The organism is Bradyrhizobium acaciae, from assembly GCF_020889785.1.
GTDB lineage: Bacteria > Pseudomonadota > Alphaproteobacteria > Rhizobiales > Xanthobacteraceae > Bradyrhizobium > Bradyrhizobium acaciae.
In genome coordinates, this window is the sequence record NZ_JACMYK010000057.1 from 1 (window position 1) to 43,175 (window position 43,175).

Below are 43,175 nucleotides of genomic sequence, written 5' to 3' on the forward strand. Positions count from 1 at the left end.
GACGCGCTTCGCGCCGTTGGCGACGGCGTGCGCGGCGAGCGCCGCGACATAGGCGCCGGGATCGCGGCAGCGACCGGCCTCCTCGACCACGACGCCGAACTTGTAGCGCGGATGCAGGTCAGGCTCGCGCTGGCGCATCTCGTCTTCGTCGAGCTCGAGCCATTCGATACCGACGCGCTTGCGGATGCGCCAACCGAGGTCGCGGTCGAACGGCGCGCGCGAGGGAAACACGTGCATCACCCCGCGCCGCTCGATCAGTTCAGCCACGCCGGCTTCCTCGGCGAGCTGCCGGTGCAGCAGCGGCGCGTCCTTCAACAGATCGCGCATTGCCCGCGCGGTGGCCTCGACCTGCTGCTCGGTCCAGCTCGACAGCAGGTATTTGACCAACCAAGGCAGGGCCTTCGGCAGATACGACCAGCGGATCGAAAGCGGCCCGAGCGGATCCATCAGATAGCCTGGCACCTTCTTCCAGGTGCCGGGTTCAGCCGGCGGGATCACCGAATGCGACGACAGCCAACCGGCATTGCCGTAGCTCGCGGCCTGGGTGCCACCGGGCTCGCCCGGATCGATCAGCGTGACGCGATGGCCCTCGCGCAGCGCCTCGATGGCGCTGATCACGCCGACCGCACCGGCACCGATGATCGCGACGTGACGGCCCGTTCCGGTCATCAGCGCTTCGCCTTTTGATTGGGCATGATCTCCTCGGAAAACCGCTTCACACCTTTCCGGATCATGCCTCGGGCACAAAATCCTTGCCGACCGACAGCGCGCGCTGATCGACCAGGCAATGCAGGATCGCCGGCTTGCCGGAGGCCAGCGCGCGCTCGAAGGCCGGCGCGAAATCTTCGGTGCGCTCGACCCGCTCGCCATGGCCGCCGAACGCCTTGGCGTAGAGCGCGAAGTCCGGGTTCTTGAGCTGCGTGCCGACGACGCGGCCGGGATAATCGCGCTCCTGGTGCATGCGGATGGTGCCGTATTGCGCGTTGTCGATGACGACGACGATCAGCGGCGCGTCATACTGCACGGCGGTGGCGAACTCCTGCCCGTTCATCAGGAAGCAGCCGTCGCCGGCGAACGCGACGACGACGCGATCGGGATGATGCCGCTTGGCCATCACGGCCGCGGGCACGCCGTAGCCCATCGAGCCCGAGGTCGGCGCAAGCTGGGCGGCGAAAGCATGGAAGCGATGGTGGCGATGAATCCATCCGGCGTAATTGCCGGCGCCGTTGCAGACGATCGCATCCTTCGGCAGCCGATCGCGCAGCCAGGTCACGACCTCGCCGTATTGGAAGCTGCCCGGCAGCTCGCGCGGCTTGTCGGTCCAGGCAAGATAATCCGCGTGCGCCTTGGCCGCCTCGCCCTTCCAGGCGGGAGCGGATGCGGGCTTCATGGTCTCGACCGCGGCGGCGAAGGCGGTGGGCGTCGCCTGGATCGCGAGCGCCGGCTGGTAGACGCGGCCGAGCTCTTCGGAGCCGGGATGGACATGGATCAGCTGCTGGCTCGGTGTCGGGATGTCGAGCAGCGTGTAGGACGAGGACGGCATCTCGGACATGCGGCCGCCGATCAACAGAATGACGTCGGCGCCGGTGAAGCGATCCTTCAGTTTGGGGCTCGGGCCGATGCCGAGGTCGCCGGCATAATGCGAATGGTCGGCGTCGAACAGCGAGGCGCGACGGAACGAGGTCGCGACCGGCAGGTCGAAACGCTCGGCAAAGCGCGCGATGCCCCTGGCCGCCTCGGCGGTCCAGGCCGAACCACCGAGCACCACCAGCGGCGCCTTGGCGGATGCCAGCATGGTGCCGAGGCGCTCCAGATCCGACGGCGCCGGCCAGCTGGCCGCAGGCTCGACCTTCGGCGCGTCGGCGACCGCCGCGGTTTCGGTCAGCATGTTCTCCGGCAGCGAGATCACGACCGGACCGGGGCGGCCCTGCAGCGCGACGCGAAACGCGCGCGCGACCAGCTCCGGAATGCGGTCGGGGCGATCGATTTCGACCGCCCATTTCGCCATGGTGCCGAACACCGCCTTGTAGTCGAGCTCCTGGAACGCCTCGCGCTCGCGCATGCCGGTGTCGACCTGGCCGACGAACAGGATCATCGGAGTGGAATCCTGCATAGCGATGTGCACACCATGAGCCGCGTTGGTCGAGCCAGGGCCGCGGGTGACGAAGCAGATGCCGGGCCGCCCGGTGAGCTTGCCATAGGCCTCCGCCATCATCGCCGCACCGCCCTCGGCGCGGCAGATCACCACATCGATCGGGCTGTCATGCAGGGCATCGAGCGCCGCCAGATAGCTCTCGCCCGGCACGCAGGTGACGCGCTCCACTCCCTGCGCGACCAGCTGGTCGATCAGGATTTGGCCTCCGGTGCGGGCGTTGCTTTTGGTCATGAGGACTCCCTACGGCTACTGGCGCGCGCCTTGGCCTCGCGCGGATCGTGGTCCCACGGGGGTATGATAGACGGAAATATGGTGCAAGGCCGAAGCCGCGTCTCGAAGGCGAAGCTGCGTCAAGCCATGCGGTAGGCAATGGGCAACGTTGTTTCGTCATCGATTTCCGCAGAGCGGACGATCCCCGCAGGAACGAAGCGACCCTAGCAAGCCAGTCGTCGTCCGCCGATCTCGCCGCCGGCTCGCGGATGAGACGTCCCGACGGAGGTCAGCTGGCCTGACCGGGGATCGCGACGCGACCGCGCTACCTATGCGTGCTTCGTTCGTGAATACTCCAACGACGCGCTGACGATATGGAGCAGCCTCGCGCTCGTCGCGACGCGCCGACTGCGACGGGTAGCGCGCATGCGCGTGAGATGATCAGCAAGCCACTTCCACAACTCCAAAGCCGCGCGACCATCGCGCGTGACGATCGACGTCAAGCGTGTTGCGGCGCGCGTGACGATCGCGTGGCACAATCTGCATACACTTCGTCGCTATATGCACGACAACAATCATTTGCAGCGCGCGTGCGCGCCCGTAAGACTACGGTGCAGCGATTGATCGCTTCATGCCTTTTGCAGCGGATCGCGTCGGTTTCACGGCAAATCATCGTCTTGCACGTCGATTTCGACCGCACTCATCGCACATTGCATCTTGCGCGATCGCGCAAGGCACACTGCATGCACTTCTGGACGGAACTCGAATCGCCTACGGTTCCAAGCAGTCAGAAATTGTAAATCGTGTGTCGCACCTGCCCGCCGTCCGGCGGCGGACGGCGTTCTGCTGCCGATCAGGTGCAACGTTTTCAGTTCACCAAATTGATATCAATGCTGGAGGCAATGCATGTTGGGGATGAAGAGCGTCGCAAGCGTGATCGGCTCCGATCATTCGTACCGGCTGTTCGACGATATGCCGATCAGTGTCATGCTCTGCGAGTTGGACAATTTCAGGATCACCTACATCAACGAGTCGACACGGCAGAACCTGAAGAAGATCGAGCATGTGCTGCCGGTGAAGGTCGATGCACTGATCGGGCAGTCGATCGATATCTTTCACAAGAATCCGCAGCATCAGCGCCGGCTGCTGTCCGATCCGAAGAACCTGCCGCACAAGGCGCGCATCACCATCGGCGGCGAGACGCTCGATCTCACCGTGACGGCGATGACCAATTCGCGCGGCCGCTACTCGGGGCCGATGCTGACCTGGGAGCTCGCGACCGAGAAGGCGCGGCTTGAAACCCAGACCGAGCGGCTGTTGCAGATGCTCGACAACATGCCGATCAACATCATGATGTGCGATACCGATTTCAACATCACCTACATCAACCAGACCAGCCTCAAGACGCTCGACATCGTGAAGCATCTGCTTCCGGTAGCGCCCGACAAGATCCTCGGCAACTCGTTCGACATCTTTCATAAGAACCCGGCGCATCAGCGCCGCATCGTCGGCGATCCCAAGAACCTGCCGCATGCGGCCAAGATCAAGCTCGGCCCGGAAACGCTCGACCTCAGGGTCTCCGGGCTGACCGACAAACGCGGCAACTATACCGGCGCGATGCTGAGCTGGTCGGTCGTGACCGGCAATGTGAAGCTGGCGGACGATTTCGAGAAGGACGTGAAGGGCCTTGCTGGCATGCTGGCGTCAGCCTCGACGCAAATGCAGGGCACCGCAAGATCGCTGACGACAACCGCCGAATTCGTCAACCAACGCTCGGCAAGCGCGGCGTCCGCGTCCGAGGAGCTCTCCTCCTCGGTCAACGAAATCAGCCGCCAGGTGACCGAGGCGAGCCGCATCGCCCGCATGGCGGTCGAGGAAGCCGAGAAATCCGACAAGCTGGTCGCAGGCCTCGTGACCATGGCGCAGAAGATCGGCGACGTCGTCGCCCTGATCAGCCAGATCGCCGGCCAGACCAACCTGCTCGCGCTCAACGCAACGATCGAGTCCGCACGTGCCGGCGAGGCCGGCCGCGGCTTCGCCGTCGTCGCATCCGAGGTGAAGGCGCTGGCCAACCAGACCGCCAAGGCCACGGAAGACATTTCGGCGCAGATCAACGAGATGCAGACCGCGACCGGCAACACCGCCACCGCGCTGAAGGCGATCTCGCAGGTCATCGTCCAGATCAGCGAGATCTCGACCGTGATCGCCAGCGCCGTCGAGGAACAGGCCGCGGCAACCAAGGAGGTGACCGCAAACATCAACGGCACGACCAAGGCCATCGACGATGCCAGCAAGGCCGCCGAGAGCGTGCTGTCGGCCTCCGGAGAGCTCGCCAGCAACGCTTCGGAGCTGGAAGTCCAGGTCGAGAAGTTCCTCAAGAACGTCCGCGCGATGTAGGCCGCCGGGGTCGCGCGCTTGCCTACAGCGAGCGCGCGATCAGGACCTTCATGATCTCGTTGGTGCCGCCATAGATCTTCTGGATGCGGGAATCGATGAACATCCGCGAGATCGGATATTCCTGCATGTAGCCGTAGCCGCCGTGCAGTTGCAGGCATTCGTCGGCGGTCTCGACCTGCTTCTGCGAGCACCACCATTTCGCCATCGACGCCGTCACCGTGTCGAGATCGCCGGCGACCAGGCGCTCGACGCACCAGTCGACGAACACGCGGGCGATCATCGCCTCGGTCTTGCGTTCGGCGAGCGTGAACGCGGTGTTCTGGAATTCGATCAGCGGCTTGCCGAAGGCCGTGCGCTGCTTGGTGTAGTCAGCGGTGATCTTGACCGCACGCTCCATCGAGGCGACCGCGCCGATCGCAAGCGACAGCCGCTCCTGCGGCAGTTGCTGCATCAGCTGCACGAAGCCGCTGCCCTCCTCATTGCCGAGCAGATTTTCCGGCGGCACCGTGACATTGTCGAAGAACAGTTCCGACGTGTCGGAGGCATGCAGGCCGATCTTGTCGAGGTTGCGCCCGCGCCGGTAGCCCTCGGCATCGGCGGTTTCAACCACGATCAATGAGATGCCCTTGGCGCCGGGTGCGCCGGTGCGCGCCACCACGATGACGAGATCGGCGGCCTGGCCGTTGGTGATGAAGGTCTTCTGGCCGTTGATGACGTAGGAATTGCCCTGCTTCTTGGCGGTGGTCTTGACGGCTTGCAGATCGGAGCCGGTGCCGGGTTCGGTCATCGCGATGGCACCGACCATTTCGCCGGACGCCATCTTCGGCAGCCAGCGCTTCTTCTGCTCCTCCGAGCCGTAATTGACGATGTAATGCGCGACGATCGCGCTGTGCACGGAAACGCCGGTGGTCAGCTCCGGCACCGTACTCTCGAGGTCATCGAGCACGGCCGCGTCGTAGGCGAAGGTTGAGCCGAGGCCGCCATAGGCCTCGGGCACGCTCGGCAGCAGCGCGCCCATCTCGCCGAGCGCACGCCAGGCGGAGCGGTCGACCAGCTTCTGCGCGCGCCATTTTTCGGCATGCGGCGCCAGGTCCTTGGCGAGGAATTTGCGGAACTGGTCACGGAAGGTGTCCAGTTCCTCGGTCATCCAGGACGATCGGTAATGCATGTGCTCCTCGTGCTAAATCAGCAGACCGCCGCCGGCGACGATCACCTGACCACTGATGTAGTTCGATTCCGGAGCGCAGAACAGATAGACCGCGTCCGCCGCCTCCTCCGGCGTGCCGCCGCGGCCGAGCGGGATCATGCGGCCCATCGCCTCCAGCATCTGCGGCTGGACGCCGACCTTGATGTCGCGGCCAGCGACGTCGATGGTCTTCTGCTGGCTCTCGATCGGCTGGGTCAGGCGGGTGTTGATCAGGCCGAACGCGACGCAGTTGACGTTGACCTTGTAGCGGCCCCACTCCTTGCACATCGTGCGCGTCAGCCCGATCAGCGACGCCTTCGCCGATGAGTAGCTCGCCTGCCCGGCATTGCCGTAGAGGCCCGCGATCGAGGAGATGTTGACGACCTTGCGGAACACCTCGCGGCCGGCCTCGGCCTCCTGCTTCGCCATCACCCGGATCGGTTCCGATGCCGCGCGCAGGATGCGGAACGGGGCGACCAGATGGACGTCGAGCATCGCCTGGAACTGTTCGTCCGACATCTTCTGGATCGTCGAGTCCCAGGTGTAGCCGGCATTGTTGACGATGATGTCGAGCCCGCCGAACTGCTCGATGGCGGCGCCGACGAAGCGGTCGGCAAAGCCTGCTTCCGTCACGCTGCCATTGACCGCGATCGCCTCGCTGCCCATGGCCTTGATTTCGGCAACGACCGCGTTGCCCGGCTCGGCATCGAGGTCATTGACCACGACGCGCGCGCCTTCGCCCGCGAGCTTCAACGCAATCGCGCGCCCGATACCGCGGCCCGATCCGGAGACGAGCGCGACTTTGCCTTGCAGTTTCGACATTCAATCCTCCCTGTAAAACTTGTCTCGTTGCCTTCCCTTCACCTCGCCCCGCTTGCGGGGAGAGGTCGGAACGCATCGCCCGATGCGTTCCGGGTGAGGGGGTACATGTCCGACCGCTCTGAGAACTCGCGGAGGCAGCCCCTCACCCCACCCCTCTCCCCGCAAGAGCGGGGCGAGGGAGCACACGATCCTTCGCGGCGAGACCTTCTCCCTAGAGCGCGATGATCGCTTCGCCGGCGAGCTTGATCTCGCCGTTCTGGTCCTTGGTGGTCAGCGCAAGCCTGGCGCGCTTCTCGCCGCCCTGCTCGATCAGCTCGGTCACCGTGCCCTCGCAGGTCAGCGCCGCGCCGAGCTGGGTGATCGCGGCAAAGCGGGTCGAGAACGAGCGGATGCGCGACGGCGTCACCGCGTCCGTCAGCGCCTGGCCGAGATAGCCCATGACCAGCATGCCGTGCGCGAACACGTCGGGGAAGCCGGCCGCCTTCGCGAAGTCGATGTCGACGTGGATCGGATTGTGATCGCCGGAGGCGCCGCAATACAGCGCCAGGCGATGCCGGGTGATCGGCGGAAACTCCTTGTGGACGATGCGGTCGCCGACTGCGGGTGCGCTGCTCATGATGGCCTCGCATTGCGCACCACGATGGTGCGCGAGACGTCGGCGACGTGGACGCCGTTCTGGTTGGTGACGGGGGTATCGACGACGATCAGCGTCATCGCCCCGCCCTTCTTGTCGGTCACGCCGGTGACGCGCGGGCGGAACGTCAGGGTGTCGCCGACCACGACGGGGGCGTGATAGTCGAAGCGCTGCTCGCCATGCAGCACGCGGGCGAGATCGATGCCGAGCGCGGTCAGGAACTCGAACGGATCGGGCGCGTCCATCATCTCGAGGCAGAACAGATAGGTCGGCGGCACCGGCGCCGCTGACCCGTCGCGGTAGACGGGATTGGTCTCGCCGAGCGTGTCGAGGAAGAAGCGCAGGCGCCCCGGCTCGACGCGCGCGGTCACGGGCGTGAATTCACGCCCGACGGCGGATTGATCGACCATGGGCGGCCTCAGGCGCGTTCGTAGAGCGTCACGACGCAGGCGCCGCCGAGGCCGAGATTGTGCTGCAGCCCAAGCCGCGCGCCCTCGACCTGGGTCGCCGCGGCGGTGCCGCGCAACTGCCGCGTCAGCTCGTAGCACTGCGCAAGGCCGGTGGCACCGAGCGGATGGCCCTTCGACAGCAGCCCGCCCGAGGGATTGGTGACGATCCTCCCGCCATAGGTATTGTCGCCGTCGTCGATGAATTTCGCGGCCTCGCCCTGGCCGCACAGGCCGAGCCCCTCATAAGTGATCAGCTCGTTGTGCGCGAAGCAGTCGTGCAGCTCGACGACGTCGAGATCCCCGGGCCCGATGCCGGCGGCTTCATAGACCTTGCCCGCGGCATCGCGCGCCATGTCGTAACCGACCACCTGCATCATGTCTGATGCACCGAAGGTCGACGGCGTGTCGGTCGTCATCGCCTGCGCCGCGATGCGGACGCTCTTGTTCAGGCCATGCTGGTCGGCGAACTTCTCCGAAACCAGGATCGCGGCGGCGCCGCCGCAGGTCGGCGGGCACGCCATCAACCGCGTCATCACGCCGGGCCAGATCACCTGGTCGTTCATCACGTCGTCGGCCGTGACCTCCTTGCGGAACAGCGCCAGCGGATTGTTCTTGGCGTGGCGGCTCGCCTTGGCGCGCACCTTTGCGAACGCGGAGAGCGGCGTGCCGTATTTCTTCATGTGGCTCAAGCCCGCGCCGCCGAAATAGCGCAGCGCCAACGGCACGCCGGGCGCGTCGACCAGTCTGTCGGCCGCGGCATCGAAATCGTCGAACGCGCTCGGACGGTCGGTGAACACGGCGCCGAGCGCGCCGGGCTTCATCTGCTCGAAGCCGAGCGCCATCACGCAATCGGCCGCGCCCGACTCGATCGCCTGCCGCGCCAGGAACAGCGCGGTCGAGCCGGTCGAGCAGTTGTTGTTGACGTTGACGATCGGGATGCCGGTCATGCCGACCGGATAGAGCGCGCGCTGCCCGCATGTGGAGTCGCCATAGACGTAGCCGACATAGGCCTGCTGGACCTTGCCGTAGTCGAGGCCGGCGTCGGCGAGCGCGAGCCTGGCGGCCTCGGCGCCCATCACATGGTACGGCGCGTTGGCGCCCGGCTTGACGAACGGGATCATGCCGACCCCGGCAACATAGGTGCGTGACGTCATCGCGTGTCCTCCCGGAAATTACCCACTGGACTATTTATTACCCACGGGTAATATACGGGCGACCTTCCGGAGTCAATGCGACAACAGCCACGCGATGGACGCCCGCATCCCCTCTTCCAACAATGAGTCACCCTGGCTGCCCTTCGAGAGCCGGCGCCGCGCCCGCGACGAGAAGCGCGAGGCGGTGCTGCGCACGGCCGTAGCCCTGTTCCTCGAACAGGGCTATCACGGCGCCACGCTGAACGAGGTCGCCAAGCGGCTCAACATCACCAAGCCGGCGCTCTACAATTACTTCCGCGGCAAGGACGAGATCCTCTACGAATGCTGGTCGATCGGCAATGAGCTGGTCGACGACTGCATCGCCGAGACCTCGGCCGGCGGCGGCTCGGGGCTCGACAAGCTGCGCAAGCTGATCGTCCGCTATGCCGAGCTGATGACCGCGGACTACGGCAAAAGCCTGGTCCGCTTCGACATCCGCGATCTCAGCGAGCACAACCGTAAGATCGTGCAGACCGCCAAGCGGCGGATCGACCGCGCCTTCCGCGACTATATTGCCGCAGGCGTCGAAGACGGTTCGGTGCAAGCCTGCGATCCGAAGCTCGCGGCGTTTGCGATTGCGGGCTCGCTGAACTGGATCGGACACTGGTTCCAACCCGGCGGCGAGTTGAGCGGACGCGCCGTCGCCGAGGAATTCGCGATCCGCCTCACCGAAGGCATCGCCAAAACAACAACGCAAGCGACATCAACGCGCAAGACAACAGCGCGCAAAGCAGCCGCCGCACCGGCTGCAGAGAAGGTGGACAAACCGCCTCGCAAGGGAAACGCAACAAGGGAGGAGACGAGTGAACATCACACACGGACTGCGGCGGGCGCTGCAGGTCAATCCAAACGGGCTCGCAGTCGTCTGCGGTGAGCGGCGGCGCAATTGGCGCGAGGTCGGCGAGCGTGTCGCCCGCCTCGCCTCCGCGATCCGCGCGCTCGGCGCTGAGAATGGCGACCGCGTCGCGATCCTGTCGCTGAACTCCGACCGTTACCTCGAACTCTACCTCGCAGTCGGCTGGGCCGGCGCCGTGATCGTGCCGCTCAACATCCGCTGGTCTCCGATCGAGAACGAGGATGCGCTGCGTGACTGCCGCGCAACGATCCTGTTCGTCGACAAGGCGTTTGCGGCGGTCGGCGCGACTTTGGCTGGCGCGATCCCCGGCCTGAAGCTGGTCTATGCCGACGAGGGTGAGACGCCCGCCGGCATGGAGAATTACGAGACGCTGATCGCCCGCAGCGAACCCATTCCCGATGCGATGCGCACCCGCGACGATCTCGCTGGCATCTTCTACACCGGCGGCACCACCGGCCGCTCCAAGGGCGTGATGCTGAGCCACGGCAATCTGATGGCCAATGCGCTGAACGCGCTCGGCGAAGGCCTGTGGCCGAGCAGCACGATCTACCTGCACGCTGCGCCGATGTTCCACCTCGCCAATGGCGCGGCGATGTATTCGGTGCTGCTGTCGGGCGGCTCCAACGTCGTGGTCCAGGGCTTCACGCCGGACGGCGTTGCGGCCGCGGTGCAGAAGGAGGGCATCACCGACGTGCTGCTGGTGCCGACCATGATCCAGATGTTCGTCGATCATCCGACGCTCGGCAATTACGACCTGTCGTCGTTGAAACGGATCGCCTACGGCGCCTCCGTGATCAGCGATGCCGTGCTGATGCGCGCCATGAAGGCACTGCCGCACGTCGAGTTCACGCAAGCCTACGGCATGACCGAGCTGTCGCCGATCGCGACGCTGCTGCACTGGAAGGAACATATCGGCGACGGGCGCGCCAAGGGCCGGCATCGCGGCGCCGGCCGTGCCACGCTGGGCGCCGAGGTGAAGATCGTCGACGCCCTGGATCAGGTGGTGCCATCAGGTACCGTCGGCGAGATCGCGGTGCGCGGCGATATGGTGATGATGGGCTACTGGGAGCGGCCGGAGGAAACCGCACGCGCGGTGATCGACGGCTGGATGCACACCGGCGACGGCGGCTACATGGACGCGGACGGCTTCGTCTACGTCGTCGACCGCGTCAAGGACATGATCATCTCCGGCGGTGAGAACGTCTATTCGGCCGAGGTCGAGAACGCCCTCGCCCAGCACCCGTCCGTGGCGCAATGCGCCGTGATCGGCATCCCGAGCGAGCGCTGGGGCGAGCAGGTCCACGCCGTGGTGGTGATGAAGAACGGCGCCAGCACCACGCCGGAAGAGCTGATCGAGCACTGCAAGGCGCTGATCGCCGGCTACAAATGTCCGCGCAGCGTCGACGTCACCGCGACCCCGCTGCCGCTGTCCGGCGCCGGCAAGATCCTGAAGCGCGAGCTGCGCAAGCCGTATTGGGAGAACCGCGAGCGGCGGGTGAGCTGATGCTCCGTCATTCCGGGGCGGTCCGCAGGGCCGAACCCGGAATCTCGAGATTCCGGGTCTGGTCCTTCGGACCATCCCGGAATGACGATGCCTCATGACGCTGCTTCACCAGCGGCCGTTGACATCGCCGCATGCGGCCGATTGGATCGGTTCGAGATTCAATCCAGCGAGTTCCGATGTCCGCACCTGATACCAACGCCGACGGCAAGTCCCGTCGCCTGATGCACCGCCGCTCCGTCGAATGTCTCGGTTATCTCCGTGACGACGGGCTGTGGGAGGTCGAGGCGCGGCTGGTCGACACAAAACCCTATGCGCGGCAGGACAAGCATCGCGGCCTGCAGCAACCCGAGGACCCCGTGCACGACATCCGCCTGCGGCTTGCGGTCGACGACAGCTTCACGATCCGCGAGACCGGCACCACGATGGCCTCGACGCCCTACCCGTCCTGCCTCGACGTCGAAGGCATCCTGCAGCGGCTGGTCGGCGAACGTATCGGCAAGGGCTGGCGCGAGCTGATCCGTCGCAAGATCGGCAGACTGGAGACCTGCACCCATCTCGCCGAGCTCTTGGGTCCTGCGGTGACGACCCTGTTCCAGACCGCGACCTCGGGCAAGGACCCGCAGGGCCGCGGCGCGCTCGATCACCAGCGTGACGCCACCGAGCCGCCGTTCTTCGTCGGCGGCTGCTATTCGTGGCGGCTGGACGGACCTGTTGTCGCCGAGACATTCCCGCAATTCGCGAAGGCAGTCGAGGCCAAACGGGATATTTGAGCTTGGCCTGCGTTGCGGCACCCCGGCCTATGCAGGCACGTGTCCCGCGAGCCGGTCGATGATGTTGAAGAGCCGGTCACAGGAAGCCTCGATCCTCTTTTGCGGGGACGTGGCGATGCCGAGCATCAGGCCGGATCGCGCTGAAGCGCTCGACGCATACCAGAGCGACAGAGGCGTAGGCGCCAAGCCGAATGATGCCAGCTCCCTTGCGATCGAGAGGTCGGACGTTCCGTCCGGCAGTCGCAGGATCGCGGCCAATCCACCGATGGTCACGTCTTTGGCACGGGCACGCAGGCATTTGAGCAACGCTTCACCCTGCGCCGCATAGACCCGCTTCGTGCGGCGAAGATGCCGCAGATGGTGGCCATCGCGGATGAATTCGGCGGTCGCGAGCTGCACCGGGGGCGCTGGCGCCGGGGCGAGACACGCGGCGATCTCGGCAAACCGGGGCATCAGGGAGGGCGGTGCGACGACAAAGCCCAACCGCAAGGCCGGCGTCAGGGTTTTACTGAACGATCCGATGTGAATGACGCGCCCGGCACGATCGAGCGAGGCGAGCGCCGGCGTGGCACGGCCCTTCAACTGAAGCTCGCTCAGATAGTCATCCTCGATCACCCAGACTCGCTCCTGAGCGGCCCAATCGAGCAGACGCGCGCGTCTTGCCAGCGAGAGTGTGAAGCCGAGCGGTGCCTGCTGTCCGGGAGTTACTACCGCCAGCGCGGCATCAGGCGCGTGTTCCAGACCGTAACCGACGTCGATGCCGTCAGCATCGACCGGGATCGGCGCGATCGACATCCGCGCGAGCTCAAGACCGTGCCGGGTAAAAGGAAAGCCCGGCTCCTCCATCCAGACTTTCTTCTGTTCGAGGCCGAGGACATGAAGCGTCAGTCCAAGGCCGCCGCTGAAGCCTCCTGTGATGAAAACCTGCGAGGCCGTGCACGCGATCCCTCGCGCCAGCGCAAGATACGCCGCGATCTCGCGCCGCAACTCCAATTCGCCGCGCGGATCCGGGTAGAGGGCCGGCGCGCTCATACCTGCGCGAACCGCCTGCGTGTGCAGCCTCGAGAACAGCTTGGCCGGAAACGTCGCCTGCGCGGGTACGCCCATCTGGAAAGTGGCCGGCCCCGCGATGAGCTCCTGATACGTCTCCATGAAGGAGCCGGGATCGGGAGCCTCTTCCTGCACGGCGGCGAAGGAAGGCCGATCCGCGACATGCGTTCCCCGCGCGCGTGAAGCGACGATCAGCTGCGCAGAGGAAAGCATTTCATAGGCCGCGCGCACGGTGCCTCGCGCAACGCCGAGCTGAGCCGCGAGGTCCTGCCAGGAGGGCAGACGTGCGCCGGGGGCGAGCACGCCGGTCTCGATAGCGGCCCCGATACCTCTGCGAATCTGCTCCGCGAGCGGCGTCTTCGCAGATCGATCCAGTTCCAGTCGCAACGGTCCGGTCATGGGCCTTAGTACACGATTTTTGCCTGTTCTTGGTGCTTTTATATGAACCAAGGCGAAGGCACCTATGGAAGCAAAGGAGAGCACCGACCATGCAGATGCCATCCATCCTCGCCGCCTGCGCTGCGCTCGCCATCGCCGCGGCAACACCTGCCCCTGCTCATGAGACGGGTCAGACGGTCACCCCGACCTTCCAGCAGGCGATCACCAATATTCCCGGCAAGTCGCTGATCGCCGTCGTCGTCGATTATGCGCCGGGCGGAGCGTCGCCGTCGCACATCCACGCCAAGTCGGCTTTCATCTTCGGCTACGTGCTGTCTGGCGAAATTGAATCGCAGGTCAATGACGGACCGACTCGGGTCTACCGCACCGGCGAAAGCTTCTACGAGACGCCGGGTTCCCGCCACCCCGTCAGCCGCAACGCCAGCAAGACCACGCCGGCAAAGCTGCTCGCCGTGTTCGTCGTCGACACCGACGACAAGGAACTGACCACTCCCGTCAAACAAAACGATCGTTAAGGAGCCCGTCATGAGCATGCGTCTCGATTACAACCGTATTGCGCCGGCGGGCGTTAAAGCCCTGGGCGGAGTCTACGGCTATGTCTTGCAAAGCAGCCTACCCACCACGATGGTCACCCTCGTCTACTTGCGCATCTCGCAGATCAATAACTGCGCCTATTGCCTCGACATGCACACCCGCGACCTGCTCAAGGGCGGGGTGAGCGTCGAAAAGCTGGCACTGCTGCAAGCGTGGGCAGAAGCCGGCGATCTCTTCGACGAGCGCGAACGCGCTGCCCTCGCATGGGCGGAAACGGTAACCCGCGTCGCCGATACCGGCGTGCCGGACCAAGCTTACGAGGCCGCCCGCGCCGTCTTCGATGAACGCGAGCTCGTCGACCTTACCATCGCGATCGGCCTGATGAATGCCTACAATCGCATGGCGATCAGCTTCCGGAATACGCCGCAGGCCGCGATCGAGATGGCAGCGTGATGAAGGTCGACAGCATGGAGAAAGGGAGCCAACAAATGACCGAGATTTCCGGCATCAAGATTCCCGACAGCAAGCTGGCGCGCGAGGCAGCCGAGCTCGTGCGCCAATATGAAAACGAGCTGCTGTTCAACCATTCGGTTCGCGTCTATGTGTTCGGTGCGATGAAGGGAATCCGCCAGAAGGTGAAATTCGATTCCGAGCTGCTCTACGTCGCGGCACTGTTTCACGATCTCGGCCTTGTCGATCACTATCACACCGAGACCAAGCGCTTTGAAGTCGACGGCGCCGATGCTGCGCGCGAATTTCTCCGGGCGCGCGGCATCGCGGAAGCGAAGAGCGATCTGGTGTGGGAGGCGATTGCCCTGCACACCACCCCGGGGATTCCACAATACATGCGGCCGGAAATCGCGCTCACCAACGCGGGGGTCTTGGTCGATGTCGTAGGCGTTGGATACGACGACTATACCCCGGAGCAACGCCAGCAGGTCATCGCCGCATTTCCGCGCGGTGATTTCAAGAACGAGTTTCTCAAGATACAGACGTGCTCGGCCTTGAAGAAGCCCCAGACCACGTTCGGAACCGTCAATTTCGACTACATCGAAGATCGCGATCCGACATTCCGGAAGCCGAATGCATGCGTCCGCATCCGCAACACTTCCTGGCAGAGTTGAGACTTCGTCGGCCGTTCCCCGCGTGATATTCTGTGAACGCAATCAGGGGATGGAACGTGGAGAAGTACGGCGCCGGGTCGATCGTTGTCTCCGACTATGACCCAAATTGGCCCATATTGTTCTCGCAGGAGCGGACGCGGATCGAGCAAGCTCTCGGCGCGTTCGCTCTGGCCGTCGAGCACATCGGCAGCACGGCCGTGCCAGGCCTGCCGTCGAAGCCCATCATCGACCTGCTGGTTGGCGTGCCCAGTCTCGAAGAGGCCAGGCAACGCTGCATCAAGCCGCTTGAGGCATTTGGCTATATCTACATGCCGCAATATGCGTCATGGATTCCCGACGAGTTGTTCTTCCGCAAGGGGCCTCCGGGTCCGTGGACCCACCATCTGCATGTGATGGAGCCGTCGCATCCGCGATGGGACGCCCGCCTGGTATTTCGCGATTACCTGCGTGCGCACCCCGACGTCGCCCGCGCCTATGCCGACATCAAGCGCGCCCTCGCCACCTCTTCAAAGGATAACATCGAGGCCTATCGGACCGGCAAGGATGTTTTCGTCGCGGAGACAACAGCCAAGGCGCGCGCATGGCGCGCCTTGGCGGAAGATCAATAGCAGCGCCGGACCGCGGGGCGGGTTAGCCGACCACGTCCGCCGTGGCTCAACGAGCGAATCCGGAAGGCGTAACCCACCCTACAAATCCGATAACCCCGTAAGCTTCAAACTCAACGCCTTGAGCCGCCTGCGCGCCTCGGCATCATAGGCCTGCGCATGGGCGCGGGCCTCGCGCTTGCCGTCAAAGAACAGCCCGCTCCTGTCAGCGACATCATCGTCCTGGACCAGACGCAGAATGGCATCGCCGCCCTGCTCGACGGTCGAGATCGGCGTCGCGCCACTGGCACGCACCATCGTGGTGTTCATGTAGGTCGCCGGGTGCAGCGAGTTGACGGTCACGCCGGAGCCTTGCAGCTCCTCGGCCAAGTCTATCGTAAACATGATTTGCGACAGCTTGCTCTGCGCATAGGCGCGCGCGCCGCTGTAGTTCTTGGTGATCATCACGTCGCCGAAATCGATCGGGTGCTGGCCGAGCGAAGCGACATTGACGATGCGCGCCGGCGTACTGGCCTTCAGCCGCGGCAGCAACAGATGCACGAGCAGGAAGCCGGCGAGATAATTCACCGCGAAGCGCAGCTCATGGCCGTCCTTGCTGGTCTGCCGCGCCGGCCCCTCGTTCTGCGAACCGATGCCGGCGTTGCAGACAAGCACATCGAGGCGCTCCTGGTCGTCGAGCACGAGCTGGGCGAACTCGCGGACGTCGGCGAGCGAGGACAGGTCGGCCTGGTAGAACATCGGCTCGCGGCCGGAGACCCGCTTGATCTCGTCGGCGAGGACCTGCGCCCGCTTGGTGTCGCGGCCGTGGATCAGGACGCGGGCGCCGGCAGCCGCCAGCTTCATCGCCACGTAGCGACCGACGCCGTCGGTGGAACCGGTGATCAGCACCGTCTTGCCTGCCATGTTCATCGAAATTGCCTTTCGATCGTTCGCCCAGCGCTGCCAGCAAAGATAAATGCCCGCTGCGGACTTTGCCATGGCATGCCGCGGCGCCATCAGCCCCAAAACGGCGCCGAAATGGCCCGCCCGCGACGCTCCGCCATGACCTTCGGGCGTACAATCTGTCGCGCGGCCTGCGGTCGCGCGGCGCCGCGCCGCGCGCCAACGCAAATGCCTTCTGATATCGTCGCGACGAACGACACGGCGGGGATCGGCAAAAGGACCGGAATGTCCTCGACCATTCCAGACGGGTACTCGCGGAAGGCTCCCTCGCTGGAGCCGTTCGGCATGCTCCTGCCATTCGCGGTGCTGACCGCGCTGCCGATCATCCTGACCGTTCGCCTGGTTGAGCCCGCACTCGTGCTGCCCGCGCTCAGCCTGGTGTTATTCGCAGAGGCAGCCATTGCCGCGCTTGCGGCGCGCATGATCCACATGCGTGCAAGCGTGGCGAACCTGACGCTGTGGGATTTTGCCGGAGCCTTCACCTTCATGGGATGTGCGGCGGCGATCCTCGGCGAGCCGGACCAGGCGGCGCTGTTCTTCGAGGAAGAAGCAACACTGCGTCCGGCGTCACGACCGTAATCCCAGGCCGGGCCCCTCTGGCAGCCATAAGCTGCGATGTCGGACTGGAACTCAGTTGGAGTGGCCCTGCCTCGACCCGCGACGTGACAACGTCGTGACGGATTTGCCGTCGGCATGACGGCAAATCCTGCTTCGTCGAACGGTCCACTCCCCGACCTCAAGGGGAACATGATCCATGTCCGAACTGCTATCACTCGACGCCCTCAGCGCCTTGCTGCAAGTCGTCGTCATCGACCTCGTGCTGGCCGGCGACAACGCGGTCGTGATCGGCCTTGCCGCGGCAGGCCTGCCGGCGCAGCAGCGCGGCAAGGCGATCCTGATCGGGATCGGTGCCGCGACGCTGCTGCGCATCCTGTTCGCGCTGCTCACCACGCAACTGATGCAGATCGTCGGCCTGCTGCTGGCCGGCGGCATCCTGCTGCTGTGGGTGTGCTGGAAGATGTGGCGCGAGCTGCGCGTCTCCGCGCACGAGACCACGGCCGTGGATGGCACCGGCGGCGCGGAGGTGCCGCGCAAGACGCTCTGGCAGGCCACGACGCAGATCATCGTTGCCGACGTCTCGATGTCGCTCGACAATGTGCTGGCGGTCGCAGGCGCGGCGCGCGAGCAGCCGATCGTGCTGGTGTTCGGGCTGGCGCTCTCGATCGCGATGATGGGCGCGGCCGCCACCTTCATCGCGCGGCTGTTACAGAACCACCGCTGGATCGCCTATGTCGGCCTCGCCGTGATCCTCTATGTCGCCGTCGACATGACCATTCGCGGCGCGCATGAGATCGCGAAGGTCGCGCCGGTCTGACGCCGGCCAACCATTCGGCGTCATTGCGAGCCAACGGGTCGCGCGAACGCGCGCCCGATGACAGGCTCCGCGAAGCAATCCATCCCGCCACAAGGGGAGACATGGATTGCTTCGTCGCTTCAGCGCAAAATTGCTACGCAATTTTGTCGCGAGCTCCTCGCAATGGCGGCCTACCGTCGGTAGGCTGTGCCTCAGTGGATTTCCGCCGAACGCTGCAGGGCTTCCTTCAGCTTCTCGAGCGAGAAGTCCTTGGAGCGCGCGATGTCCAGGATCGGGGTCTCGCGGCGGCCGCAGAGCTCGGCGGCCTCGGGCAGCTTGGCCGCGATCTCGTAGGGGATCACGATCGCGCCGTGGCTGTCGGCGTGGATCAGATCGTCGGAGCGCACCGTCATGCCGGCGACACGAACCTCGCCGCCGAAGCTTTCGGCGTGCACCCAGGCGTGCGACGGGCCGATCGAGCCCGCCAGCGCCTGGAACCCCGGCGCCCATTGCGGGATATCGCGGATCGAGCCGTCGGTGATGACGCCCAGGCAGCCGAGCGCCTTGTGCACGGCGCTCTGCACCTCGCCCCAGAACGCGCCGTAGCCGACGTCGGGACCGTCGATGTCCTGGATGACAGAGATGCGCGGACCGAAGCCGGTGCCGACATATTCGTAATACTCGATGCGGCGCTTCGACTGCTCCTCGGCCGAGAGGCCGGATTTCAGCACCGAGCGGATCGCGACCGTGCGCGCATAGCCGACGATCGGCGGCAGGCTCGGGAACGGGCAGACCAACGGCTTCACGGTGTAGCCGATCAGACGGCGCTCGGGTGCCACGATCTCCATCGCGTTGCAGATCGTCGGCGTGTCATAACGCGCCAACGCTTCAAGGACGGATGCAGGCAGCGGGGCGGAGGCGGATGTCGTCACGGCGTTTCTCTCCTGATTTTTGGCGTTCGCGAGGCGTCCCAGCCTATAGCCGAGATCACAGGCGAACCCAACCGAGGCAAGCTCATGGCTGATATTTGCGGGAATGAAGCAACTGCATGACCGTCACCCTGAGGAGCGCGCCCTTGCGCGCGTCTCGAAGGGTCGACGGGCAACGGTCGGGCCGTGCATCCTTCGAGACGCGGCTTCGCCGCTCCTCGGGATGACGGATGACACAGGGCCTCAGTGCAGATGCGCTGGACGATCGTCGTGGTCCGCGTCCGTAACCGGCGCTGTGTAGGGAGCCGCAGCGGCCGGCGGCGGCGCGCTTGTGTCCTGCGTCTTCGCGGCGAGACTGCGTTCCTCGTCGCGATAGGACTTCCAGCCCCACGGCAGGCTGATCAGATACAGCACCGAGCCCGCCGACAGGATGTGCCAGGGATAGCCGATCAGCAGCGCGACGAAGAACACCACCGAGACGAACACCGGCAGCACCATCTCCGGCGGCACGCGCATCTTCACGGTCTTGCCGGAGAACACCGGCAGCCGCGACACCATCAGGAAGGCGATCAGCAGCGTGTAGAACGCCGTCAAGGTCGCCGGCGGCGCCGGCACGCCGAGGAAGGCGAGATAGATCGGCAGCAGCACGGTGATCGCGCCGGCCGGCGCCGGGACGCCGGTGAAATAATTGGCGGCGAAGGCCGGCTTGTTCGGGTCGTCGATCGAGGCGTTGAAGCGCGCCAGGCGCAGGCCGCCGGAGATCGCGAACACCATCGCGGCGATCCAGCCGCCATTGTTCAACTCATGCAGCTGCCAGAAATACAGGATCAGGCCCGGCGCGACGCCGAAATTGACGAAGTCGGCGAGGCTGTCGAGCTCGGCGCCGAATTTCGACTGGCCCTTGATCATGCGGGCGACGCGGCCGTCGATGCCGTCGAGGATCGCGGCGAACACGATGGCGGCGACCGCAAGCTCCATCCGCCCTTCCGTCGACAGCCGGATCGCGGTGAGGCCGGCGCAGATCGCCAGCAGCGTGATCATGTTCGGCACGAGCATCCGCACCGGGATCGGGCGGAACCGGCGGCGGCGAAACTCGGGGGAATTGGGATCGGATGGCATCATGACTTGAGAATATAGCAAGCATGGCCCTGCTTCGCCATTGCGGCGGGAACCGGCGAAACAGCGTTAATCAGCCCGGTAGGTCCGGCCGGGATCGGCGCCGCGGAAATCCGCCAGGATCGTTTCGCCGGCGACCGCGGTCTGGCCCTCGGAGACCAGCGCCTTGGTGCCCTCGGGCAGGTAGACGTCGAGCCGCGAGCCGAAACGGATCAGGCCGAAGCGCTCGCCGGCGCCGATCGACTGCCCTTCCTTGACGAAGCAGACGATGCGGCGCGCCACGAGGCCCGCGATCTGGACCACGCCGATGCGCCCGTTCGAGCTCGAGATCACCAGCGAATTACGCTCATTGTCCTCGCTCGCCTTGTCGAGCTCGGCGTTGATGAAGGCGCCGGGGCGATAGGCGATGCGGTCGATGCGGCCGGCCACCGGGCTGCGATTCACGTGGCAGTTGAACACGCTCATGAACACCGAAACCCGCGGCAGGGGCTTGTCGCCGAGGCCGAGTTCGGCCGGCGGCAGCGCCTGCACGACCATAGAGACGCGACCATCGGCCGGCGACACCACGATGCCGTCACGCAGCGGCGTCACCCGCACCGGATCGCGGAAGAACAGCGCGCACCAGACCGTGAGCAGCGTCCCGATCCAGCCCAGCGGGGTCCAGATCCAGAACAGGATCAGGCTCGCCAGAGCGAAGCCGCCGATGAAGGGATAGCCCTCGGGGTGGATCGGCGGGATCTGCGCGCGGATGGAATTGGCGATCGACATCAGAACTCGCTTGCGTTTCCCCGCCCCGTTTGGCGGGAGAGGCCCTAAATCGACTATTCCGCGGCGGTCGGCAAGGGTTTCTGACCCGCAACCGGGGGAGAATCCTCCGAGGATTCAGTGACTGCGGGCGGCAGACGATTCGGTGTCGCGCCGTCGTCATCGACCTGGGCGAGGCGTTCGCGGGCCTCCTCGGCCTCGCGCTGCCGGTTCCACATGCTGGCGTAGAGGCCGTCGGCGGCCAAGAGCCGGGCGTGGGTGCCGCGCTCGGCGATCCGACCCTGGTCCAGCACGATGATCTCGTCGGCGCCGACGATGGTCGAGAGCCGGTGCGCGATGACGAGCGAGGTGCGGTTGCGCGACACCCGTTCCAGCGCGCCCTGGATCTCGTGCTCGGTGTGGCTGTCGAGCGCAGAGGTCGCCTCGTCCAGCACCAGGATCGGCGGCGCCTTCAGCACCGTGCGCGCGATCGCGACGCGCTGCTTCTCGCCGCCGGAGAGCTTCAAGCCGCGCTCGCCGACCTGGGTCTCGTAGCCCTGCGGCGACATCCGGATGAAGCCGTCGATCTGCGCCAGCCGCGCCGCCTCCTCGACCTCGTCGTCGCCGGCATCCCAGCGGCCATAGCGGATGTTGTAACGGATGGTGTCGTTGAACAGCACGGTGTCCTGCGGCACCATGCCGATCGCCGACCGCAGCGAGGCCTGCGTCACGGTCTTGATGTCCTGGCCGTCGATCAGGATGCGGCCGCTCGAGACGTCGTAGAGGCGGAACAGCAGCCGCGAGATCGTCGACTTGCCGGCGCCGGAGGGGCCGACGATCGCGACCGTCTTGCCGGCCGGCACCTCAAAACTCAGGCCTTTGAGGATCGGCCGGTCACCCTCATAGGCAAAGCGGACGTCCTCGAAGCGCACGCTGCCGGTGGACACCACGAGCGGCTTGGCGCCCGGCACATCCTTCACCTCCGGATCGCGCGCCAGCACGTCGAACATCTTCTCGATGTCGATGATCGCCTGCTTGATCTCGCGATAGACCATGCCCATGAAATTCAGCGGCTGGTAGAGCTGGATCATCATCGAATTGATCAGCACGAAATCGCCGATGGTGTGGGTGCCGTTGCGGATGCCGAACGCGCACATCAGCATGGTCGCGGTCAGGCCGGCGGTGAAGATGATCGCCTGCCCGGTGTTGAGCACCGCAAGCGAGGTATAGGTCTTCACGCTGGCCTGCTCGTAGCGCTCCATCGAGCGGTCGTAGCGCCGCGCCTCGCGCTCCTCGGCGCCGAAATACTTCACCGTCTCGTAGTTGAGGAGCGAGTCGATCGCTTTGGTGTTCGCCTCGGTGTCGGAATCGTTCATCTTGCGGCGGATCTCGATCCGCCACTCGGTCGCGATGTAGGTGTAGTACATGAACACGACGACGGTGATCAGTACCGCCAGCACGTAGCGCCAGTCGAACTGCCACAGCAGCACGCCCGCCAGCAGCGTGACCTCGACGATGGTCGGAATCAGTTGCAGGATCACCATCCGCACGATGGTCTCGATCCCGGAGCGGCCGCGCTCCAGCACGCGGGTCAGGCCGCCGGTCTTGCGCTCGAGATGGAAGCGCAGCGACAGCTCGTGCATGTGCACGAAGGTGATGTAGGCGAGCCGCCGCACCGCGTGCATGGCGACGCGGGCGAAGATGCCGTCGCGCCACTGCGTCAGCACCGCCATGATGATGCGCACCGCGCCGTAGCTGATCGTCATCAGCACCGGCGAGGCGATCAGCCAGACCACCCAGTTCGAGGTTGCGACCGGCGCCGAGCCGGTGCCGTTCAGCGCATCGATCGCCCATTTGAAGGTGAACGGCACCGACAGCGTCGCGAGCTTGGCGAACAGCAGCAGCACCACCGACCAGATCACGCGCATCTTCAGATCGGCGCGATCGCCCGGCCAGATATAGGGCCAGAGGTGAACGAGGGTGCCGAGCAGCGTCCCCTTCTCGGCGGCCGGGGTCGCGGCCGCGGGCTCGGCGGCGCCGGTCACAGTCTGTTGCGGCGGCACCATCAGGAGCCCGCTCTCGCCGTCATGGCGCGCCGGTGCGCTGCCACATCTTGTCCACGATTTGCCATTGTGCCCGTCATATAGATCGTTTGAACGCGGCGTACAGGCTTATGACGAAAATTGTTCGCGATTCGCGGGAATTTGCGGGATTTTTTGGCTCTCAATCCCCATATGCTAGTCTTGACCCTGTTTACGCTGCAGTGCCACAAGGATCGTATGAACCAAATCAAGACTGTCTGTGTTTATTGCGGCTCCGGCCCCGGTAACAATCCCCGCTTCGTTGACGCTGCCATCGCACTCGGCAAGGCGTTTGCCGACAACAACGTGCGCCTGGTCTATGGCGGCGGCTCGGTCGGCTTGATGGGCGCGGTCGCCAAATCCACCCTTGATCATGGCGGCTCCGTCACCGGCATCATTCCTGAATTCCTGCGGGCGCGCGAGAATGCGCTGACCTCGGTTCAGGAGATGATCGTCACTCCCGATATGCATGAGCGCAAACGCCTGATGTTCGAGCGCTCGGATGCGTTCGTCGCGCTGCCCGGCGGCATCGGCACGCTGGAGGAGCTGGTCGAGCAATTGACCTGGCAGCAGCTCGGCCGTCACTCCAAGCCGATCCTGCTCGCCAACATCGACAATTTCTGGGAGCCGCTGCTCTCGCTGTTGAGCCACATGCGCGCCACCGAATTCATCCGTCCGACGCTGCCGATCAACGTGCTGATGGCCGACCGCGTCGACGACATCCTGCCGCGGCTGCGTTCGGCGGTGGCCGGCAAGCCGGCGGCCGCGAAGGAGCTCGCGCCCGAAGTCGCGCGGCGGCTCTGATCGCTCGGGCGCGCTAAGCTATCCCGTCATGCTGAGGAGGCCGCGCAGCGGCCGTCTCGAAGCATGCGCGGCCCGGCTGGTGGCCGTCCATCCTTCGAGGCTCGCAAGAGCTCGCACCTCAGGATGACGGATTGAGATATCCGTCGGCCTCACCAGCCTCACTCGCTCGGAAACGTCACGGCCTCGATGCGATTGCCGTCGGGGTCGAGGACGAAGGCTGCATAATAGCGCACGCGATCGTGCGGACGCAGCCCGGGCACGCCATCGGATAGGCCACCGGACGCCACTGCGGCAGCATGGAACGCATCGACCTCGGCGGTGGTTTTGGCGCGCAGGCAGATATGGCTGCCGCTCTCATGCGGGACCTGCGCCATCGCGGCACGCAGATTGATCCAGAATTCGGGATAGGCCTTGCCGAAGCCGATCGTTGCCGGCCGGGTGATGAGACGGGTCAGGCCAAGCGCGGCCAGCGTAGGTTCGTAGAACCGCGCGGCGCGTTCGAGGTCGCGGACACCGACGGAGACGTGGTCGATCATGTCTATCCTCCCTCGTCATTGCGAGCGGAGCGAAGCAATCCATCGCGCCGCACGCCGAGACATGGATTGCTTCGTCGCTTCAGCGCAAAATTGCTCTCGCAATGACGACTTTCCGTTCCGTCACGCTGGCCTCACGCCTGCGCGCCCGACTTCACCAGCTTGTAAAACACCGAATCCATCAGCGCCTGGAACGAGGCGTCGATGATGTTGGGCGAGACGCCGACCGTGGTCCAGCTCTCGCCGGTCTCGTCCTCGCTTTCGATCAACACGCGCGTGACCGCCTCGGTGCCACCATTGAGGATACGGACGCGGTAGTCGATCAGCTTCAGGCCATCGATATATTTCTGGTACTTGCCGAGGTCCTTGCGCAGGGCGACGTCGAGCGCGTTGACCGGGCCGTTGCCTTCGGCAGCCGAGATCAGATGCTCGCCGTCGACGTCGACCTTCACCACCGCCAGCGCCACCGTGACGCGCTGGCCGTTGGCGTTGTAGCGCTGCTCGACATTGACGTCGAACTGCTCGACCTTGAAATATTCCGGCACCTTGCCGAGCGTGCGGCGCGCCAGGAGGTCGAACGAGGCGTTGGCGGATTCATAGGCAAAGCCCGCGGCCTCCCGCTCCTTCAATTCCTCGACCAGCCGCGTCAGCCGCGGATCGCTCTTGTCATAGACGATGCCGGCGCGGTCGAGTTCGGCCATCACGTTGGAGCGGCCGGCCTGATCGGACACCAGCACCTTGCGGTGATTGCCGACGGAATCCGGCAGCACGTGCTCATAGGTCTGCGGATCCTTCATCACGGCGGAGGCATGGATGCCGGTCTTGGTGACGAAGGCGCTCTCGCCGACATAGGCCGCATGGCGATTGGGCGCGCGGTTCAGCATGTCGTCGAGCGTGCGCGACACCTTCATCAACGTCGCCATCTTCTCGGTGGTGACACCGATCTCGAACCTGTCGGCAAACTCCTGCTTCAGCTTCAGGGTCGGGATCAGCGAGCAGAGATTGGCATTGCCGCAGCGCTCGCCGAGGCCGTTGAGCGTGCCCTGGATCTGTCGTGCGCCGGCGCGCACCGCGGCGAGTGAATTCGCCACCGCCTGCTCGGTGTCGTTATGGGCGTGGATGCCGAGATGGGCGCCGGGCACGTGATTGACGACGTCGGCGACGATGGTCTCGATCTCATGCGGCATGGTGCCGCCATTGGTGTCGCACAGCACCACCCAGCGCGCGCCGGACTCGTAGGCCGCCGTGGCGCAGCCGAGCGCGTAGTCGCGGTTCTCCTTGTAGCCGTCGAAGAAATGCTCGCAGTCGACCATTACCTCGCGGCCGAGCGCCTTCGCGGCGGCGACGCTGTCGCGGATCGAGGCGAGGTTTTCCTCGTTGGTCGTCTCGAGCGCGACGCGGACCTGGTAGGCGGAGGATTTGGCGACGAAGCAGATCGCGTCCGCCTTGGCCTCGAGGATGCCGGCGAGCCCGGGATCGTTCGAGGCCGAGCGGCCCGGCCGCCGCGTCATGCCGAAGGCGGTGAAGCGCGCGTGGTCGAAGGCGGGCTTCCTGCTGAAGAACTCGGTGTCGGTCGGATTGGCGCCGGGATAACCGCCCTCGACATAGTCGATGCCGAGCGCATCCAGCATGCCCGCGATCACCTGCTTGTCCTGCAGGGTAAAGTCGACACCGTTGGTCTGCGCGCCGTCGCGCAGCGTGGTGTCGAACAGATAGAGGCGCTCGCGGCTCACGCGTGGCCTCCCGGGGTAGCGACACCGTCGAGCGTCTTCTGCATCGTGGTGTTGGCGAGCCATTCGTCGCCGATAGTGACCGAATTGCGCTGCTGCGCGACATAGCCGCGCTTGCGGAAGAATTCGAGCGCGGTGTCGCTGACATCGGCTTTCAGGGTCTTGGTGCCGCGGGCGCTCGCGATCTTCTCCAGCGCGTCGCACAGCGCGCTGCCGACGCCCTGCCCCACTGCACTCGGATGCACGTAGAGCATGTCGATGTGATCGGCGCCCTTCAGCGAGGCAAATCCGACTGGTGCACCCTGCAACGTTGCGATCAGCGTGAGCTGGCCGGCCAGCTTCTTGCCGAATGCCGCCTCGTCGTCGGCAACGGCCGCCCAGGCCTCCTGCTGCGTTTCGCTGTAGTCGTCGCCGGTCAGATCCATGATCGACGCCGCGAAGATCGCTGCCAGGACGGCTGCGTCATCGGGTAGATACGGACGCAATGCGGGTGCGGAACGGCTCATCGCGCGACCTCCCAGGTGGTGCCTTCCTTGGAGTCCTTGATCACCACGCCCATCGCGGCGAGCTGATCTCGGATCCGGTCGGATTCCTTGAAGTCCTTGCGCGCACGCGCCGCAGTGCGCTCGGCAATCAGCGCCTCGACCGCAGCGGCATCGACGCCGCTCGCCTGTTGCTTGCGCGCCTCCCACGCCGCCGCGCTCTCCGACAGGAAGCCGAGCAGCCGGAGCGAACCGGCGAACTCCTTGCGACTCTGTTCGTTGCTCGAGGCAGCACTGCGCAGGCCGTGCAGAACGGCCATCGCCTGCGCCGTGTTGAGGTCGTCGTAAAGCGCCTCGACCATCGCCGTCGACGGCGCGCCGGGCTCGGCGTCGGCCGCAACCGCGTACCAATCGTCGAGTATCTTCGCGCTCTCTTCGGCACTCTTCAGCGTCCAGTCGAGCGGCGAGCGATAGTGCGTCTTGAGCATGCTCAGCCGCAACACCTCGCCCGGCCAATCGGCCAAGAGATCGCGGATCGTGAAGAAGTTGCCGAGCGACTTCGACATCTTCTCGCTTTCGATCTGCAGGAAGCCGTTGTGCATCCAGACATTGGCCATGCGGTCGGTGTGGAACGCGCAGCAGGTTTGCGCGAGCTCGTTCTCATGGTGCGGGAACACCAGATCGATGCCGCCGCCATGGATATCGAACTTCTCGCCGAGATGCTTCCAGGCCATCGCCGAGCACTCGATGTGCCAGCCGGGGCGCCCCTCGACCGCAATGCCTGCCGGCGACGGCCAGGACGGCTCGCCCGGCTTCGACGGCTTCCACAGCACGAAGTCGGTGTTGTCGCGCTTGTAGGGCGCGACATCGACGCGGGCGCCGGCGATCATCTCGTCGAGCGAGCGCTTCGACAGCGCGCCGTAGCGCGGCAGCGTCGAATTGGCCGCGTTCATCGCCTGCGGCGAGAACAGCACATGGTCCTCGGCGACATAGGCAAAGCCGCCGGCGACCAGCTTGTCGATGATCGCGCGCATTTCCGGGATGTGCTCGGTCGCGCGCGGCTGCACGGTCGGCGGCAAGCAACCGAGCGCGGTGACGTCGTCCTGATACTGCCGGTAGGTCAGCTCGGTGACCTTGCGGATCGCCTCGTTCAGCGGCACGCCGGGATAGTCGCGCGCGGCACGGACGTTGATCTTGTCGTCGACGTCGGTGATGTTGCGAACGTACTTCACGTGGTCGGCGCCGTAGCGATGGCGCAGCACGCGGAACAGCACGTCGAAAACGATCGCTGCGCGGCCATTGCCGATATGGGCGAAGTCGTAGACCGTCGGTCCGCAGGCATACATGCGGACGTTGTTGGCATCGAGCGGCACGAACGGCCGCTTCTCCCGGGTCAACGTATCGTAGAGGCGCAAATCCATGGGTACCCATCCCTTGCGGCCGGGCGTCCAGTGATTCTCAGGCGATTGAGAAAAGACGGCCTCAGCCAGCGAATCGCTAGCTCATAATCTCGCGGCAAATGCTGCAGATGGCGAGGTGGCCGTTCATGGTTCCACCATGTCTCATGGCCCCTTTATCGCGTCAAGGGGCTGTTTTCGGGCGTATTGCGGCCGGCCCCGCAGCGAAATTACGCCAACGCCCTCATGGTTAATCATTATTAAGCATTTGGGCGTATCCGGTGGCCCGCGGATTCCCCGCCATTTTCACTGGTGCACCATGCGGCCGATTTCAGCATTGATTGCCTGCACGCTCTTCGTTGTCCCGTCCTTCCTTGCCCCCTCGGCCGCGCTGGCCGACAGCCGCGTCTTCATCGTCGCCAACCAGGCGGATGGCTACGGCATCGACCAGTGCCTGGCCCGCGGCGACCGCTGCGGCGCATCTGCCGCCCGCGCCTATTGCCGGTCACGCGATTTTGCACAGGCCACCAATTACCGCCGCGTCGATCCCGACGAGATCACCGGTGCGGTTCCGCACGCCGCAAATGAGACATGCAGCGGCAACGCTTGCGGCGAATACGTCGCCATCACCTGTCAGCGCTAAGCCAAGCCGCTGGATAAACGGGGTTATTGCCACACCGGCGCCCCGGAAACGACGTGACGCTGCCCCGAGAAACGGCTATTGCAGGCAACCTTTGCAAGGGGACCTTGGCCGCGCGCCTTGGCGTTGATCGCCGCGCGGCGTCGTTTTAATGGCCGGATATGCCCAATAGCTCCCGTTATCGCTTCTCCCGCTGGTTTCTGACTTGCGCCGTTCTGGCGGGCATCGCCCTGCCCGCCACGGATGCCCTGGCCCAGGTGCCCCCTGGCCCGCCCGGCCCGGCTCCGCAGGGCGCGCCGCAGGCCAACCCGATGTGCAGCCGGCTCGAGGGCCAGCTGGCGGCGATCGATCGCGGCGGCGGCGATCCGGCAAGGGACGAGCAGATCCGCCGCTATCAGGACGCGGCAACCCGGCAGCAGGGCGAGCTCGATCGCGTCACCGCGCAGGCGCGGCGCATGGGCTGCGACAGCTCCGGGTTCCTCTCTCTCTTCAACAACAATTCGGCGCAATGCGGTCCGGTCAACAACCAGATCCAGCAGATGCGCGCCAATCTCGACCAGATGACCGCCAATCTCGAGCGCCTGCGCACCGGCGGGCTCGGCGGTGCCGACCGCGAGAACCAGCGCCGTTCGGTCCTGACCGCACTGGCGCAGAACAATTGCGGCCCGCAATACGCCGCGGCCGCAGCGCGTGGCCCAGGCAACTTCCTCGAGAACCTGTTCGGCGGCGGCGGTGGCGGCAGCAATCCCAACAGTCAGCTGCCTCCGCCCGACGCGCAATATGGCGCACAGTCCGGCACCTTCCGCACCGTCTGCGTCCGCACCTGTGATGGCGCCTACTTCCCGATCTCGTTCGCGACCAGCCAGGCGCGCTTTGCCGCCGATGAGCAGATCTGCAAGGCGCAGTGCCCGGCCGCGGAGGCCAGCCTGTTTACCTATCGAAATCCCGGCGAAGACATCAACCAGGCGGTCTCGATCAACGGCCAGTCCTACTCGGCCCTGCCGAACGCCTTCAAGTACCGCACCGAGTTCAACCCGTCGTGCTCCTGCAAGGCGGCCGGCCAGAGCTGGGCGGAGGCGCTGAAGGCTGTCGACGACCAGGCGGCCGCCGCGCAGCAGGGCGACATCATCGTCACCGAGGAGAGCGCGCGGAAGATGCAGCAGCGCGCGCAGACCAAGTCCGCCGCCGGCAAGAAGGGCGCGCCGGCAGCAGCCGTTCAGCAGCCGGCGGCCGCCGACGCCACGGCCCCGGCCGCGCCTTCCAGCGACGGCCAAATCCGCACAGTCGGCCCGACCTTCATCCAGCAGAAGAAGCAGTAAGGCTTAACCTTCGAACGCCTCCGCCGACGCGCGCGAGCCGCGCGTCACCAGCTTGTCGTCGGGCTCCGGCAGCGCCTTGCCGAAGTCGCGGAAGCGGTTGGTGATGGGATAGCGGCGGTCGCGGCCGAAATTCTTGCGCGTCACCTTCACCCCCGGCGCGGCCTGCCGCCGCTTGTATTCGGCGATGTTGAGCAGGCGATCGATGCGGGTTACCACGTCGGGATCGAAGCCGGCTTCGATGATGGTCGCAAGCGGCTCCTCGCGCTCGACGAGCCGTTCGAGGATCGCGTCCAGCACGTCGTAGGGCGGCAGCGAATCCTGGTCGGTCTGGTTCTCGCGCAACTCGGCGGTCGGCGGCCGGATGATGATGTTGACCGGGATCACCTCGCCCGAAGGCCCGAGCGCGCCGTCCGGCTTCCAGGCATTGCGCAGGCTCGACAGGCGGAACACCTCGGTCTTGTAGATGTCCTTGATCGGGTTGAAGCCGCCGTTCATGTCGCCGTACAGCGTGGCGTAGCCGACCGACATTTCCGACTTGTTGCCTGTGGTCACCACCATGGCGCCGGTCTTGTTGGAGATCGCCATCAACAGCGTGCCGCGGGCACGTGCTTGCAAATTCTCCTCGGTGATGTCGCGCTCCAGCCCAGCGAACACCGGCGCCAAAATCTTCTCGAAGCCGTTCACGGCGTCCGCGATCGGCAGGATCTCGTAGCGGATGCCGAGCGCAGCGGCGAGCTTGGCGGCATCGTCGAGCGAGACCTGCGCGGTGTAGCGGAACGGCAGCATCACGCCGCGCACCTTGTCGGCGCCGAGCGCATCGACCGCGATCGCCGCGCACAGCGCCGAATCGATGCCGCCGGAGACCCCGAGCAACACGCCGGGAAAGCCGTTCTTGCGGACATAGTCGCGCAGGCCGAGCACGCAGGCCGCGTAATCCGCCTTGTCGCCTTCGGGCTGCGCCGTGATCGGCCCGTTGCAGCGCCAGCCGTCGGCGGTCTTGCGCCAGGTCAGCGTCGTGATGTTCTCCTCGAACGCCGGAAGCTGCGCCGCGACCGAGAGATCGGCATTCAGCGCGAACGAGGCGCCGTCGAAGATCAGCTCGTCCTGACCGCCGACCTCGTTGAGATAGACCAGCGGCAGGCCGCTTTCGGTGACGCGCGCCACCACGATCGAGAGCCTGAGATCCGCCTTGTCGCGGGCATAGGGCGAGCCGTTCGGCACCACGAGGATCTCGGCGCCGGTCTCGGCGAGACATTCGACGACGTTCTCGTAGTCCTCTGATTCCTCGAGCCAGATGTCCTCGCAGATCGGCACGCCGATCCGCACGCCGCGCACCGTCACCGGCCGCGCGGCGCGCGCGAACAGCCGCTTCTCGTCGAACACGCCGTAATTCGGCAGATTGGCCTTGAAGCGCAGCGCGGCGATGCGGCCGCCGTCGAGCAGTGCGCAGGCATTGTAGAGCTTGCCGTCCTCGACCCAGGGCGTGCCGATCAGCATGGCCGGGCCGCCGTCCTTGGTCTCTCGCGCCAGTTCCTCGATCGCGGCGCGGCAGGCCGACTGGAACGCCGGCTTCAGCACCAGATCCTCCGGCGGATAGCCGGCAACGAACAGTTCCGACAACACTACGAGGTCGGCGCCGTCGGCCTTCGCCTTATCGCGCGCGGCACGCGCTTTCGCGGCGTTGCCGGTGACGTCGCCGACCGTCGGATTGAGTTGCGCCAGGGTGATCTTGATCTGTTGTTCGCTCATACTGTTATGTTGTCCCGCACAAGGGCAAACTTCAATGGTCGTCCGGTCATGGTGCGCTTGCAGAAATCGCACCGGGAACGCAGTCGCCGGGCCCGATCAGCGCGACCGAATGGCCCATCTTGCTCAGATGTCGCACAGCGACGCGGCGATCCATTCGTCCGCGTATGCGGAGCGATGGATTGCTTCGCTGCGCTCGCAATGACGAGGATGGGTCCATGTTTTGGTTGCCTGGAATCAGAACGCGCCCAAGCGCTCGGCCAGCGCGAACAGCCAGAACAGCCCGGCCATGATGAGCGCGACGCCGACGGCGGCCGAGCCCATGTCCTTGACCCGGCCGATCTGCTGATCGTGATCCATCGTCAAACGGTCGGCGAGCTTCTCGATCGCGGTGTTGAGCAGCTCGATCACGAGCACCAGCACCACGGTCGCGACCAGCTCGACCCGGCGCATCACGGTGGCGCCGACCAGCCAGGCCAGCGGCACCGACAGCACCAGTGCCACCACCTCCTCGCGAATCGCCTGCTCCGAGCGAATGGCGAAAGCCAGCCCGTTGCGCGAGTTGATGGTGGCTCGCCAGAACCTCAGCAAGTCACTGCCCCCAAATCACTGCCCCAAATCACAGTCCGGCAGCGGCCGGCATCGGCTTGACCTTGCCGGCGCGCTCCTGCTTCAGCAGCTCGGCGATCAGGAAGGCCATGTCGATCGACTGTTCGGCGTTGAGGCGGGGATCGCAGACCGTGTGGTAGCGGTCGTTGAGGTCCTCGTCGGTGATGGCGCGCGCGCCGCCGATGCATTCGGTGACGTCCTGCCCGGTCATCTCCAGATGCACGCCGCCGGCATGGGTGCCTTCGGCCGCATGGATCTGGAAGAACGACTTCACCTCCGACAACACGCGGTCGAACGGCCGCGTCTTGTAGCCCGAGGTCGAGGTGATGGTGTTGCCGTGCATCGGATCGCACGACCACACCACCTTGCGCCCCTCGCGCTGCACCGCGCGGATCAGGCCGGGCAGATGGTCGCCGATCTTGTCGGCACCGAAGCGGTTGATCAGCGTCAGGCGTCCCGGCTCGTTGTCGGGGCTGAGCACGTCGATCAGCTTCAACAGCTCGTCCGGCTTCAGCGACGGACCGCATTTCAAGCCGATCGGGTTCTTGATGCCGCGGAAATATTCGACATGGGCGTGGTCGAGCTGGCGGGTGCGGTCGCCGATCCAGATCATGTGGCCGGAGGTCGCGTACCAGTCGCCGGTGGTGGAATCGACCCGCGTCATCGCCTGCTCGTAGCCGAGCAGCAGCGCCTCGTGGCTGGTGTAGAAATCGGTGGCGCGCAGCTCGGGATGGCTCTCGAGATCGAGGCCGCAGGCGCGCATGAAGTTCAGCGCGTCCGAGATGCGGTCCGCGAGCTCCTTGTAGCGGCGGGACTGCGGCGAATCCTTCAGGAAGCCGAGCATCCATTGATGCACGCTGCCGAGATTGGCGAAGCCGCCGGTGGCAAACGCGCGCAGCAGGTTCAGCGTCGCCGCGGACTGGCGATAGGCCATCAGCTGGCGCTGCGGATCGGGAATGCGCGCTTCCGGCGTGAAGGCGATGTCGTTGACGATGTCGCCGCGATAGCTCGGCAGCTCGACATCGCCCTGTTTCTCGGTCGGCGACGACCGCGGCTTGGCAAATTGCCCGGCGATGCGGCCGACCTTCACCACCGGCAGCGCGCCGGCATAGGTCATGACCACGGCCATCTGCAGCAGCACGCGGAAGAAGTCGCGGATGTTGTTGGCGCCGTGCTCGGCAAAGCTCTCGGCGCAGTCGCCGCCCTGGAGCAGGAAGGCCTCGCCGTCGGCGACCCGGCCCAGCGCCTTCTTCAGGCTGCGCGCCTCGCCTGCGAACACCAGCGGCGGAAAGGTCGCGAGCTGGGCCTCGACGTCGGCCAATGCCTTGGCATCGGGATAATCGGGCACCTGCAGCACCTTCTTGGCGCGCCAGCTATCGGGTGTCCACCGCTCGGACATGAGGTCAACTCCTGAGCAAAAACCGCGACTTAATCGACGGGAAAGCAGGGCTTATACACAGCCGCCCGCTCCCCCGCTAGAAGGAATCCTGCAATCCCGTCAAACTCTTGCAGGAAAATGCGAATTCGCATTTGCTGGACCATACCATGAATGCCAGCCAAATTGCCGTGGCCCAGGCCACGCTGGACGACGTTTTTAGCGACGACATCGTCGTGCCAGCGGCGGACGGCTATCCGCTGGCCGCGACGCTGTTCCTGCCGCGCGGCAGGAAGCGCCATGCCGTCCTGATCAATTCGGCGACCGCCGTGCCCCGCAAGGTCTATCGCGGCTTTGCCGGCTACCTCGCCCGCCGCGGCGCGGCGGTCGTGACCTACGACTACCGCGGCACCGGCGACTCGAGGCCGATGGCGGCGACCGGCCTCAACAAGCCGAAGTCGCTCGCCGGCTTCAAGGCCACGATGGCGGACTGGGCCGCGCTCGACGCCACCGCGGCCGTGAGCTGGATGCGCGAGCGCTACCGCGACCTGCCCTTCGCCTATGTCGGCCATTCCTTCGGCGGCCAGGCGCTCGGGCTCCTTGCCAACAACACCGAGATCCCGCGCGCGCTCTTGATCGCCGCGCAGGCCGCCTGTTGGAAGCTGATGGCCTCGCCGGAGCGCTACCGCGTCGTCGCCTTCATGAACGGCATCGGCCTGCCGCTGGCGCGCACGCTCGGCTATGTGCCTGCGTGGGCCGGCCTCGGCATGGACCTGCCGCGCGGCGTGTTCGAGCAATGGCGAGGCTGGGTGATGCGCGAGCGCTACCTGCTCGACGACACGACACTTGCCGCGCGCGAGAATTTTGCAAAGTACAAAGGCAAGCTCCGCGCCTTCAGCGTGACCGACGACAGCTGGGCGACGCGGCCCGCGGTCGAACTGCTGTGCTCCGCTTTCACCGCGACCACGCCGGAGATCGTCTCGATCCGCCCCGCCGACGCCTGCGTCAGCAAGATCGGCCATTTCGGCTTTTTCCGCAGCGACCACCGCGACACGCTGTGGCGCGGCGCCGCGGAGTGGCTCGAGGCGGAGCGGTAGCTTCGAATTCTCATCACCGTCGTCCTGGCGAATGCCAGGACCCATAACCACCGAACGTGCTTGCGAACGGGATCGTGGCCCCGGCGTCGCGCAACAACAGGCATTTGGGGTAATGGGTCCTGGCTTTCGCCAGGACGACGAGGCCGATGGTTCTCGCGCGATGCGATGCACCACTATTGCACGTCTCATCGCGGTGTCATCGCCCGGCTCGACCGGGCGATCCAGTACGCCGCGGTTCATCGATTCAACAATGGCTGCCTCTGGAATACTGGATCGCCCGCCTTCGCGGGCGATGACAGTCGTGGGTGAAGACGCAGCTTCGCATTCTCGCGACATGAATCGTCCGAGCTTTTGCATTTCGTTTCGCCGCTCCTTCAACAGAGGGCGCAGGGAAAGCCGGGTGCCGATCGCACCCATGGGTCCGGTGCAATAAAAAAGCACCGGAGGTCGGACCACAGGTGTAACCGGAAACATCCCGGCTTTCCCTGCGCGATGGGTTACGGCTTATACGTGCTCTCCCCGGTGAGACTGGGCTTGCTTGTCACCGTCCGTGCATGACGCAACGCGCCTTGCACGAAGACACCTGCCGCTAGGGCGTCAGGACCACACGATTTCGCCGTCCACCTCAGCCACGCGTCGTCACTCGCGACCTGGGCGTCCACCGCATCCCACCGCAACACTCCTGACGATGCGCAGCGCCCCTCGATCGGGTGAGACGCGCATATTGAACATCTGAGTTGGGTCAAACGCCAAGCGGAATATTTTCTTAGCGAAGACTGGACAGGGGTGATCGTATTGATTGGACTGGGAAATTTCTTGTTTTGGTACAAAAGCCAATAGACCACTTAGATTTTATACAACCGGCCGCGTTGGCTCTTCGCCTTCCTACAAGTGACATCTTCGCATTTCGATGGCTGGCGTTTGTCGGCGTTGCGAAACTTCAACTCGGTGCGGATGTGGAGGCGGCCTCTTGGTTGCGCCGGAGTATCGAGGTGAATCGCAATTTTCCCCTAGCGCATTTCATTCTTGCCGCGGCGCTGGCTCTACCCAGGCGCTTGGCTGAGGCGAAGGGCGCCACGCAAGCGGGGCTTGGGCTCAACCATCGCTCACCGTCCGCCGCTTCCTTCGGTCAATCAGCGATCCGCCGCATTCTGTCGGACGCAAGCGCTTAGTTGAGGGCATGCGATTAGCTGGGGTGCCTGAACCAATGTTTCTCGACGGCGACGTTGACCCTGCGGGTTGACGTGGGTCGCTCCTCCCCCCAGACTGCTCAGGTTGGCATTGGGGCACGCATGTCAGACCCTATGGCAGTCAGCCGACGCCTCGTCGCCGTCTTCGCAGCAGATGTGGAGGGCTACAGCCGCCTCATGGGCGTTGACGAGGTCGGCACGCTCAAAGGGCTGACCGAACGGCGCGCAATCCTCGACAGGATCATTAGGGAGAAAAGGGGCCGCATAGCCAATACGGCGGGCGACAGTGTTCTCGCGGAGTTCGGAAGCGCCGTGGACGCCGTACAATGCGCGGTGGAGGCACAGACTGCCTTGGCCGAAGCGAACGCCAGTCTCACACCTGACTGCCGCATTCTCTTCCGCATCGGTATCCACATCGGTGACGTAATGGTGCGCGCCGGAGACCTCTTCGGAGACGGCGTGAACATTGCTGCGCGGCTGCAGTCGATCGCGAAGCCGGGAGGCGTGTGTATCTCCGGGGCCACGTACGATCAGGTGCGCAAGGTCTTGCCGATGACCTTTTTGGACCTTGGCGTTCATCAGGCGAAGAATATTCAGGAGCCAGTCAGGGCCTATCAGGTGGCTGCATCAATTCAAGAGCAAGCGGCTCCTGCACATGTTGCTGAGGCCGAGAGCCCGCCTGCGTTGCCCGACAGGCCTTCCATTGCGGTGCTTCCTTTCCAAAATATGAGCGGCGACCCCGAGCAGGAATACTTCGCGGACGGAATGGTTGAAGAAATCATCACCGCGCTCTCACGGTTCAAATGGCTCTTCGTGATCGCTCGCAATTCGAGCTTTACGTTCAAGGGCCAAGCCGTCGATGTAAAGGAGGTGGGACGAAGGCTCGGCGTGCGCTATGTCCTTGAGGGATCTGTGCGCAAGGCAACGGGGAAGGTTCGGATCACCGGCCAGTTGATCGACGCGACTAGGGGCACGCATATATGGGCAGACAGGTTCGAGCGCGACTTGACCGACGTTTTCGCTCTTCAGGACGAAGTCACGGTCGCTGTTGTCTCCGCTATCCAGCCAAAGTTGCTTCAAACAGAAATTGGACTAGCGGCGCGGCGGCGATCAGAAAATCCTACCGCATATGATTTCTACCTCCGAGCAATACAGTCGTACTACTCAACAACCCCTCAAGGACTGGCGGAAGCGATCCATCTTGCTCGTCGTGCCTTGGAGCTGGACCCTCGGTTCGGGTTTGCCGCTGCTCTGGCTGGTGCCTGTCACATGCGAAATGTCCTTTTGGGCTATTCGGTCAATCCTCGATTCGACAGGGAGGAAGCAATTCGGCTTCTTCGCTTGGCATTGAGCATCGACGATGACGATCCGGACGCAGTGGCAACGGCTGCGATGACATCGGCCTACATGGTGGGCGATTATGAAAGTGAAATTGAATTGGCTGACCGGGCGGTTGCGCTTAACCCGAATTCGTTTGCAGCATGGAGCTGCAGAGGCCAAGTCTATCGAATTGCAGGACTGCCGGAGGAAGCAATCCGGAGCTTCGAGCGTGCCATTCGCATGAGCCCCGTAGACCCACGGCTGCACCTGATGTTTATGGGGATGGGGCAAGCCCTGACTGAACTACGTCGCTTTGACGAGGCCATCGCCGCCGCAAAGAAAGCCTTGCGTCAGAACCCTTCCAATCCGTTGGCTCACCGCAATCTCGCATCCGCCTTCGCTCATCTCGGACGTGATGCTGAGGCCCGTGAGGCCGCGGCGCGCCTGCTTGAGGTCGACCCCACCTTTACAATTTCGGCATTCATCGCCCGGGGCGGGCAATCAAATTCGACGGTATTGATCGAGGGTCTTCGCAAAGCCGGGTTGCCCGAATAATACCGGCGTGTCCCCTCGTTCCCTCTGGTGAACACGCTTCCATGTGGTCATCGAGGCAAGGAGGGGGCAAAGTCGCGCGCGAACAGCGAAGTTTGGCGAGGAGCGATCTGCTTGTTCTTGATTTTCAGTGTCTTCACAGATTGCCCTTCGTCTCCCCTAGGGAGCGCCGCTCCAACCTCACACCACCTTCCGCGCCGCCGCCGTCGCCCTGTCCCCCGTGTTCGGCGTCCCCGTCGGCTCGATCAGCAGCAGGTGCACCTCTTCCCGCGCGACGGGGCGGTGCTCGACGCCTTTCGGCACGACGTACATCTGACCCGGCTTCAACGTGACGGTGCGGTCGCGCAGCTCGATGTCGAGCACGCCTTTCAGCACCAGGAAGAAATCGTCGGTGTCGTCATGCTTGTGCCAGACGAACTCGCCCTCGACCTTCACCACCATGACGTCGCAGGCGTTGAATTGCGCCACCGTGCGCGGCGACCAGTGATCAGAGAATGTCGACAGTCTTTGCGAAAGATCGATCGCGTCGCTCATGATGCCTCCGGCTCCAAGCCTGCCTGTGAGGCCAGCCTGCCGGGGTCGTTAGCTCAGCTGCGCGACGCACTCAATGCACGCCCCTTAACTTCTCCGGATATGTGGTCGGCCCGTGCTGCCCGTTCTTATCGCAATGCGCTTCGCCGTTGGCGGCCTTGCGCGCCAGCAGTTCCTTTTCGGCCTGGTACCAGAGCTGATCCATGTTGCCGTGCGGTTCGCCGGCGTCCTTCCACAACTCGTACGCGCGGGTCCGAATCTCCTGCTCGGTCGGGCCTGTCATGAGCAGCTCCCTCAATCCGTTGAATTCATTTGCTTGAAAAATGAACTTCTGGTTCGGCACAAGGTTCCAAACGGCTGTACCCCTTCCCGGCCCTCCAATTCTGCGGGATTTGGCCGCCAAAGCAATGCTGTATTGGCGCCGCGCAACGGTAAAATCTGTCTTCCCGCCTTGCTCTCGCGGAAACGAGGACGTCGACGCCCGGCGGAGGTCGGGCATCGCAAGTTGCGATTCCCTGCGACGCGCCGCGTTGTCGCGCCCCTACTCCGCCGCCTGGCGCACGTGGCGCGCGGTGGGCGTCCGCATCGTCACCAGCTCTTCCGATGCGGTCGGATGCAGCGCGACGGTGGCGTCGAAATCGGCCTTGGTCGCCTTCATCTTCACGGCGATCGCGATCGCCTGCGTGATCTCGGCAGCGCAGTCGCCGACGATGTGGCAGCCGAGCACCCGGTCGCTCGAGCCGTCGACCACGAGCTTCATCAGCACGCGGGTGTCGCGGCCGGACATCGTAGCCTTGATCGGGCGGAAATCGGTCTTGTAGATATCGACGTGGGAAAACTGCGCCCGCGCCTCTTCCTCGGTGAGGCCGACGGTGCCGACCTCGGGCTGCGAGAACACCGCGGTCGGGATCGTGGCGTGGTCGACCTGCACGGGCCGCTTGCCGAACACGGTGTCGGCGAAGGCATGGCCCTCGCGGATCGCGACCGGGGTCAGATTGGTGCGGTGGGTGACGTCGCCGACCGCGTAGATGTTGTCGACCGAGGTCTTCGACCAGCCGTCGACCTGGATGCCGCCATTGGCGGGATTGATCGCGACGCCTGCCGTCTCCAGTCCGAGATTGGCGACATTGGGATGCCGGCCGATCGCGAACATCACCTGGTCGGAGGCGATGCTGGAGCCGCTCGACAGATGCGTGGTGAAATCCTTGCCGTGCTTGTCGACCTTCGCCACCGTGCAGCCGGTGATGATGGTGATGCCGCGCTTCTCCATCTCGGCGCGGACATGCTTGCGCACGTCCTCATCGAAGCCGCGCAGGATGTTGTCGCCGCGATAGACCACGGTCACATCGGAGCCGTAGCCGGCGAAGATGCCGGCGAATTCCAGCGCGATGTAGCCGCCGCCCTGGATCACGATCCGCTTCGGCAGCTCCTTGAGGTGAAACGCCTCGTTGGAGGAGATCACGTGCTCGATGCCGGGAACCTGGGGCCCGTGATTGGGCGCGCCGCCGGTCGCGATCAGGATGTATTTCGCGGTGATCTTCTCGCCGGTGGCGAGCCGGAGCGTGTGGGCATTCTCCAGCACCGCACGGGTCTTGACGATCCTGGCGCCCGACTTCTCGACGTTGCTGGTGTAGGCGCCCTCGAGCCGGGCGATCTCCTTGTCCTTGTTGGCGACGAGGGTGGCCCAGTCGAACGAGACCTGGCCGATGCTCCAGCCGAAGCCGGCCGCATCCTCGATCTCCTGGTGGACGTGGCTGCCGATCACGAACAGCTTCTTCGGCACGCAGCCGCGGATCACGCAGGTGCCGCCCATCCGGTACTCTTCGGCGACCATGACCTTCGCGCCGTAGTTGGCAGCGATGCGAGCGGCACGAACGCCGCCCGAACCACCACCGATGACAAACAGATCGACGTCAAACTCGGCCATGGCAACCTCTCTCTTCCTCCTCGCCCCGCGAGCGGGGCGAGGTCATAAGCATATAGGTATCGTTTTCAGATATCCTTGCCGCGCTTCTTCATCTCGGCCTTGAACTGGCCGTTGACGATCACGCCGAATTGCTGCGCCCACTGCTGCATATATTGCAGCGAGCCGTTGATTGCGACCGGCTCGGCGGTCAGCAGCTTCTGGCCGAGCGGCGTCTTGTAGAACGTCACGAGATCCTTCAGCTCCTGCTCGGTAAACTCGGCGGCGTAGATCTGCGCCATGCCTTCGCCGATCTCCTTCTCGGTGCCGCCGAACTGCTTGGCAACGACCACCGCGACCTCATCGAGATCCTTCTGGTAGTTCAGGTACTGCTGCAACAGACCGGTCTTGGTCTTCTCGATGATTCCGGGGACGGCGCCGTTGTACATCACCGCGACGTTCTTCATCGCCAGGATTTCCTTGGCGTACCCGATCGCCGCGGGGGTCGATTGCTTGACCTTCGGCATGGGCGGCAGCTGCGGCTGCTGCGCCATCGCCGGTGCGGTGGCGAGCGCCAGTCCGACCGCCAGGGTCGCTGCCGACAAAAGTCCCGAAAAACGCTTCATTCCAAGTCTCCTTGCTTGCGGCGCTATCGCCGTTCAACAACCCGAATTCCCTGTGCGCCGGCCAGAACGGCGACGCTGCCAAGCCCGATGAACAGACCGTGTTCAACCACACCCGGAATCACGCTGAGCAAACCGGCGAGACGCGGCGGGTCGCCGATCCGGCCGAGGTGCGCATCGACGATCCAGTGGCCGCCATCGGTGACAAAAACGTGACCGTCCTTGCCCTTACGGACGACCATTTGGCCGGACACGCCGGCTTCCTTGAACGCCCGCGCCATCGCGGCCTGGGTCGCGGCGAGCCCGAACGGGATCACCTCGACCGGCAGCGGAAAGCGGCCGAGCACGTCGACCCATTTGCTGTCGTCGGCGATCACGATCATCCGATCACTGGCGGCCGCCACGATCTTCTCGCGCAACAGCGCGCCGCCGCCGCCCTTGATCAGATTGAGCGCGGGGTCGATCTCGTCGGCGCCGTCGATGGTCAGGTCGAGATGATCGACCTCGTCCAGCGTGGTCAACGGCACGCCGCAGCGGATCGCATCCGCGCGGGTCGCCTCCGAGGTCGGCACGCCGATCACCTTCATGCCTGACCGGACCTTGTCGCCGAGCAGTTCGACGAAATGCTTGGCGGTGGACCCGGTGCCGAGCCCGAGCTTCATGCCGTCGCGCACCTCTTCGAGCGCGCGCGCCGCCGCCTGGCGTTTCAGTGCGTCCATGTCCACGGCCGATAGCCCCCGGTTGTCCGTTACGGGCGCGCCATCGGGCGGCCCGGCGGGCGCATATCTAGCGTCGTTTTGCGGACAGGAACAGCGCCATCCGGACCGGTCTTTGGGCCGAAACGGCGTCCATCGCGGCCAAAATCGCCGAAAAGCGCTCCTCGACCTCGGCCCGCATCCCGGGATGGGTGAAAATGTAGAACCGGTCGTCGCGGATCGCGGCCAACGCCTGCGCCGTTGCAGACGACATGGACCTTGCCGAAGGCGAGGAGCGAGGCATGACGGCCTCCCCAGTTTCATAGCACGCGCACATCTACCCTTGCATCGCGGCGCACGGCCCGATAGCCAAAAGCATCATGCCCGCCTCCTCTCCCCCCATCATCGTCTTCGATCTCGACGGCACGCTGGTCGACACCGCGCCCGACCTGATCAGCGCGCTCAATTACGTGCTCGACCGCGAGGGCCTCGCGCCGGTGCCGCTGTCGGCGGCGCGCAACATGATCGGTGCCGGTGCGCGCAAGCTGCTGGAACGCGGGCTCGAGGTGGACGGACGCGGGGTCAGCGTCGGCGAACTCGACCGTTTGACCGCGGATTTCATCGACTATTACGCCGAGCACATCGTCGACGGCTCGCGCCCGTTCGACGGGCTGGAGACCGCGCTCGACCGGCTCGCGGCCAACGGCCATCGCTTTGCGGTGTGCACCAACAAGCTGGAGTGGCTGTCGAAGCTCTTGCTCGACCGGCTCGGCCTGACGCCGCGCTTTGCCGCGATCTGCGGCCAGGACACCTTCGGCGTCGCCAAGCCCGACCCGGCGTTCCTGCGCGAGACGGTGGCCCGCGCCGGCGGAAAGCTGCCCGGCGCCATCATGGTCGGCGATGCCGGCCCCGATGTCGGGGTCGCAAGGCGGGCGCAGGTGCCGGTGATCGGGGTCGATTTCGGCTATACCGACGTCCCGATGACCGAGCTCAAGCCGGATCGGCTGATCAGCCATATGCGCGATCTGCCGGCTGCCGTGGCCGCCCTGATCGCCGCGTAATTTTCCGCAACACACTGATATCTCTTGGCAATATTTTGCCATGCGATTTTGCTGTTAACCATCCTTTAACGAGCAGGCCTCCCCCCGTTGCGCCTCTGTTCCGACGCCCCTATGGTCCGCGCGGGGATTGTGGCTGATTGCCGCAGTAGAGTGTGGATCATGCGTCGTATCATCGTCATCGCGGCCGCCGGGCTGAGCCTGGCCGGCTGCTCCTCCTTTTCACTGGATTCGTTCAAGTCGGCGCCGCCGCCGATGCAGGTGCAGCTGGACTCGGCGCCGCAGGGCGCGGATGCCGTGACCTCGCTCGGACCGGGCTGCAAGACGCCCTGCTCGGTGTCGGTCCCGGCGCCGGAGGCCAACTTCACCGTCACCTTCAACATGCCGAAGTTCCAGCCGGCGACGGTGCCGGTGACCGTCACGCGCGCACCGGGCGACTTCACGAGCCCGGCGACGACCACGCTCGATCCGAGCCCGGTGTTCGCCGAGCTGCAACCCGCCGGCCCGCCGCCGCGCG

The 43,175-nt window shown here is 65.0% G+C and carries 44 protein-coding genes; 17 read left to right on the forward strand and 27 right to left on the reverse strand.

All coding sequences use genetic code 11. From position 1 onward, the window contains the following. Together H8A92_RS21490 and H8A92_RS21495 are read right to left on the reverse strand one after the other, a co-directional pair. The coding region (locus H8A92_RS21490; RefSeq protein ID WP_229197589.1) for an NAD(P)/FAD-dependent oxidoreductase at positions 1–669 on the reverse strand (669 nt) is incomplete at its 3' end. 61 nt (positions 670–730) lie between these two features. Beyond that, positions 731–2,386, reverse strand: a complete 1,656-nt coding sequence (locus H8A92_RS21495; protein WP_229197590.1) for a thiamine pyrophosphate-binding protein — start codon at positions 2,384–2,386, stop codon at positions 731–733. An 885-nt stretch (positions 2,387–3,271) separates the two neighbouring features. On the opposite strand from H8A92_RS21495, the gene H8A92_RS21500 reads away from it, so the two are divergent. Further along, entirely contained in the window at positions 3,272–4,762 is a 1,491-nt protein-coding gene (locus H8A92_RS21500; RefSeq protein WP_229197591.1) for a methyl-accepting chemotaxis protein, read from the forward strand. Between the two features lie 22 nt (positions 4,763–4,784). Here H8A92_RS21500 and H8A92_RS21505 read toward each other — a convergent pair whose 3' ends face one another. The 5 genes from H8A92_RS21505 to H8A92_RS21525 all read right to left on the reverse strand — a co-directional run bounded on the left by H8A92_RS21505 (position 4,785) and on the right by H8A92_RS21525 (position 9,007). Next, entirely contained in the window at positions 4,785–5,930 is a 1,146-nt protein-coding gene (locus H8A92_RS21505; protein ID WP_229197592.1) for an acyl-CoA dehydrogenase family protein, read from the reverse strand. 12 nt (positions 5,931–5,942) lie between these two features. Next, positions 5,943–6,770, reverse strand: coding sequence for an SDR family NAD(P)-dependent oxidoreductase (locus H8A92_RS21510; RefSeq protein WP_229197593.1), 828 nt, complete (start codon positions 6,768–6,770; stop codon positions 5,943–5,945). A 211-nt stretch (positions 6,771–6,981) separates the two neighbouring features. Then, entirely contained in the window at positions 6,982–7,386 is a 405-nt protein-coding gene (locus tag H8A92_RS21515; protein WP_229197594.1) for a MaoC family dehydratase, read from the reverse strand. Then, positions 7,383–7,814, reverse strand: a complete 432-nt coding sequence (locus H8A92_RS21520; protein ID WP_229197595.1) for a MaoC family dehydratase N-terminal domain-containing protein — start codon at positions 7,812–7,814, stop codon at positions 7,383–7,385. The genes H8A92_RS21515 and H8A92_RS21520 overlap by 4 nt, the downstream gene beginning before the upstream one ends. An 8-nt stretch (positions 7,815–7,822) precedes the next feature. Continuing rightward, entirely contained in the window at positions 7,823–9,007 is a 1,185-nt protein-coding gene (locus tag H8A92_RS21525; protein WP_229197596.1) for a lipid-transfer protein, read from the reverse strand. A gap of 94 nt (positions 9,008–9,101) precedes the next feature. On the opposite strand from H8A92_RS21525, the gene H8A92_RS21530 reads away from it, so the two are divergent. From H8A92_RS21530 to H8A92_RS21540, 3 genes are all read left to right on the forward strand, one after another. Beyond that, on the forward strand, positions 9,102–9,920 hold the full coding sequence (locus H8A92_RS21530) for a TetR/AcrR family transcriptional regulator (RefSeq protein ID WP_229197597.1): 819 nt from the start codon (positions 9,102–9,104) through the stop codon (positions 9,918–9,920). Further along, positions 9,850–11,406 (forward strand): acyl-CoA synthetase, encoded by a 1,557-nt coding sequence (locus H8A92_RS21535; RefSeq protein ID WP_229197598.1) that lies wholly within the window; start codon positions 9,850–9,852, stop codon positions 11,404–11,406. The genes H8A92_RS21530 and H8A92_RS21535 overlap by 71 nt, the downstream gene beginning before the upstream one ends. Before the next feature lie 176 nt (positions 11,407–11,582). Beyond that, positions 11,583–12,176 carry a DUF2889 domain-containing protein gene (locus tag H8A92_RS21540; protein ID WP_229197599.1) on the forward strand — a complete coding sequence of 198 codons (594 nt, stop codon included), beginning with the start codon at positions 11,583–11,585 and terminating at the stop codon, positions 12,174–12,176. Positions 12,177–12,203: 27 nt separating this feature from the next. Here the strand turns inward: H8A92_RS21540 and pdxR are convergent, their stop codons facing one another. Then, positions 12,204–13,625: a MocR-like pyridoxine biosynthesis transcription factor PdxR gene (pdxR, locus tag H8A92_RS21545; RefSeq protein WP_229197600.1), complete on the reverse strand. Its 1,422-nt coding sequence runs from the start codon at positions 13,623–13,625 to the stop codon at positions 12,204–12,206. Between the two features lie 89 nt (positions 13,626–13,714). Here pdxR and H8A92_RS21550 point away from each other — a divergent pair, with 89 nt between their 5' ends. The 4 genes from H8A92_RS21550 to H8A92_RS21565 are packed head-to-tail and all read left to right on the forward strand — an operon-like array spanning position 13,715 to position 15,891. Further along, entirely contained in the window at positions 13,715–14,140 is a 426-nt protein-coding gene (locus tag H8A92_RS21550) for a cupin domain-containing protein (RefSeq protein WP_229197601.1), read from the forward strand. Positions 14,141–14,150: 10 nt separating this feature from the next. Further along, positions 14,151–14,612 (forward strand): carboxymuconolactone decarboxylase family protein, encoded by a 462-nt coding sequence (locus H8A92_RS21555; protein ID WP_229197602.1) that lies wholly within the window; start codon positions 14,151–14,153, stop codon positions 14,610–14,612. Between the two features lie 35 nt (positions 14,613–14,647). Continuing rightward, the gene (locus H8A92_RS21560; protein ID WP_229197603.1) at positions 14,648–15,283 is read left to right on the forward strand and encodes an HD domain-containing protein; all 636 of its coding nucleotides are present in this window, start codon (positions 14,648–14,650) and stop codon (positions 15,281–15,283) included. Positions 15,284–15,339: 56 nt separating this feature from the next. Then, entirely contained in the window at positions 15,340–15,891 is a 552-nt protein-coding gene (locus H8A92_RS21565) for a GrpB family protein (RefSeq protein WP_229197604.1), read from the forward strand. A gap of 78 nt (positions 15,892–15,969) precedes the next feature. Here the strand turns inward: H8A92_RS21565 and H8A92_RS21570 are convergent, their stop codons facing one another. Both H8A92_RS21570 and H8A92_RS21575 read right to left on the reverse strand, forming a co-directional pair. Then, complete coding sequence (locus tag H8A92_RS21570) at positions 15,970–16,797, reverse strand: SDR family NAD(P)-dependent oxidoreductase (RefSeq protein WP_229197605.1); 828 nt, start codon at positions 16,795–16,797, stop codon at positions 15,970–15,972. Positions 16,798–16,883: 86 nt separating this feature from the next. Further along, positions 16,884–17,117 carry a hypothetical protein gene (locus H8A92_RS21575; protein WP_229197606.1) on the reverse strand — a complete coding sequence of 78 codons (234 nt, stop codon included), beginning with the start codon at positions 17,115–17,117 and terminating at the stop codon, positions 16,884–16,886. Between H8A92_RS21575 and H8A92_RS21580 the strand changes: the two genes are divergently transcribed. Next, entirely contained in the window at positions 17,116–17,409 is a 294-nt protein-coding gene (locus tag H8A92_RS21580) for a hypothetical protein (RefSeq protein ID WP_229197607.1), read from the forward strand. The two genes, H8A92_RS21575 and H8A92_RS21580, sit on opposite strands and share 2 nt — an antisense overlap. Before the next feature lie 175 nt (positions 17,410–17,584). After that, positions 17,585–18,205 carry a TerC family protein gene (locus H8A92_RS21585; RefSeq protein WP_163161368.1) on the forward strand — a complete coding sequence of 207 codons (621 nt, stop codon included), beginning with the start codon at positions 17,585–17,587 and terminating at the stop codon, positions 18,203–18,205. Positions 18,206–18,396: 191 nt separating this feature from the next. Here H8A92_RS21585 and H8A92_RS21590 read toward each other — a convergent pair whose 3' ends face one another. From H8A92_RS21590 to H8A92_RS21605, 4 genes are all read right to left on the reverse strand, one after another. Continuing rightward, positions 18,397–19,116, reverse strand: coding sequence for an RraA family protein (locus H8A92_RS21590; protein ID WP_229197608.1), 720 nt, complete (start codon positions 19,114–19,116; stop codon positions 18,397–18,399). A gap of 240 nt (positions 19,117–19,356) precedes the next feature. Continuing rightward, positions 19,357–20,232 carry a CDP-diacylglycerol--serine O-phosphatidyltransferase gene (gene pssA, locus H8A92_RS21595; RefSeq protein ID WP_229197609.1) on the reverse strand — a complete coding sequence of 292 codons (876 nt, stop codon included), beginning with the start codon at positions 20,230–20,232 and terminating at the stop codon, positions 19,357–19,359. 66 nt (positions 20,233–20,298) lie between these two features. Next, entirely contained in the window at positions 20,299–20,997 is a 699-nt protein-coding gene (locus H8A92_RS21600) for a phosphatidylserine decarboxylase (protein WP_021081990.1), read from the reverse strand. Between the two features lie 53 nt (positions 20,998–21,050). After that, a complete protein-coding gene (locus tag H8A92_RS21605) occupies positions 21,051–23,039 on the reverse strand; it encodes an ABCB family ABC transporter ATP-binding protein/permease (RefSeq protein WP_229197610.1) in 1,989 nt (662 codons plus the stop codon). 213 nt (positions 23,040–23,252) lie between these two features. Between H8A92_RS21605 and H8A92_RS21610 the strand changes: the two genes are divergently transcribed. Next, entirely contained in the window at positions 23,253–23,858 is a 606-nt protein-coding gene (locus H8A92_RS21610; RefSeq protein ID WP_229197611.1) for an LOG family protein, read from the forward strand. A 158-nt stretch (positions 23,859–24,016) separates the two neighbouring features. Here the strand turns inward: H8A92_RS21610 and H8A92_RS21615 are convergent, their stop codons facing one another. From H8A92_RS21615 to cysS, 4 genes are all read right to left on the reverse strand, one after another. Continuing rightward, positions 24,017–24,394 (reverse strand): VOC family protein, encoded by a 378-nt coding sequence (locus tag H8A92_RS21615; protein WP_229197612.1) that lies wholly within the window; start codon positions 24,392–24,394, stop codon positions 24,017–24,019. A gap of 131 nt (positions 24,395–24,525) precedes the next feature. Continuing rightward, on the reverse strand, positions 24,526–26,124 hold the full coding sequence (cimA, locus tag H8A92_RS21620; protein WP_229197613.1) for a citramalate synthase: 1,599 nt from the start codon (positions 26,122–26,124) through the stop codon (positions 24,526–24,528). Beyond that, positions 26,121–26,627, reverse strand: a complete 507-nt coding sequence (locus H8A92_RS21625) for a GNAT family N-acetyltransferase (RefSeq protein WP_229197614.1) — start codon at positions 26,625–26,627, stop codon at positions 26,121–26,123. Before H8A92_RS21625 ends, cimA begins: the two co-directional genes overlap by 4 nt. Then, complete coding sequence (cysS, locus tag H8A92_RS21630) at positions 26,624–28,024, reverse strand: cysteine--tRNA ligase (RefSeq protein ID WP_229197615.1); 1,401 nt, start codon at positions 28,022–28,024, stop codon at positions 26,624–26,626. Before cysS ends, H8A92_RS21625 begins: the two co-directional genes overlap by 4 nt. A 295-nt stretch (positions 28,025–28,319) precedes the next feature. On the opposite strand from cysS, the gene H8A92_RS21635 reads away from it, so the two are divergent. Both H8A92_RS21635 and H8A92_RS21640 read left to right on the forward strand, forming a co-directional pair. Further along, positions 28,320–28,643, forward strand: coding sequence for a hypothetical protein (locus H8A92_RS21635; RefSeq protein ID WP_229197629.1), 324 nt, complete (start codon positions 28,320–28,322; stop codon positions 28,641–28,643). 158 nt (positions 28,644–28,801) lie between these two features. Then, positions 28,802–29,959 carry a DUF2865 domain-containing protein gene (locus H8A92_RS21640; protein ID WP_229197616.1) on the forward strand — a complete coding sequence of 386 codons (1,158 nt, stop codon included), beginning with the start codon at positions 28,802–28,804 and terminating at the stop codon, positions 29,957–29,959. Positions 29,960–29,962: 3 nt separating this feature from the next. On the opposite strand, the gene H8A92_RS21645 is transcribed toward H8A92_RS21640, so the two are convergent. From H8A92_RS21645 to H8A92_RS21655, 3 genes are all read right to left on the reverse strand, one after another. Then, a complete protein-coding gene (locus H8A92_RS21645; protein ID WP_229197617.1) occupies positions 29,963–31,708 on the reverse strand; it encodes an NAD+ synthase in 1,746 nt (581 codons plus the stop codon). A 234-nt stretch (positions 31,709–31,942) separates the two neighbouring features. Continuing rightward, positions 31,943–32,296 carry a diacylglycerol kinase gene (locus H8A92_RS21650; protein ID WP_163159605.1) on the reverse strand — a complete coding sequence of 118 codons (354 nt, stop codon included), beginning with the start codon at positions 32,294–32,296 and terminating at the stop codon, positions 31,943–31,945. A 28-nt stretch (positions 32,297–32,324) separates the two neighbouring features. Next, positions 32,325–33,713 carry a class II 3-deoxy-7-phosphoheptulonate synthase gene (locus tag H8A92_RS21655; RefSeq protein ID WP_229197618.1) on the reverse strand — a complete coding sequence of 463 codons (1,389 nt, stop codon included), beginning with the start codon at positions 33,711–33,713 and terminating at the stop codon, positions 32,325–32,327. Between the two features lie 146 nt (positions 33,714–33,859). Here H8A92_RS21655 and H8A92_RS21660 point away from each other — a divergent pair, with 146 nt between their 5' ends. Then, positions 33,860–34,786 (forward strand): alpha/beta hydrolase family protein, encoded by a 927-nt coding sequence (locus H8A92_RS21660; RefSeq protein ID WP_229197619.1) that lies wholly within the window; start codon positions 33,860–33,862, stop codon positions 34,784–34,786. Positions 34,787–36,090: 1,304 nt separating this feature from the next. Then, positions 36,091–37,851, forward strand: coding sequence for an adenylate/guanylate cyclase domain-containing protein (locus H8A92_RS21665; protein WP_229197620.1), 1,761 nt, complete (start codon positions 36,091–36,093; stop codon positions 37,849–37,851). 177 nt (positions 37,852–38,028) lie between these two features. Here H8A92_RS21665 and H8A92_RS21670 read toward each other — a convergent pair whose 3' ends face one another. The 6 genes from H8A92_RS21670 to H8A92_RS21695 all read right to left on the reverse strand — a co-directional run bounded on the left by H8A92_RS21670 (position 38,029) and on the right by H8A92_RS21695 (position 41,874). Continuing rightward, positions 38,029–38,382, reverse strand: a complete 354-nt coding sequence (locus H8A92_RS21670; RefSeq protein ID WP_229197621.1) for a cupin domain-containing protein — start codon at positions 38,380–38,382, stop codon at positions 38,029–38,031. 70 nt (positions 38,383–38,452) lie between these two features. After that, positions 38,453–38,662, reverse strand: a complete 210-nt coding sequence (locus H8A92_RS21675) for a DUF2934 domain-containing protein (protein ID WP_229197622.1) — start codon at positions 38,660–38,662, stop codon at positions 38,453–38,455. A gap of 258 nt (positions 38,663–38,920) precedes the next feature. Further along, positions 38,921–40,306 carry a glutathione-disulfide reductase gene (gene gor, locus H8A92_RS21680; RefSeq protein WP_229197623.1) on the reverse strand — a complete coding sequence of 462 codons (1,386 nt, stop codon included), beginning with the start codon at positions 40,304–40,306 and terminating at the stop codon, positions 38,921–38,923. Between the two features lie 65 nt (positions 40,307–40,371). After that, on the reverse strand, positions 40,372–40,908 hold the full coding sequence (locus tag H8A92_RS21685; RefSeq protein WP_229197624.1) for a DUF2059 domain-containing protein: 537 nt from the start codon (positions 40,906–40,908) through the stop codon (positions 40,372–40,374). Positions 40,909–40,931: 23 nt separating this feature from the next. Next, on the reverse strand, positions 40,932–41,630 hold the full coding sequence (gene rpiA, locus H8A92_RS21690; protein ID WP_229197625.1) for a ribose-5-phosphate isomerase RpiA: 699 nt from the start codon (positions 41,628–41,630) through the stop codon (positions 40,932–40,934). 61 nt (positions 41,631–41,691) lie between these two features. Further along, entirely contained in the window at positions 41,692–41,874 is a 183-nt protein-coding gene (locus H8A92_RS21695) for a hypothetical protein (RefSeq protein WP_229197626.1), read from the reverse strand. A gap of 106 nt (positions 41,875–41,980) precedes the next feature. Between H8A92_RS21695 and H8A92_RS21700 the strand changes: the two genes are divergently transcribed. After that, positions 41,981–42,661, forward strand: a complete 681-nt coding sequence (locus tag H8A92_RS21700) for an HAD hydrolase-like protein (protein WP_229197627.1) — start codon at positions 41,981–41,983, stop codon at positions 42,659–42,661. A gap of 159 nt (positions 42,662–42,820) precedes the next feature. Beyond that, positions 42,821–43,175 (forward strand): hypothetical protein (locus H8A92_RS21705; protein WP_229197628.1); only part of this gene is annotated, 355 nt, incomplete at its 3' end.

Bases quoted from the DNA above. Each gene is read 5' to 3' on its own strand.
- H8A92_RS21605 (WP_229197610.1), bottom strand. From the start codon at position 23,039: ATGGTGCCGCCGCAACAGACTGTGACCGGCGCCGCCGAGCCCGCGGCC.
- H8A92_RS21625 (WP_229197614.1), bottom strand. From the start codon at position 26,627: ATGAGCCGTTCCGCACCCGCATTGCGTCCGTATCTACCCGATGACGCA.
- H8A92_RS21635 (WP_229197629.1), top strand. From the start codon at position 28,320: ATGCGGCCGATTTCAGCATTGATTGCCTGCACGCTCTTCGTTGTCCCG.
- H8A92_RS21700 (WP_229197627.1), top strand. From the start codon at position 41,981: ATGCCCGCCTCCTCTCCCCCCATCATCGTCTTCGATCTCGACGGCACG.
- H8A92_RS21665 (WP_229197620.1), top strand. From the start codon at position 36,091: ATGGCAGTCAGCCGACGCCTCGTCGCCGTCTTCGCAGCAGATGTGGAG.
- H8A92_RS21580 (WP_229197607.1), top strand. From the start codon at position 17,116: ATGCTCCTGCCATTCGCGGTGCTGACCGCGCTGCCGATCATCCTGACC.
- H8A92_RS21610 (WP_229197611.1), top strand. From the start codon at position 23,253: ATGAACCAAATCAAGACTGTCTGTGTTTATTGCGGCTCCGGCCCCGGT.
- H8A92_RS21615 (WP_229197612.1), bottom strand. From the start codon at position 24,394: ATGATCGACCACGTCTCCGTCGGTGTCCGCGACCTCGAACGCGCCGCG.
- H8A92_RS21550 (WP_229197601.1), top strand. From the start codon at position 13,715: ATGCAGATGCCATCCATCCTCGCCGCCTGCGCTGCGCTCGCCATCGCC.
- H8A92_RS21495 (WP_229197590.1), bottom strand. From the start codon at position 2,386: ATGACCAAAAGCAACGCCCGCACCGGAGGCCAAATCCTGATCGACCAG.
- H8A92_RS21585 (WP_163161368.1), top strand. From the start codon at position 17,585: ATGTCCGAACTGCTATCACTCGACGCCCTCAGCGCCTTGCTGCAAGTC.
- pssA (WP_229197609.1), bottom strand. From the start codon at position 20,232: ATGCCATCCGATCCCAATTCCCCCGAGTTTCGCCGCCGCCGGTTCCGC.
- cysS (WP_229197615.1), bottom strand. From the start codon at position 28,024: ATGGATTTGCGCCTCTACGATACGTTGACCCGGGAGAAGCGGCCGTTC.
- H8A92_RS21505 (WP_229197592.1), bottom strand. From the start codon at position 5,930: ATGCATTACCGATCGTCCTGGATGACCGAGGAACTGGACACCTTCCGT.
- H8A92_RS21645 (WP_229197617.1), bottom strand. From the start codon at position 31,708: ATGAGCGAACAACAGATCAAGATCACCCTGGCGCAACTCAATCCGACG.
- H8A92_RS21660 (WP_229197619.1), top strand. From the start codon at position 33,860: ATGAATGCCAGCCAAATTGCCGTGGCCCAGGCCACGCTGGACGACGTT.
- gor (WP_229197623.1), bottom strand. From the start codon at position 40,306: ATGGCCGAGTTTGACGTCGATCTGTTTGTCATCGGTGGTGGTTCGGGC.
- H8A92_RS21670 (WP_229197621.1), bottom strand. From the start codon at position 38,382: ATGAGCGACGCGATCGATCTTTCGCAAAGACTGTCGACATTCTCTGAT.
- H8A92_RS21500 (WP_229197591.1), top strand. From the start codon at position 3,272: ATGTTGGGGATGAAGAGCGTCGCAAGCGTGATCGGCTCCGATCATTCG.
- H8A92_RS21540 (WP_229197599.1), top strand. From the start codon at position 11,583: ATGTCCGCACCTGATACCAACGCCGACGGCAAGTCCCGTCGCCTGATG.
- H8A92_RS21530 (WP_229197597.1), top strand. From the start codon at position 9,102: ATGGACGCCCGCATCCCCTCTTCCAACAATGAGTCACCCTGGCTGCCC.
- H8A92_RS21640 (WP_229197616.1), top strand. From the start codon at position 28,802: ATGCCCAATAGCTCCCGTTATCGCTTCTCCCGCTGGTTTCTGACTTGC.
- H8A92_RS21555 (WP_229197602.1), top strand. From the start codon at position 14,151: ATGAGCATGCGTCTCGATTACAACCGTATTGCGCCGGCGGGCGTTAAA.
- H8A92_RS21685 (WP_229197624.1), bottom strand. From the start codon at position 40,908: ATGAAGCGTTTTTCGGGACTTTTGTCGGCAGCGACCCTGGCGGTCGGA.
- H8A92_RS21575 (WP_229197606.1), bottom strand. From the start codon at position 17,117: ATGCCGAACGGCTCCAGCGAGGGAGCCTTCCGCGAGTACCCGTCTGGA.
- H8A92_RS21520 (WP_229197595.1), bottom strand. From the start codon at position 7,814: ATGGTCGATCAATCCGCCGTCGGGCGTGAATTCACGCCCGTGACCGCG.
- H8A92_RS21695 (WP_229197626.1), bottom strand. From the start codon at position 41,874: ATGTCGTCTGCAACGGCGCAGGCGTTGGCCGCGATCCGCGACGACCGG.
- H8A92_RS21560 (WP_229197603.1), top strand. From the start codon at position 14,648: ATGACCGAGATTTCCGGCATCAAGATTCCCGACAGCAAGCTGGCGCGC.
- H8A92_RS21600 (WP_021081990.1), bottom strand. From the start codon at position 20,997: ATGTCGATCGCCAATTCCATCCGCGCGCAGATCCCGCCGATCCACCCC.
- H8A92_RS21655 (WP_229197618.1), bottom strand. From the start codon at position 33,713: ATGTCCGAGCGGTGGACACCCGATAGCTGGCGCGCCAAGAAGGTGCTG.
- H8A92_RS21515 (WP_229197594.1), bottom strand. From the start codon at position 7,386: ATGAGCAGCGCACCCGCAGTCGGCGACCGCATCGTCCACAAGGAGTTT.
- H8A92_RS21510 (WP_229197593.1), bottom strand. From the start codon at position 6,770: ATGTCGAAACTGCAAGGCAAAGTCGCGCTCGTCTCCGGATCGGGCCGC.
- H8A92_RS21570 (WP_229197605.1), bottom strand. From the start codon at position 16,797: ATGAACATGGCAGGCAAGACGGTGCTGATCACCGGTTCCACCGACGGC.
- H8A92_RS21675 (WP_229197622.1), bottom strand. From the start codon at position 38,662: ATGACAGGCCCGACCGAGCAGGAGATTCGGACCCGCGCGTACGAGTTG.
- pdxR (WP_229197600.1), bottom strand. From the start codon at position 13,625: ATGACCGGACCGTTGCGACTGGAACTGGATCGATCTGCGAAGACGCCG.
- H8A92_RS21525 (WP_229197596.1), bottom strand. From the start codon at position 9,007: ATGACGTCACGCACCTATGTTGCCGGGGTCGGCATGATCCCGTTCGTC.